Genomic DNA, 57,671 nt, shown 5'->3' with positions numbered 1-57,671 from the left:
ACCGGCGAACTGAAGCTCTCGGAGTCCATGCTGCTCAACGGCCTGTCGCTGGCCGCCTTCGTGGAACTGCTCGTCACGCCCTTCCTGTCCTGGCTCGGCGACCGGGTCGGCGCGCACAAGGTCGTCATCGCGGGCCTGGTCGGTGTCGTGGTCCTCGCCGTCCCGCAGTTCCTGGCGATGGGAACGGGCAGCGTCTTCCTGATCTACGCGGCGATGCTGGCGATGCGCGTCGTGATGTCCGCCCTCTACGGGCCGATCGCGGCGATCCTCGCCGAGGGCTTCGAGCCGCGTGTGCGCTACACCGGTATCTCCCTCTCCTACCAGATCTGCAACATGATCTTCGGTGGTTTCGCGCCGCTGGCCGCGGTCTCGCTCACCGCGATGGCCGGCGGTCACTACTGGCCGGCGGCGGCCCTGCTGATGGCCATCTCCGTCATCGGCATCTGGTGCACGGCCCGGCTGCGCGGCCTGCGGACGGCCCACGCCGCCGCGCAGGCTCCCGCCCGCGAGGCGGCCGCCGCCACGGCCTGACCGGATTTAGCCGGTACATGCCAACGCTCATGGTGAACGGCCTTGCCTTCTCAGGGGGTTACTGCACCAATGACGGTCAGCGACACCTCCCGTAGGGGGCGTCCGGCGCATCAGGCCGGACGCCCCTCCTCACCCCCACACAGACGGGACCAGGACCCCCCATGAACACAAGACACCGCTCACTCGGCATCGGCACCACCCTCTTAGGCGTGATGGCCGCCGGCACCCTCGCCATGGCCCCCGCGGCCGGGGCGGTGGAACCGACCTCTGCAACGTTGTCGTTCGACTGCGGTTCGTACGGCTCCGGCGAGGCGGCCCTCACGGCCACCCAGAACGGCACGGCGGCGACGATCAGCGTCTCCACCTCCGCCATCACATCCCCCCTCCCCATCTCCGCGGGCTCGGTCAGGTCCACGCTCACCCTGACCAGGAACGGCTCCGGTACGACGACGTTCACCGGCAGGTCCAACCCGGCGATCCCCGCCGGCGGCGCGGTCTCCACCGGCCCGCTGACGGGGACGGTCGCCGCGGGCGACAGCCTTGAGGGCAAGTCCCTCACGGTCGTGGTGTTCGGCATCACGGCGAACTGCAACGCGACCTCGCCGCAGAACCCGGGACCGTTCGTCTTCTGAGGCCCCCCGCGTCCTTCCGCCGTACGCTGAATTACGGCAGAACACCGCGGAACTACGGCGGAAGGACGCCCCGTGACTGCTGAAGCCAAGGTGACCCAGGAACTCCCCGGCCTGGCACGCGGCGGACCCGGGGGTGCGGGCGGCCCCCGCTATCTGCCGGTCTCCGAGCACGGACTGATCGGGGACCTGCGCAGCGCGGCACTGGTGGGGGCGAACGGCACGATCGACTGGTACTGCTGCGGCCGGTTCGACGCGCCCAGCGTCTTCGCCTCGATCCTCGACGCCGACAAGGGCGGATCCTTCGAGCTCGCCCCGGACGTGCCGACCCGGACGAAGCAGTTCTACTTCCCCGACACGAACGTGCTGATCACGCGGTTCTTCGCGGACGACGGGGTCGGCGAGGTCCAGGACTTCATGCCGATCACCGACGACTCCCGCGAGGCCACCCGGCACCGGCTGATCCGCCGGGTGATCTGCGTCCGCGGATCGCTTCCGTTCCGCGCCTTCGTGGCGCCACGCTTCGTCTACGGGACCGAGGACCACACCGTGCGCACCGAACACGGCTACCCGGTCTTCGAGTCGCCCTCCATGACCCTCGCGCTGACCTCCAGCGTGCCGGTGGAGACCGACGGCCGGGACGTGTGGTCCCTGTTCAAGCTGCACGAGGGCGAGACGGCCGTCTTCGCGCTCGACCGGGTCGGCGGCGAGGTCTCGCCACGGGCCTGCCCGGTCGCCGAGGCGGAGGAGCTGTTCGAGGCCACGGTCCGGTACTGGCGGCGCTGGCTGTCGAAGTCGCGCTACCGCGGCCGCTGGCGCGAGATGGTGCACCGCTCCGCCCTGACGCTCAAGCTCCTCACCTACGCCCCGACCGGCGCCATCGTGGCCGCCCCGACGACGAGCCTGCCCGAGCAGATCGGGGGCGAGCGGAACTGGGACTACCGCTACGTCTGGATCCGCGACGCCGCCTTCTGCGTCTACGCGCTGCTACGGCTCGGCTTCACCGACGAGGCCAAGGCGTTCATGCAGTTCCTCACCGACCACGTCTGCATCGCCTGCCCCAACTCGGGACCGCTGCAGATCATGTACGGCATCGACGGCAGCCGCCGGCTCCCGGAGCGGGAGCTGCCCCACTTCGAGGGCTATCTGGGCTCCGCCCCCGTACGCGTCGGCAACGACGCCGTCGACCAGCTGCAACTGGACATCTATGGCGCGCTCATCGACTCGATCTACCTCTACGACAAGTGGGGTGAGCCCATCTCCAGCGCGGACTGGGACACCGTCTGCGACCTGGTCGACTGGGTGTGCGACAACTGGGACCAGCCCGACGAGGGCATCTGGGAGACCCGCGGCGGCCGCAAGAACTTCCTCTACTCCCGGCTGATGTGCTGGGTGGCGATCGAGCGCGCCATGCGGATGGCCCTGCACCGCGGGCTGCCCGCCGACATGACGCGCTGGGGCCAGGAGCGCGACCAGATCTACCGGCGGATCATGCGACGGGGCTGGTCGTCCGAGCGCGAGGCCTTCGTCCAGCACGAGGCGGACAGCGTCCTGGACGCCTCCGTCCTGATGATGCCGCTGGCCAAGTTCATCTCCCCGACCGACCCGAAGTGGCTCTCCACCCTGGACGCGCTGGGCGAGGAGCTGGTCTCCGACTCCCTCGTCTACCGCTACGACCCCCAGGCCAGCCCGGACGGACTGCGGGGCGAGGAGGGCACGTTCTCGATCTGCTCCTTCTGGTACGTCGAGGCCCTCACCCGCGCCGGCCGCCCGGACGACGCCCGCCTCGCCTTCGAGAAGATGCTCACCTACGCCAACCACCTCGGCCTCTACGCCGAGGAGATCGGCCGCACCGGCGAACAGATCGGCAACTTCCCGCAGGCGTTCACCCATCTCGCCCTGATCAGCGCGGCGTTCACCCTGGACAGGGCACTGGGATGAGCACCCCCCGACTGAACGCGTTCAAATCCCATACGGCATGATCGACCCATGGCAAACACCACAGGAGCCAAGGCCGTTGTCATCCTCGTCGCCTCGATCGGAGCCGTCGCCGCCGCGGCGGTGCTGTGGGTCCTCGGCGTCTTCATGCTGGCGCTGCTCGGCTGAGCGCGCCGGACACCGAAAAACCGCCCTGACCAGCACGTACGCGCTTCGTCGCTGCTGGGTCAGCCGCTCCGCAGCGTGCGCACCATGACCGCGTACACGGGAGAGTCGTCGGACGGCTTGGCGACGTCGCCGAGTCAATCAGCGCATCATGGATCTGCCACGCCCGCCCAGTGCCATCCCACTGAGGCACCACCATCAGCTCGGACAGGGCGAAGATCCGGCCACGCACGTCCCTGGGCCGATCCGTTCCCTTCCACCAGCCGCCCGGTTTGAACTTCGAACCGTACGCATACCCGACCGGGCCGCCGCTCTCCCACCCCGAGACGCACCACCAGTCCTCGCGTCCCGACCACAGGTCGACGAAGTACGAGAACCTTTCGCGCGAGTGGAACGGGTCGGGGTCGTTCGCGTACACCTCGTCGTGGATGTCCAGGAGGAAGGAGCGAACGTCCCGCGCGTCAGTGTGCGCGTACCACTTCAGGTCCATCGGCGTGACTCCTCGATCCAGCTCACAACCTCGGGCGCCTTCGTGCCCGTGGCCTCGATGACTTGGCGCGTTCTGGTGAGGGTGTTCGTCGTGCGCTGAGACCCTGACGCCGGCAGCAGCATCGCGTAAGCCTGCCGTCCGGTCGCGCACGCCACTTCCACCTCCCCCTGTCCTGCCTGGGACAGTGAGAGGTGCGCCGTGTAGAGGGCCGTATCACGGACCATGTCGCCAGGAATGGCGGCGAGGGTACGGTGAAGACAGGACTCGGCCCGCTCGTGCTCCCCGAGCGCCGTCCAGACGTACGACGACAGGGCGTCGAACTCGGCCCGGCCGTAGAACGTGATCCACGCCGACGGCCGCTCACCGCCTGCGGACCCGAAGGTGACCGCCCCTTCGTACGCCCCTGGCTCCTCGGCGTCGCCCGGACACACATTCCTGGGACGCCCTGGCATGACCGACAAGGAGGCCGAGGACTACGCAGTGCGCGTGCGTGAGTGGGCCGACGCCGATCCCATCGAGCAGTACATCCTCGGCGTGGACGTCGCCGGGGACCTGGTCGGCATCGTCGTCTTCGCCTTCACCACCACCGGCTTCGAATGGCACCCTCAACCGTGGGTCGGGGAGCGCCGCCTCGTCTGGCTCAGCCCCGTGCATCGTCCAGGGCGGCACGCGCAAGCTCTACAGCCACAGTCAGCTTCGTGGCTCGCTCCGCATGGTCGCCATGATGCAGGTTGACGGTCAGCCGAATACGACCGGCGCTCTTCTTCGTGACGGGCTCGGCGTGGCCCGCCACGATGTGGTGGGTGAAATCCTCCGGCCCAAGGCGGAAATCGATCTTGCCCGTGAGATTGACGAACACGGCAGTGTCCCCCTGCGCCCCGGGACAAGCGTGGATGCGTATGTATTGGCTCGTGGTTCCTGTACTCACCCCCGACTCCTTGAGCACCTGTTCCAGGAAGCGCTCCAGCAGCTCGGCGGTGTGCTGATCCTTGCCCCGCCGGTCGGCCAGCAGTACACGGATCGAGGCCTGTTGGTCGGCGGGAAGGTGGCCAAGGTCCACGGGAACCTCGCTCTCTCATCGTGGGCCGGTCTCCGCGCCGGCCGAGACGAGAATCGTAGAACTGGTAGTGAGTTCGCCGAGCAGAGATTCAAGCACCGGTCACTCGCACCGCCGCGTGCCCGGCCGCACTCGACCTCCGGAAGCTCCGGCTCAGTCAGCGGCTTCGGCATCGGCCCGACAGGCGCCCGTCTCCGGACCACGGTCCCGTTTGAACCGGTGTGGAGCGGAGTCCCGCAAGGCCCACCGAGCCACGAAATGGGCCTTTGACCTGTAATTTCCGCTGGCCAGAAGCCCTAGAGGGCAGACGAGTCGGGCTGTACGCCGGGTTCTGTTCCGCTCAGGGAGCGATCACGCTCTGACCTGCATGTTTACGGGAATCCGGCGGCTGGTCCAGCCCTCTGGGACTTCTCAGGGACTTTCAGCCGAGATCCTTGAGCCACGCCTCGATCGCGGACAGTCCCCGCGCGCCGGCCTGCGGCATGAAGTGAGTGTACGTCCGAAGCGTGAACGCCGGGTCGGAGTGCCCCAGCCACTTCGCGAGCGAGACGATCGACTCGCCGGCTTCGAGCATCACCGAGGCGTACGTGTGGCGCAGAACGTGGAAGCCGTGCTCGCGGCTCGGCTCCCATACGCGCGACGGCTTCTCGCCCGGCTGCCGCTCGGGCAGCGGCGGGATGACTCCCGCTTCGGCGAGCGCCGGCTTCCACGCCTTGGTGTTCCAGGTGGTGCGGTTGATCGCACCGCGCCGCCCGGTGTACACGAGCAACGGGATGGTCACCTTGCGCCGGTCCTCGCGTGCGAGGTCGGGCTCCTCGGGGTCCAGCCACGGCAGGGTGACGTCGATCGGCTCGAAGCGTTCCTGGTGAGTGAGGAGCCGCTTCGCGAGCACCTTCGGCAGAGGCACGTCGCGCTCCTTGCCGCCCTTGGGCGGGCCGAAGTACAGCCGCGACTTGTACATGAGGATCTGGCGCTCTACGTGCACGAAGTCGCCGTGGACGTCACCGGGGCTGAAGCCGAACACCTCGCCCTGCCGGAGTCCGCATCCGACGCCGAGGTCGAGCGCGATCTGGTAGCGGTCGGCCAGCGCCTCCCGTACAGCGTCGACACGGTCCTGCTCCCAGGCTCGAGCCTTGCGCTCCGGCTTCTTCGGCGGCTTGATCGAGCTGTTGCCCTTGCACGGGTTGCGGTAGAGCCGCTTGTCCTCGACTGCGGCCTGCATGATCGCCTTGAGGTACACCCACGCGACATAGGCCGTGCTCGACGCCACCGCCCTCTGCACGTCGGCCGACCACTTGCGCAGCTCCGCGACGCCGATGTCCCTGAGCGCCAGTTCTCCGAGCTGGGGCAGCACCTGCCCCCAGATCCGATGCCTCATGCTTTCCAGCGTCTGGGCGGGATGCACCTGGGACGGCCACCAGTGCTTCTCGACGTACTCACGAAGGCTGATCGCACCGTCTCGCGCGTCGACGAAATCCCCTCGCCGTGCGTCGGTCTGTGCCTCGGCCAGCCATGCCTTGGCGTCCGCGACCGTGTCGAAAGACCGGTCGCGGACCCCCGGTATCCCCTTGACCCGATAGCGCGTGCACTTGCCCCACAGAGCGGTGCGTTCGCGCTTGCCCGTCTCCTTGTTCGGTCGCTTCTTGAGCCACCGGTCTTCGATGTAACCCGCCATGCTCGTCTTACCCTCGGCCTCGCCTTGTCTCTCGGCGCGATCTACGTCGCGATCAGACACACAGACGATCTCCGTGCGCATGAAATTCCGAGTGCTGCTGAACTCTTCAGACCTGTTTTCCCAGGTCAGGCAGCCCGGCGACGCTCACGCTGCCGCGGGGCCTTGTTCAGCGGGTTGAGGGCCGGGTTCGACCGTGAGTCGGCCTTCTGCTGCTCGCTAAGCCACGCATCGAGAAGATCCCGGCGGTACATGACCCTTCCGCCGGGACCCATCCGGAAGCTGGGCGGCCCTTGCCGACGATGGCGCCAGACGTAAAGGGTGTTCACCGAGATGCCCATGTACTCAGCGGCGTTCTGCACGTTCAGGAAGGCGGCCTCAATGGCAGGCTTGGACTGGTTTCGCATCGCGTGTCTCCGAGGTAAGCGCTGCCGAAGCAGCGGTCGTTCCGTCCCGTCCTCTGCGCGCCGAGATGCCGCGCACGTCTACGGGCGAGGAGCACCAGGGTCCGGAGAATCAGCGATTTGGAGTAGCTGAATCTTCGTGATATTCGCCGCTACATAGACGGAGACCATTGAGCCGTCGGTCGACGGCACCGCCTACGCATCGTTGCCGCATCTGCTGAATGATGATGTCCAGCACGAGCAGCTTCTGCGCCGAAGAAGCCGTAGATCCATCTTCGGGTTCGAATCGACGACCTACGCATTACGAGCCCGCTAGGGATCATGCCGGGCCGTGCCGCGCGATCGTGTCAGATCCCGTTTTCCCAGATCAGAGCGCCTTTGGCCGTCCCGCTGCTCGCGTCCCATGCTGCACTGTCCAAAGGCGTCCGCGATCCCTTTGCGCGCCCCTGGTCGCCAACGGTGAAGCTCCAGTCCCGGACAGCGGCCCCAACTCCCCACCTGCAGCCGGGTTGTCACCATGGGACAATGCGAGCAGGGGCTCGGCGCCATCGCTTCATTCGCTCGTGGCGTTGTCCGCCTCGTGAGCGCGCTGCGCAACCCGAGCACGCACGTCCGGAGAGGACGGCTGACGTGCTGATCAACCAGCCCGGGAATCAGGGCTGCTTGGCGCCCTTCGTCGTGGTACGAGGGTTCGGTACCGAGTTCTGGTCCGCAGCCTTCCCCTTTCCGTCCAGCCCAAGGGACTGCTTGATGTTCTCGAAGTCGACGTCCGGGGTGCCGATCCTGGCCACCGTGTGCCCGTGCGAGGTCAGCATGGCCTCGGCGAACGGGCTGTCCAGCGTGGCGACGCGGGTCCACGAGCGGACCTCTGCCAACGGAACGGACTGAACGATCTCGAAGTCGACCAGAAGGTCCGGGATATCGAGGTACTTGGGCAGAATCCGGTAACGGGCGCTGTTGCCGCGGAACATCTCCAGAGCCGCGTTCCGCTCCCTCCCCTTGTCGGGAGATCCGGCTTTGACCCAGCGAGCCATCAAGGGTGCTTCGCTCAACGGAACCGCCTTGGCGAGACGCACGTACTCGGCCTTGGCCGCACGATTGCCACCGGAGGGCAAGTCCTCGTAGAGGTCGCACGCAGGCGTGAGGACGACCCACCAGCCGTCCTGGGAGTCCCGCAGAACGTCTGCGGCGGTCACGTGCTTCGTGACCGGCGGCATCAAGTACATCCGGGCGGTCGACGCGTGTCCCATCACACGGTCCTCGGAGGAACCGAGCGCTGCTCCGAGGGCCTCGACCGCGTTCTCCTTCAGCCAGGCTGCCAGGCGGTGCACGAGGGCGGGGGCGATCTGGCTGCGGTCGACAGCCTCGAGCCGGTTCCAGTTCGTGGCGATCTCGTCCCGCAGGAATCCGCGCACGTGCTCGTCCACGAGGGCGGTGATGTGCCGGGTGAGGGCCGGGACCCCGGACTCAAGGCCGTCCCGTATTGCGGTGACGGCATCGTCCAGCCGGTTCTTCGGGACCACCTGGATGAGCGGTGGCTTCGCCAAGTCGCTTACCTGCTCCGCGAGGCCGGTGCAGAAGACGACCGGCACCCAACGGGTCTTGGCGATCCGGTCGTACAGTTCACGGCCCTGCAGGTTCGGGTGCGCGGGAGAGCCACCACGTGTCGCGTCCCTGACGTCCAGCACGACCAGATCGAACGCCTGGGATTCCAAAAGGCGTTCGGCTTCGTCGAAATCGTTCTCGACGTGGATGTCGAGCCTTCCGAGATCCGAGAGCTCCTCGACAAGCATCTCGGACAGTTCCTCCGCGATGTCCACCTCGTCCTCGACGATCAAGACCCGGTGCACCGCGCCCCCGTCCGTCACCCAACTCTCCTTCTCAGTCTTGCCCTGAACGTGGCTCCGGCGAGGGGCCCTGGCGTCACCAGGGACAGGTCGCCGTCGTAGAAGTCCTTCACGACGCTGCCGGCGATGCTGAGGCCCAGCCCGATGCCGTCCTCCTTGTCGCTGAAGTACGTGTCGAAGATCATCTCTTGGATCTCCTCACGTACTCCGGGGCCGCTGTCGCTCACGTCGATGTCGACCTCGTCCTCGGGCGTCCGCCTCGTCTCGATGAGGATGGTGCGCTCCTTCCCCTCGGGCAGGGTAGAGAGCCAGTAGATCGAGTTCCCTACGAGGTTGTGGACCACCTGGGAGATGTCACCGGGGTCAGCCGTCACTGTCACGTCCTCGCCGCTGACGGTGACGGTGATGCCGTTCTTCTCCAGCGTGCCCTCGTGGACCGCGACGGCCTCGTCGATCGCCGCTTGGAGGGACAGGGCGCGGGGGCGGCCTCGCCGCCGGCCGCTCAGCGGCTCGACGCGGGTGAAGAGTCGGTCCAGAGCCTGTTCCTGCGCGGTGAGGTCGACGTGCATCTTCGTGAGAGCGGAGGCGAGCTGCTCGTCCTCGTCGCGCTTGCGGCCTGCCAGCTTGTTCAGCCGACGGAGGACGTAGGCGATCCGGGTCAGCGCCGTTCGACCGTCGTGCAGTACGACGTCGACCAGCGCTCCGAGAGTCGCGAGGCGGGAGAACTGCGAGAGGACCTCCTGGACCTTCTCGACGCTCTCGTCGATCGTTTCCTGAGCCTCCTCCAGTGCGCGGCTCAACTCGGTGTCGTCCGGGTACTTCGCGTTGAGAACGTCCCGGACGGGCGAGAGGGTGAAGTTCTGGAACAGACCGTGGCGGTCGCTTCCGGCACCGGAGGGGGCGTCCACAGTGATCGGATCCGACTCGCGGCCCTCTCCCTTCGGGCGGCGCAGCCCGTAGCGCCAGGTCTCGAGTCGACTCACGGCCTGGGTCAGGACACCCTTCAGGTCCTCGTACTCGGGCGAGTCGATGAGCCCTTCCCGGTGCGAGCGGTCCCGAAGCCCGGGGTTACCGTCCGCCGATATGTACACGAAGCCCGCGACCTGGTTGTTGGAGAACCGCATGGTGGGGTTGTTCACGCGGCGGAGGTCGAAGCCCAGCCAGTCGAAGTCGACCTCTCCGAAGGGCTGCACCCGGAAGCCGTCCCGGTAGAGGGCGACACCGCTGTTGTCCTTGATCAACTTACGGACCTCGGTGATGTTGCGGGCCCCGAGGTCGATGTTCAGCATCTCCTTGAGGGAGGCCGAGTCGAGGTCCCAGGTACGGAGGTCGAGCTTCAGGGGACCGCACTTGGGTGCCTTCCCGTGCGACGGGAAGAGGTACTGGTTCAGGGTCTCCGACTGCCCGGACGTGAGGTTGGTCATGGTCAGGTCGGCGAGACCGTTTTCGTCGATGGTCCCTATGAGGCGGTAGTGCGGATGCGCCAGAGCTTCGCTGGCCCCGACGAAACCGGTGTGGTGGTCCAACGGCCCAGCCGGAAGCGAGAGGTAGATCGCGAACTCCGGCTGGTCGGGTACGTCCAGCTCCGTAGGAGGAGGAGGGGGAAGTAGTCGGGACAGGGACCGCTTCAGGCTCTCCACCGACTCGGCCCCCCAGTCCTGCCGAAGCCCTTCGAGCCGGACGAGGGTGCCGTGAGAGCCCGTCCAAGCGGACTGTTTCTCGCTTGCACGGAAGGCACTTGTCACCTTGTCGAAGAGGCGTCGCGCTTGGCCGTTGTCTGCGAACACCTCGGGAGCGCCCACGTTCCACTCGACCGGTACCTGGTCGAGGTAGGCGTTCTCGGCGGCGAAGTCGCTCCAGTCGAGCCGGATGTTCACCTCGGGGCCGCCGGCCTTGCGGCTCTTGATCGCGGTCACGGCGCCGAGGCGGGCTGCGGAGAAGCGCCCGATTCCCTTTGCGCCAAGAACCCGTCGCCCGAACTGCTCACTGCGCGGGGCACGGTGCCGGAACGGCGTGGCAATCTCCATCCAGGTGTCCCGGACGGTCTCGGGGGACATGCCATGCCCGTCGTCCCACACCTCGATGGATCCGTAGCCCTCCTCCAACGGCCCGTTGAACCTGATCACAACCAGGCTCGCATCGGCGTCGTAGGCGTTCTTGACCAGCTCGGTGAGCGCCACCCGCTCGTTGCTGATCAGTTCCTCACCGAGTGTGCTCATCAGGCGCGCACGGGGACGCAGGAACGTCTGTGTGTTCTCGGAGTCCACGCTCGCCCCTCTGACCGCTTCGCACCCGCACCCCCGCCCGAGGAGTACCAACTGCGATCTTAACGGCGGGGAGGGCTCTGGAAACGCTGCTCAGGAGATTTGGGCAGCACCTGTGCCGGGACGGGGCTTCACGGTGGTTACGGCACCCGACGAAGGGGGCACAGCCCTGCGGTCGAACGTGTCTTCTGGTTCGGGGGTTCGTTGAGACAGGTGACGTTCGTGGACGTATCGCAACCGGAACGGGGGAGTCCCGAGGAGTAGCCCAGGTGGTGTCCTCTAACATGGGGTGGCTCAAGAGTAGAACACTGCTTCAAGCTACCAATGGGACACGGTGAGTGAACAGCAGTGTTCACCAGGCAGGTCACCCGCGTGACAGACGAGGCTTTGCGGCGGCGTGGACCGGCCGGAAGCCTTGCCTCCGCAGCGTCGTGCGTGATCTCCTGGAGGTCATTCAGGTCATCAGGTACGGAGGAGTGGGTCGTGGCGAAGGAGAAGGGGGCAAAAAGCACGTACGGCGTGCCCCTGGAGCGGAGCGACTGCCTCAAACTGGACAAGCATAGGCACCACTGTGAGCCGGACGATTTCAGGAAATGGGTCCAGTCCGGTTACGGAAAAGATAAGCGCCTGGCTGTCGACCTCTTCTCGGGCGCCGGCGGGCTGAGCCTGGGCCTTGAACGGGCCGGATGGACCACCGCTGCGGCCGTGGACTTCGACGAGCGGGCCCGCGAGACGCATGCAGCGAACTTTCCGGGAATGAGTCTCTGCGTCGACCTCGGGGATGACAGTCAGCGAGGCGAATTCGTTCAGCGGATCCTTGACTCTGGCGCCGAGATCGACATCGTCGCGGGAGGCCCCCCCTGCCAGCCGTTCAGTCGTGCCGGACGCAGCAAGATCCGGCACTTGGTCGAGTACCACAACCGTGACCCGCACGATCTCCGTAAGGAACTCTGGCGCGCCTACGTCGATGTGGTGGAGCGGCTCCTTCCACGTGCCGTCCTCATGGAGAACGTCCCCGACATGGGGCTCGGCGACGACTTCAGCGTGATCCGCATCATCGAGGCAAAGCTGGAGAGTCTTGGGTACGTGACCCAGGTGCGTCTCGTCGATGCGTGGAACTACCGCGTGCCGCAGCACAGGAAGCGTCTGATCCTCCTCGCACGGAGAGACGGTGGCGGCTTCGCGTGGGGCAAGCCGAAGAAACAGACCACCCTTCGGGATGCCATCGGCGACCTTCCTGCACTCAATCCGGAGCCTTTGAAAGCGGTAGGTGCCCGAGTCGGCGACTACGACGAGGAGCAGGAGCCGAAGCCCTCTTCCTTCGCCAAGGAGATGCGCAGAAGGGCAGACAAGGGTGTAATTCACGACCACATGACGCGGCGGGTTCGTAACGACGACTTCAGGATCTTCACGGTCATGGATTCCAAAACCCTCTACTCCGAGCTTGAAGAGAAACTGGAAGAGGACGAGAAGGATTTCCAGAGGTACGACGCGGAGCAATTCACCGACAAGTACAAGAAGCTGGACTGGAAGGAATTGAGCCGCACCATCACCGCGCACATTGCCAAGGACGGTTACTGGTACATCCATCCTCAAGAGGCGCGGACGCTGACCGTGCGTGAAGCCGCGAGGATCCAGACCTTCCCGGACCGCTTTCGGTTCGCGGGTACGCGGAGCGACGCCTTCCGTCAGATTGGCAACGCGGTTCCCCCGCTGTTGGGCGAAGCCGCGGCCAGGGTTCTCCTGCCGCAAGATGTTCCCGCCGGGGACGAGGCCGCGGACAAGTGGCCGAAGGTACGTGAGGAACTGACCCGCTGGGCCAAGGAGCAGCGTGCGGGCAAGCAGTGGTACCAGTTCCCCGGTGGCCGGAAGATGAAGCCGCTCGGGGCTCTCGTCATGGCGGTGCTCTCAGGAAGCAAGCTGCACCCGAAGCAGCTCTCCGACGTGATGGACGGGGTCGCTGGGCACAGGGAACTGACGCAGGACGTCTATCTCGCCCTCGTGAACGCGGCGCCGACAACAGCACTCCGCAAGCGTCTGGAGGACAGGCTCAGTCCGGTCGTCGACAAGCCCGAGGTCTGGGTGAACGCGGATTCGGTTCTTGATCACAGCAAGGTGATGGGGCTCAAGCCGGCTGAGCTCGCGTTGTTCAGGCTGCTGGCCGGCGGCGACATAATGCTGGTCGGCCAGAGTGCGTTGCGGGTGGCTGCGAGGGTTCAGCAGAACGAATCGCACCTGACCAACCGACTGACCGAGGGCCGGCTCAACCTCATCAAGCTTCTCGGCGCTGGCCGTGACGCACCGGTGCGTATGGCCGCCATCAGGTTTATCGGCGAGAACCTGTGTCGTGACAAGCAGCCCGTCTGTGGAAGCTGCCCGCTGAGCGACTACTGCCCGACCCGTCCGCAGGAGGACGAGGGAGCCGAAGCCACCTTGGATGTTGCGGTAACCACAGGCTGACAGGGCCCTCCCGGGAGAACAGGGGCGCTGTGGTGCGCGGCATCGGCGACGCGCTGGGCGGCCCGCCCGGCGTCAGCCCTGACCTCACACTCCCAGATGCGCACCACGGTCCATCCGGCGTCTGTCGCCGCTTGGGTGTTCCTGGCGTCCCTCTCCATATTGGCCGTGATCTTGGCCTCCCAGCGCGAGGCGTTCGGCCCGCGGAAGTGCCGTGTGCCGTGGGAGGGGCAGCCGTGCCAGAAGCAGCCGTCGACAAAGACCGCGACGGAGTGCCTGGGCAGTACGAAGTCGGCCGTGCAGCGAGGAGCGACCTTACGGTGCAGTCGAAAGCGGAGCCCGAGGGCGTGGACTGCGCTCCTGAGGGTCTTTTCCGGTTCGGTGTCCCGTATGCGGCGGCCTCGGAGCTGTGCACTCCAAGGCGTGCTCACCCATCCTTCGTGTGTGCTCACAAGGCCATGCTTTCACCTCGGGCGGCCACGCCGTGGGCGTGCTCCGGGTGGCAGACTGCCTAGATGATCCGAGAACCCGCAGAACTCGACGTCGACGAGGCAGGCCGTGTGGAGCTCCCCCTCGGGATCCTCGCCGAAGCAGGCATCAGCCCGGGTACCAAGCTGCTCGTGTTCAGTGACGGGGACGGGCGCATCGTGCTGAGGCGTGCAGAAGACGCGATCAACGACCTGTTGGGCGAGGGAACCCTGTAGCGGCAGCCCCGGCTGTCCGGGACTGCCGCTATCACGCAGTCTCGTGGTCGAGGTCGACGGGCACGGGGTGGAATCCATGCCGCAGGGCCTCTTCGTAGACCTCCATCACCTGCCTGGCCTGGGCCCCGGTGACCCGTCGCCCCTGGGACAGACGCTGCGCGACACGGTCGGCGAGCTGCCTGTCCACGGCGCGCAGGACCCGGCCTTCGCGGGCCCAGTCCGCGAGAGCCTGCCACTCCTCGCTGGGGATGTCCTCGACGGCGGCTTCGGCCTCGTCGGACTCGGTGCTCTCGGGGGAGGCGATCTCGAAGGGCTCGGCCGTGAGCTCGGCGGCCAGCGCATCGGGGAGCGTCCACGGGATGCGGGACACCTCGTCCCAGCAGTCGGGCTTCTTCGCCCACTCCGACACGTGCCGGTCGCTGGAGATCACCGTCTCCATGATCAAGGGACAGAGTTCGTCGAGGGCGTCCTCCAGGGCGTCCGTGGTGCCCTGCTCGTTCCAGATCCTGTCGAGGTCGATCCGCTTCTCGGCGGCGAGCGAGAGCCGGGCGACCGTGTAGGTCGTGATCAGCCGTTTGTGGCTGCCGGCCGAGTGCGCACGGGCGATCCGGTCGGCAGCCTGGAAGAGGAGTGCAGTGGCTATGGCGCGTTTGCAGTACTGCACGTCCACGACGGGATCTGACTTCTCGATCCGCTCCATGAAGTGGGCGAAGTTCTTCTGGGCGCCGCGACTCACCCAGTACGGGAGCTGCTCCCAGGAGTGCACGAAGGTGGCCAGGTCGGACTTGCTGAATCTCTGCCGGCTCGGCGTGATCAGCTTGAACTTGCGCTGGGCGGCGCGGGTCTCGTGCTCGGCGGACTTGTCGGTGTACTGACCCCGCGCCCGCTCGTAGAACCATCGCGTCTCCTGACCAGTGCCGTCGGTCGCAGGAGCCCACAGGCTGCGGGAGACACGCTCGAAGGCGACGTGGAACTCGTGGTTCGAGCTGAAGTCGACCAACGTCACCTTGTTCTGGGTGTTGGAGTACTGGGAGATCCTCGGAACGATCTCGGACAGGTAAGCGGGATCGACGATCGTGAGTTTCATCTGCACGTGGACCCCGTCCAGGTCCCGCTTGTCATGAGTCAGGACGTGGTGCAGCGAGGCGGTGGTCTGGCCGCCGTTGACGATCTGGAGGCCGGTCATGCTCCTGATGGCGACGGGACTGCCGTCCTCGTCGGTCTCGAAGTCCACGTCCGAGGCGGTGGCGGTCACGCCGTTGTTGTAGGCGAGGAAGCGGCTCGGATCCTTCAACAGGGTTTCGCGGATGCCCTTGTTCACGCCACCGCGGGTCTGGAGGAAGGACCGGACGTTGAGTTCGAGCAGCCGGGTCCGGTGCTCCTTGTACAGCTCGGCAAGCTGTCGGCCGGGGATGACGGCCAGGACGACCGAGTAGTTCGGCTCGTCGCTGTGCGCCGCCAGGCAGGGAAGAGGACGCTCGAAGGTCACCTTGATGGGCTCGCCGATGCTCCCCGAGGTCTCGTGCCTGTGGAGCCGCGCAAGGTCCCAGAGCTCGTACGTGACAGGGATCCCCCCGAACTCCCCGGGTGCCGGGGCACTCGTCGTGCTGACCCGGTTGCTGAGGAGAAAGAGGCGGATCTTCGGAACGTTCGACAGCGCCTTCTCCACACCGACGCACATGTCGTGCACGTCGGTGTTGTCCTCCTGGTTGGGGCGGATGGCCCCGTGCTTGCCCAGGAACGCGAACAGCCTGCGGAAGAGCCTGTCGGACTCGGCCTTGGTCAACTTGCTGCTCAGCGGGGTCAGGTTGAAGTCGGTGGTGTAGAGATCGAGGCTGGACCCGTCCTCGGGCAGGCCGTAGCCGTAGATCTCCAGCCCCCGGGAGGAGTGGTAGGCGAGCGCAGCGTCGGTGACCACCCCGGCCTCCTCGAGGATCTCAAGTACGTGCTGGGTGAACGTGTTAGGGATAGAGCCGCCCTCGGCGTCCGCCAGCGCCTGGATGTCTGTCACCAGCGCGCGTGAGTAGTCGTGGAGGTCGTGCTCAGCCATGGGTTCCTCGGATCAGGTCTGCGAGTGTCTCGGCGGTCACGCTGTGGGCGGTCAGTGCCGACACGTCGATGGTGTAGGTGCAGTTGCCCACCCCAGGCGGCAGTTCGGCCTCGACGATGCGGGGGAAACCCTCCCCGACTGTCCAGAACTCGATGCGACGCAGGGTGTATCGATCGTGGTCGTAGAGGTCCCGCTGATTCGGCAGATAGCCGGCTTGGACCAGCAGACTCTCGAAGCGCTGGGCGGCGGACGGTGAGGTCAGACGGGCCCGTATCTCGTCCACCAAGGCGTTCAGACTCCTGCCGAGCCCACGTTGCCGGTCGTCGAGGACCACATGAGCCAGTGCGAGGGGCGTCGCATCGGCCGTGTCCAGCTGCCGCTCACTCGCGATCTGAACCGTCCGGGGAGAGCGCGCTGTGGTCGCCTTCACCTCGACCGCAGCGCCGGGCAGCTGGAAGTCCTGGTTCGTCTGCCGAGGGCCGGTCCAGGAGCTGACGGCCATGTGCTGGTCCAAAGTCGGAAGCACGTACTCAAGGAGGAAGTGGAGTTCACCGAAGAGACCGCACCGAGCCTGTCGGGACAGGCCGTCGCGCGACACGGAGCGCAGCAGCTGCTGCCACCGGACGTAGCGGCGAACCGCGGCCTCCGCCGCCGTCTCGGTTGTCGGTGCCTCCCGCACCACCTCTGCGATGTCGGTGACGAGCGGGGTGAAGACCTCGGTGAGTTCGTCGTCGGTGAGCATCACCTGGAGCTCGTAGTGGTTGCCGGACACCGACGACAGGTTCAGCTGCAGGCCGCGAGTGGCCGGCAGTTCGTGGATCTCCTGACGTACGGTGTCGGCGGTCCTGGCGTCGGTGCCGAGCAGCAGCATCCGCCGGAGGGCAGGGTGCGTCACCGACACCTGGATGTCGTGCGGGGAGTCGGGGTAGAGCCGCCGGGTGGACCTGCCCGGGGTCTGCTGATGGGCCTCCAGCTCCTGCCACACACTCTCGTCGATCACTCTTCGTCCTCGAAGTCGTCGAACTCCATGTCCTGCTTGAACCAGATGTCGTTCACTACGTACTCGGTCTTCAACTGGTGGCGGGAGAACGGGAAGCTGATGGCGAACCCGACCAGCGGAGCGACCGGCTCGGGGTTCCCCGACGACTTGGCCACCTCGGCAGGGCTGAGGGGATACAGCAGAAGCAACGGCTGGTCAGAGCGACGCTGGTGGCGCAGAGGCCGGCCTCGTGGGGTGTCGGGCTCCAACGGTTCGCCCTTCCTGTTGAGCTTCCCCTTCGCGGCCTCCTTCGTCGCCTTCAGAGCACGGTCCTTCTGCTCGTCGGTCAGGTCGCAGAGCTCGTCGGCGGGGCTGAGTACGCGCTTGATCGTGTAGCGGCCGGGAACAGCCTCCGAGGACTTGGAGTGGCTGCGCGTGATGAGGCCGACGGAATGGCCCGCGATCTCGGCCGGCGTCCCCTCGGGCAGCCGACTGGCCAGGCGGACTGTCCAGTTGCCCAGCTCACCCTGCTTGGCACACTGACGTACGTACTCCGCAATGAAGGCTGGCCGAACCCGCTGGGCCTGCCGGTCGGTGAGGTAGGAGTCGAGGAAACCCTCGGTCACGTCCGAGGCTGCGACGCCACTCCACGTGATGCTCCCGCTCCGATCGTCCGGCTTCCCGGCAGAGAGCGCGTCAAGGCGTGCGACGAACGATTCGAGAAGCTCGTGGTTGTGGCGGACGACCTTCTCGGAGAGGTCGAAGATGGTCGTCTCGGGAAGCTCACCGGAGTAGCTGAGGCGGACACGCGTGCCCTGCCTCATCTTGTTGGAGGCCGTGATGCCAAGGCCGAGCGACGAGGTCCTGACCTTGAGACCGTATTCGCGGGGGGTCAGTCCCACCGCGGACATCTCCTCGACGTCGCGACGGAGTTCGTCGGTGGCCGCGGTGATCTCCGCGTACTGGCGCTGCAGCGTACGTGTCGTGTACAGCCGGCACAGGTCCTCGTAGTGGGGACGGTAGCCGAACCAGCGGCCCATCTGCAGCAGGGTGTCGTACGTCTTGGAGGCACGCAGGTAGTAGCTGACCGACAGCCCTTCGAGGGTCAGACCGCGGGAGAGTTTCTCGCCGCCCACTGCGATGACCGACAGGCCGGTCTCCCGGCGCTCGTAGTACTGGAGGGCATCCTTCGCGGCACCGTTGACAGCCATGACGGTGATCTTCGCAAGGGCTGCGTGGAGATGGGGTTCGACGTCCTCCCAGTCGAGCCTGGCCCCGGTCATGTCCTCGGTGCAGGGGACGAAGTCCTCGTCCCAGAGCTCCCGCAGCTCTTCCTCGAGCTCTTCGCGGGCACTGCTGAACCTGTCCTGGAGAACGTCGAAGAGCAGGCGCACATGGGCGTCGATCTGCTCGCGGACCTGCTGCTGTACGGCTGTGAAGCGGGTCACGTGCACCAGCATGGAGTTGTGCACGGCGACCTGACCCCGCGCTCGACGTACCGCGCAGGTCAGGACGAAGGAACGGATGGCTCGCTGCAGCGACTCGGGCAGGAAGTCGGGAACCTGGTGGTAGGACTTGTGCTTGTCCGGCACCCACAGGTCGGTGTCCTTGATGTGCCTTATGAGAGGCAGCGGCTCGATGTCCTCCTCGTCGCCGTCGGTCTGCAGACCGAAGAGACGCTCCGGACCAAGGTAGTTCGACGGCGCCCGCAGGGTGCGGATGAAACTCTCCGGGAAGAGGTCGGGGCCCAGCTCGTCGTGGTCCGTGTCGGGGCTGATGTAGATGTTCGCGAAGGGGGTCGCGGTGTAGCCGACGTAGGACGCCTTCGTGAAGCTGTTGACCAGACGCCTGATGGCCTTGTTGATCGCCGACGGGTTGGTGTCGGGGTCCTTGGAGGTGTTCACCCCGGCGTTGTCGGCTTCGTCGTCGATCACGAACAAGGGGAGGTCGGGAACGACCATCCGGCCGGTCTCCGGGTCCTCCACGCCGTGGTTGTCGATCACCCAGTCCCGCAGGTTGTCGATGATCCGCCGGTTCTTCTTGACCACGAGGACCACCGGAACACTGCCCACGGGCACGTTCGCGGAGACCGCCGTCTTGCGGGCGAAGTCCCCCTTCTCGTGACTGGTAGTGAGCGACGCGGCCTTCAGGCGCTTGCCGTGCGACATAGCGCCAACACCGATATGACGGTGCGCGTCGTCGTCAGAGCGGAACTGGAACTGGGTGTCGAACCCGAGAAGCCCTTCGTCGATACGGAGCTGGGTCTGGCTGCGCAGGTCGTTGTGGATCCCGGCGAACACCACGATGAGCCGGTAGCCGGCGTCGGCTGCCTTCGCGGCAAGTCCGATGAACTGCCCCGTCTTGCCGGACTGGACCTGTCCGATCACTAGCCCGGTCCGGCGCCAGATGCCTTCCCGCTGAGGGTCTTCCAGCTCACCGAGGACGTCGTCGGTGCTCTGGTCGAGTCGGCGCACGACCTGCGTCGGGAGCTTGGAGACGGTCAGGAGGTAGCGCCGGTATCGGTCCCAGAAGTCCCACTTCCGGTCGGCCTTCGCGTCGGCAAGCCAGGCCACATGCCCCTCGTCGTCCTTCATCGCGGAGGAATCGGCCTGGAACACGGTGGCCCGGGCCTCGAGCACCTTCCGCACCTGGTCCCGCTCCACGGTGATCCCCTGGGCAGCGAGGATGCTGACCGCTGTGTTCACGGCGAAGTCCACCTCGGCCGGCGTTGCCTGGCGGTCACCCGGCAAGAGCAGGACCGCGGTCTGCTCGGCCTTCTCGAGACTGTCTTCGGGGGTGGTGCTCACAGCGACCTCCTGCGGCCGGGTCGGTTGGGAGTGGGGACTGCCAGGTGGGTCAGGAGTTCCAGAAGCCTTGTTGCTCGTCGAAGGGGGGCATGGAGCTGAGTACTCCCCGGGCGTCCTCAGGGGAGCGGCCCTGCCCAAGGAGCGCTTCGTACACCTGGCGAGCGATGTCGACGGTCTCCGGAGCGGCCGGCCCCGGACCGCCGAAGGGTTCGGGGTCGTCGACCGTGTCTGTCTCGTGGAGCATGCGGAGCGCCGTGACCGGGACCGTCTCCTCAAGGAGGCGGATCACCGAGCGGACGACGTCCGGATTGCCGCCCTGGTCGTCCATCGCTGCTTTCACCAAGGGATGTTTTCTGTTGATGCGCAGAACGATCCGGCCGTCGTGGCGCTTCACGTTCCAGGCGAACTTGAGGGGGTCACCGTGCGCCCGCGACACGACTTGACCACGCTGTCGTGCGGAGCGGGAGGCCGCCTCGCGCGTGTACCTGGCGATCCTCTCCAGGTGACGCCGCAAGGAGACGGGTGGAACGACGCTCGCCTTGCGCACGTCCACGCCCCAGTCGGTGTCGGCCTCCGCAGGGATGTCCACAGCGATCCGCGCGAGGTTGTACTTCTCCTCGCGCCGCAGCCCGCGGATCCCCAGCCAGTCACCGGCCAGGATCAGGCGGTCACGGCGGTAGACATAGAACCCCTGCTGCCCCAGCCATCCCTTCTGCCCGGCGGCCGACTCGTATTCGGCTTCCGAGAGCCGCTGTGCCGTCGGGAGGACGAAGGGCTCCACGCGCACCGACTCCGATCCCAGCGGTAGAGGCTCCCAGGGGATCCGCTGGACCGACGGGTGCTTGGACAGAAACGGGTCCCACGGGGAGAGGTCGGAGCCACGCACCCGGAGCCGACACCGGGCCGGACGCTGCAGGAAACGGGCGAAGACCATCGCGAGGTGGGCTTCGGTACGCTCCGCCTCCGCATAGAACTGGGCCTGCGTCTTTTCGTCGTCATTGGTCACGGCGGTGTTGTGGTAGCCGGAGAGCTGCTCCCACAGGACGACGGTCCCGTGCTGCATGCTTCCCGCGATCCGACGCAGCAGGGTGGTGGTCGTATCGCCGGGGTCACGGAGGAGCCGCCACTCCTTGTAGTGCTCCACGACGCCGAGGTCCCACGTCCGGACGTGCCAACTTCCGTCCCTGACCGTGGCGACGGTGAGCTTGCGACACTGGGAGAACGAGGCGGACTTCAGCCCCACACCGAAACGGCCGAGATCCGTGGCACTCCGCTCGGCGGACGGACCGCGGGCCGCCACCGTCATGGCGGTCACAAGATCAGGCTCCGTCATCCCCCTGCCGTCGTCCGTCACAGCGATCCAGGAGCTCTGTCCGTCCCACGTGAAGTCGACGTCGATGTTCTTGGCCTCTGCCGAGACACTGTTGTCCACGAGGTCTGCGACAGCGGCGGGAAGCGAGTAGCCGAGCGAACTGAGCGACGCCACCATGCCGGCAGGGTCGGGAGCGGCAACGTCGAAGTCCATCTTCACGCTCCGTACCCGGTCAGTCCTGTGCGGTCAGTTCGTCTGTGTGCTCCGCGGAGCGGCATGTGGCAGGACTTCTCGAGACCCGTGCGGTGAGTGCGCTGCAACTCGTCCCACGCCAGCCGAAATCCCCCCGTTCGGAGCATCCTACCGAACGGGTCTCGTCTGACGTAGGTGATCTCTGTGGAGGGCTGTCCGCCAGCTCCGCAAGGCACGACACGTACGCCTTCTTGGTTACCTGGGCGGAGGACACGAAGATCCCACGCCTAGATCCGGCCGACCGTTCCGTGCGGGACCAAAGCGCGTACGAGTTGCTGGCCGGCAGCAGTGAATGCCTCCCTGGGGTCGGTATTCCCGCCGACTTCCAGCACTGCAGCTGCGTCACTGCGGCGCTGGTCGACCGAGCGGACGAGGACGAGCAGGACCGGCAGGCACTCGCGAGCGCGCCCGCGCCCTGCGCCGTCGTTGTACGTGGTCGAGCTGAGCGACGGAGTCGTCCGCTACGTCCGGGGAAATCGACTGCCTGGGGACAGGTGAGTCCTCGGAGGTGCGGATCCGGCCCCAGGAGGATCTCGCGAGGGCCACCAGCCTCGTCGAGCGATGCGTCGAAGGCTGCTGAACAGCGCTCGGGGATGAGGTACCAGGATCCCTGCGCCGCGACGACCTCACTCCAGAAGATGAACTGATCCGCTGTTACGGCAACTTGACATAGTGCCAGGAGGCCTACGCCTGAAACAAACACCCTTCGGCCCGTGAGAGACTTAGACACCCCTCACTGCACTGATTGGCCGTCCGTGAACGACTTAACACGGTCGGCTCTTAGTAGTCTAGGGAGACAGTGTCCGGTGGAAGCCTTCGGCCAGTTGAGCGAGCAGGAACGCTCCCAGGCAATCCAGGTACTGCGTCGGCGACTCGCCCCGCGGGATCTGCGGGCGGTGATCGAGGATCTCGAGAGCGGAGGGAAATCCCGCTCCAAGAAGTCGGTGGAGTCGATCATCGCGGCGGTCGAGAACGAATCCGGAAGGGTGCGGGCAAAGCTTCCCGAGGGGGAGCTTGCCGAGTTCCTGGTCGACAGGTCGGGCTTCGGTCTTCTTGAGTCCAGGACGCTACGGGAGCGGCTTGCGCTTTCCGCATCGGAGGACGAGCTGGAGACGCTGCACGACTACCGAGGTGGCGAACGCAGCCGTGGTGGGAGCAGAGCCAAAGCCAAGAAGATCGCAGAGCGAACGTGGAGGCCCGGTAAGAGCTGGCCGCGCCACTTCGCACGAGTCCTCGATATCCCGCCTGCCTTTGTCGGCCTGCCGGGGAGTACACGGGAGCCGGACACACTGGAAGTTGCCCCCTTCGTGCCTCTCCGAGATCTGGAGGACTTCCAACAGGACCTCAAGGAGCAGGTGATCGAGGTGCTCTCTGGGGCACCGGGCACCAACCGTGGTGTTCTGACCCTGCCCACAGGAGCCGGCAAGACCAGGACCGCGGTGGAGAGCCTCATCGAGTGGCGCATCTCCCAGCCACGTCGTCAGGCTGTTCTCTGGATCGCCCAGAGTGAGGAGCTGTGCGAGCAGGCGGTCCAAGCGTTCCGTGAGGTGTGGACCGACCTGGGGCACCGCAATGACCAGGTACGGCACACGATGGAGATTGCCCGACTGTGGGGAAGCGCCTCGGTCCCGAGCGACCCCGACATCGTGGTGGCCAGCATCCAGAAGCTTGACGCGGTCCTTCGAGGCAGCAATGACGACACGCAACAGGAACTCGAGCTGCTGTGCGAGAACCTCGGTGCGGTGGTTGTGGACGAGGCACACCGAATGCTGGCCCCCAGCTACAGCAGGGTCCTGCGCTTCCTGGGGATCGAGCTCGGGCAGAAAGCCCCGGTTCCCGTCGTCGGGCTGACAGCCACTCCTTTTCGGAGGGTCGACGCGGAGACTCGCCAGCTCGCGGCGAGGTTCCACAGCAAGCTTCTCCGCTCCCGCTCCTTGGGGGACGACATCGTGTCCGAGCTCCGCCGGAGAGACGTCCTGTCACGGCCTGAGCACAAGGTGCTCTCCTATGCCGGTTCCGGGTTCCGGATGGACGACGTCGAAAGCTACCGTGCGCACTTCGACCAGTTCGAGGACTTCCACCCTGGCTTCCTCCGTGAGATCGGTGAATCGGACGCGAGGAACCGTGCTCTGCTCAAGCAGCTGCTCGAACTGCCACCGGACTGGCCGACGCTGTTCTTCGGCTGCACCGTGGAACACTCCATAGCGATGTCTGTCCTGCTGCGACGCGCCGGCCGGGCTGCGGAGGTCGTCACCTCCAATACGCGCAGTGCGACGCGGCGCGCACTCATCGAACAGTTCCGCGATGAACGCCTGTCCGTTCTCTGTAACTACGGTGTCCTCACGACTGGTTTCGACGCTCCGGCAGTACGAGCCTTGGTGGTCGGTCGTCCCACCACCAGCCCGGTCCTGTACGAGCAGATGATCGGTCGCGGCATGCGGGGACCACGATTCGGTGGGACAGAGAGCTGCCTGGTTGTGGACGTCGAGGACAACATCCGATTCAGCGGACAACTCGCGTACGAGCGGTACTCCGACTACTGGTCGAGCAACCAGAGCCGCACGTAGTCCGAAGCCACACCGCTTCTGCGTCGGCTGTCCGCCAACCCACGCAGAAGCGGTCAGTGATCGACCAACCTGCTCAGCAGGTCACGGTAGGTTCTCAGCGAGAAGAAGGCGGTCCAACCCCTGGTTGCGGTGCTCACACGAGGTCTCTGACGCCAGGAGACACGAGTAGCAGGCGACTCCCTCCGCCCCCACCGACGGCGCCTCCTGGCACAACGGGTCGTTCGAACAGCTCTCGACGTCCCGTAGCGCGTGCGAAAGAACATGCTCGAACCGGTTGACGAGGGCGACCAGCCCCCCAAGGGTGCCGTCTCCTCCGGGTTGGACCGTGTAGAGGAGGAGTCCACTGCCCGTGACCCTGCCGTCCTGCACGCTGAGATAGACGCGCTCACGGATCGCTGCGGACGAGTACCCGGAGTCCACTGAGAGCGACCTGAGGAGACGGTGGGAGAGGGTATGCCACCAGACGTGTGCGGGGTGGAGTGACGGGTCACCGTCCGGATCACTCTTGCACCGATCGTTCCACTGGTTGGCCCGGCTGCCTGCAAGGGTGAGCGAGTCGCCAGCAAGATCGATGAAGACACCCTCGCCGAAGAGCTCGATGCCCGGGTACCAGGTGGTGCCGTTCCAGTCGAAAGCGGTGGACATCTTCTGGGCCTTCTGCGGGTCCAGCCGCTGGTAACCGGTCTGGACCATGACCATGCGGAGACGGCTGACAGGTGCGACGCGCAGCCTGTGCCGGCGGACGGGTCCCTGCACAATACGCACATCATCCTGGCGGACCTCGAACAGCGGAGGAGAGCCGGGATGCGGGTGGGGAACGGCCGGAACGCCAGAGGTCGCCGCCTGGCGAAGGCGGTCGAGTTCGTCGTCACGTAGTGACGACGAACCTGTGTTGCCAGCCCCCAGTAGTTCGTCGAACGCCTTGCTGATCTCGGACCAGTTCGTCTGTTTCAGGTACTCGATCGCACCTCGGGCAAGCCCGACCTGCTCGGCCTCTTCCATAAGAGCGACCTGGTCCAGGAGACCGCGGCGATGGAGTGCACCGACTGCTCCCATAAGGGATGGGTCGTTCAGGATGTCGTGAAGCCGGGTCGGCATATCCATGATCGTCAGCGCGCTCTGGAGCAGGCTGAGCCGTAGGTTGGCAGCTCCTCGCTGGACGATGCGCGCCTTCTGAACGCACCGCGCCGTTGTTGACGGCGCCGGACGCCCCCCGTGCTCCACGATGCGGCCGCTACAGCGCCAGGACTTCGCGTACGCCTGGCCGAAGTTCGCGGTCGCGTGGCAACGGGGGCACTCAATGCGGACGAGTCGGAGGGCGCGGCCACCTCCGTGCCACAGGTAGTGCTTGGTGCCACAGCCTCCCCCCTCGTGTACGAGTCCGTGCCAATGGACCTCGTCCAAGTGACCGTTCTCGCATGCCTGCACGAAGCGGATCGCCTCACGCCCCGCCTTCTCCCGACGCTGCGGAGCCGACACCGATGGGCACTCCGGGCATCCGTTTCCCGTCTCGTACAGAACCTGGTGCGGTCGGTGCTGTGTGCACAGGGACCAGAACGGAAACGCGTGTGTGGGGTAGATCGTTCTGTCCGAGGGAAGTCCCAGTTCGGCGTTGGTTGGCACACGAGCGATGCGTGCACCGTCCAGCCCGAGTCGTGAGAGCCGTTTGTCGACGATCTCGAAGTCATGGGGGTTACGGCCGATCTCGTTGAAGAGCGTGTCCACCGACTTGAGTACGACCGGCCCGGATCCTGTCTCGAGAATGCTTCCAGGGCCGAGGGTGATGACGAACTGGGAGGGGCGGACCTCCTGGTAGGGACGGCTCACGGTTCATCCCCTTCCCTTGATCGTGGTGGTGGCCTCCACCTCTCGTAGGGAGTTTGGCGCGTTTTCATAAGCCTCATCCATGTTCGCGACAAGATGCGCGAGGTCGCCTAGGACGACCGGGCGAGAGGCCGGACGTGTGACCGTCGACTCGTGGTATAGCAAGGCATCACCGACACGGTCAGCGACCTCCCGCCAATGCTCCAACTCCGAGCGAGCATGGTTCTCCGTCTCCGATGACGGTGGACGACGGAGTGCCGGCTGCTGGGCGGCACGTTCCTCGAGGATGCCGGGGAGCAGGTCCACCTCGGGGTCCGTGTGGGCGTCGCTCATCTCGTGGGCACGGCAGAACCAGCCCCCGTTACTGAGCCGCTGTTGGATCCGCCACCGCTCGTCAACCTCCACGGAACCCGTCGTGGTCGGAATCCTCGCCGCCTGGCGGAGGACACTGACCATCACCGGGCCAAGGGCCCTGTCCCTTGCCCGGGGCGCGAAGGGGTTGACGGTAACGGGCTCGACGTGGCGGTAGAGCGTGGTGTGGTAGCCGGTGAAGTACTCGTAGTGACTGAGGTCCCGCGGGCGCGAGGCCCGGTAGAAGGTGACGACCAGCCCGCCGACACCTCGGCCCACACGACCGGTGGCCTGGATGTAGGAGGACGTGGTCTTCGGCTGCCCGTGTACGACCATGAGTCCGAGTCTGTCCACGTCGACACCCGTGCCGAACATGGAGGTGGCGACGACCGCGTTCGCTGGCTCCCGGCCGGGCCCCAGCCGGACTCCCAGCTCCTCGAGCATGCCCGGGAGCCTCAGGGAGCTGGTGCGACTGGACAGCTCCATCGGTTCCTGCTCGTCCAGAGTGCGAGGTGCCGCAGCGACGCTCCCGAGACGCTGGGGGATGTCCTGCCGGGCCAGGGCAACAGCTCCGGCGAGTTCGCGGATAGCGTTGAAGTAGCCCACGAGCGTCCAGAACGGGTCCAACTCCGCTGGTGCGACGCCGGCCTCGACTCGGTCGCGGGGCGTCTGGAGCAGACGCGACCACATCCGGACGATGGGTGTCTGTGCCCCTCGTCCGGGGGCGATCACTCCGACGTACAGACGCCCCGCCTCCTGCGCGTCGAGCGGGTGCGAGGAACCGGTCGAGGAGAAGAACGTCTCCTCGGCACGGAGACCCTGAGGAGGGAAGACCTGCAGGCTCCGGTCGAACAGCGAACGGACCTGCTCCTCCGCCCTCCGAACGGTCGCGGTGGAGGCGACGTACTTCGGCCTGACAGTGTTCTTGCCGTCGTGCACCGTGGAGAGGAGGTCGATGCCAGCCTCGTAGAGACCGACCATGCTGCCCAGAGGGCCTTCGATGAGATGCAGTTCGTCCTGCAACACGAGGTCGGGTGGGCGGAATCCACGGACGGAAACGTTGTTACCAGACGTCACTTCCTCACGGGCGCTTCCTGGGAGTGTCGCTGGCCCTGCCGGAGGCGCCCAGCCCCGGTAGTAGCCCAGGTGTTCGTTGAGCCTGTCGACGTTGCCGAACAACGCGCCAGCTCTCGGTTCGAACGCCAGGCGGGCGAACTTGTCCACCGTCGCCACGACCATCGACGGGCACCTGGCATAGACCTGGTCGTCCACTGTCCACGCCGGGACAGGGCAGTGCGTCGAAGAACCGTCACCCCGGTCGAAGGCTGGCAGCACAGGCCAGGGACCGACCTCGGTTGTCTCGGACCAGGCCAGGTCGGAGTTGAGTGGACACTCCGGGTTCGGACAGAAGATCTCGAACTCGACAGGCTTCTCACTTCGTCGCGCGCCCCACTCGACAGTCCGTACGAAGTACCCCGGTCTGCTCGCGCGTGCGAAGACACGCCAGGATCCGGAACCGAGCAGACGACGCGCATGCCCCTCGAACCATTTGTCGACGCTCTGGTCAGACGCATCCGCAGTGACGCGGAACCGAACGGACACGGTCGCGAACGACGGGTCCGGATGACGGGTGACCGTGACCTCGGTCACGTCGAACGGCTCTTCCGACAGCTGGGGCGCCACGTCCGGGCCCAGAGCCGGATCCGGGTCGCCCACCACGAAGTGCAGCACCCCCGTGTCGCCCTCGCGCAGGCCCTCCGGGGGAATCGCCAGTGTCGACCTACAGGCCGGGCAGTTCAGGATCTGTGCCGGGTCCCCCTCGCCGTCCTCCCCCTCCAGAATCGAGATGGCTCCGTGGGCCGTGATGATCCTGTTGTTCGCGTCACGGTATTTGATGTCCTGCAGGTTGTTGGGGGTCACGTTGCCGCCCACCCACAGTCCGACCGAAAACCTGGCGGAGCCCAACGGCATGTCACCGAGGCCTTCCCACCCGGGCGGCCGCCAGCCACGCTGTCCGGGCGAGCCGCTGACCCTGAGAAGCTCACACGCCGTCACCATCGCGAGCGCCCTCCTGTACTGCTGAATCGTGAGGAGCCGAAGCGTGTACCGGGAAAGGACGGTCACCCCGGCTCCTCCCCCGGGCTCATGCCCGCGCTGGGCACGAAGCCGCCGAAGCGCGAGGGTGAAGGCCGCAAGTCCGAGGTAAGCCTCGGTCTTGCCTCCACCGGTCGGGAACCAAAGCAGGTCACACACGTCCCGGTCCTCGTGTGCGTCGTCGACGATTCCCCGCAGGTTGACCAGCTGGAACGCGAGCTGGAACGGCCACCAGCGGTTGACCCTCCCCTTGGTCCACTGCGACTGGACGGCGATCGCCCGGTTGGCGAAGCAGAACGCGAGGAGGGCGTCGCGGTCCCCTGCCAACAGCTCGATCCCGTCGCGGATCCGATCCAGCGCACGTCGGCACCCGGAGAGGTGTCGTTGGGCCGGTGTACCTGGCGCAGGGCCTTCAACCCCGCAGGCCTGGCCCTCGATCCAACGTTCGTAGGCGTCCGCGAGCGGCTCCAACCTCAGGCGGAGTACGGCACCATCCGTGATCTGGGCCAGTTCCATCGGATCCAGCTCAGGTGGATCCCCCGCGTCGGCCGGCCAGCCCTTGTCCGGAGCGTTGACGGGAACCACAGGAACGAACTCGGACCGGACGTCGGCCGGCTCGAACTCGGCCACTGTCCCGTCGTCGAACAGGTGACGCCCATCGGACCACCTGAACGGGGGCCTGGTTCCTTCCAACCCTCCCGGATGCGGGCGCTCGGGATCGACCTGACGCCAGACGGCCGAGCAGAGGTGCCCTCGGGCGAGCACGGGACGGTCCTCGTAGAGAAGCGCCAGGCTCTCGTCCTCCTCGTCCTGTGCCAGGTGCTGGTGTTCCAGTGGAACCAACTCGGCTCCGCTCTGACAGCGCAGACGTACCTGGGGCTGGAACACGTGGTCCGACGGGAAAGGGTGGTCTGATTCCACAGAGCTCAGGTTGACCACGAACACCGAGATCTTCCAGATGCCGCGGGAGTCCCTTCGGCTACGGACCCTCACCACGACCCCCGGATCCGCGGGGTCACTCAGCGGGTTGTCGATGGAACAGTCCACGTCGCGCCAGACAGCCCCGTGAGGCTCTCGGTTCCATTCCCCGTTGGCCTCCTGGCGGTACCTGGCCCACGTGCAGCAGATGTCAAGGAGTGGCCTGTCAGGGGCACTGACCGCCAGGGACACACCCATCGACGACGGCCTGGCGCGAGGGTCGAGTACCAGCGCCGGAAGGCCGGCGTCGGCTGGCTGATGTCCTGACACGGACTCGCCTGGATCGAGGTCGTCATCACTGCCCGACAGCTCGTCGCCGACGAGCTCCTGGTCCGAGTCGACCTCGACCGAAGGGGATGAGAACGGAGCCAGGACACCGACGATGTACTCGTCAAGCGGGTCCTCGTCGCCCCCCAGCCTCTCCATCGGCCCTCCCCGGGGACCGAGGATCTCAGCTACGAGATCCTCGACGAGGTGGTCTCGTTCACTCATCGGGGTGCTCCTTCTCGCTTTGTTCCTCGTGGGAGGACCCGAAAACGAACGCGGCGCCGCCGAGTTCGTCCGGCTGCTCGGTCTGGTCCGCAGGACGCAGCGTGCGTCCAAGGAGAGAAGCCGACACGGCCTGCCACTGCGCCTGCCGGTTGGTGAACGTCTCGTTCGCGGAGATGCTCGGGTCGTTCGAGCTGACCAGCATCCGAAGATCGCGCCCTGCCAAGACATCGCCCCCCTGACGATCAACTGGAGCCAATGTATGTCCCCTTGGGTGCTGAGGGCAGGCCAGATCCAGGTGGCGGGGCGAATGTTTACAACTCCACTTGATTCAAGCCCGTTCCCCCGTCTACTCCGACGAGGCTCCGAAGGCCGACAGGCTCCCTCACAGAGGCAGCCCGACAGCGCGGAATAACCGTGCCCTCCGGTCGATTGTCCGACTGTTGGCATCGGGGAGGACGGGGAGGCAAGTGAGCGACCTGAAGCTGTTCCGGCCGGATGCCGATGGCTGGGACGTCGAGCTGCGCGGTTCGACGGTGGCGCTGGAGGTCGAGCTTCAGCGCCGGATCGAGGCCGGCATGGAGGCCATGCTCGGTATCCGCTTCCTCGCGTCCGAGTATCCGACCGGGCCTTGGCATCGTGGCCGGATCGACTCGCTCGGCCTGGACGAGAACGGCACGCCTGCGCTGATCGAGTACAAGAAGGGCGCCGATACCGGTGTCCTGTCGCAGGCTGTCTCCTACCTGTCGTGGTTGGACTCTGCCCGTCACGAGTTCGAGGCGCTGGTCAGGGAGAAGCTGGGGTCCGAGGCCGCCGAGTCGATCGACTGGCGGAACCCGCGGGTGGTCTGCATCGCGGCCAGCTTCTCGCACCACGACCGGGTCGCGGTGACGCGTCTGCACGAGCGGGTCGACTTGGTGCGCTACCGAGTCTTCGACGGCGGGCTGCTGAGCCTGCTGCTGGTCGAGTCCGCGTCTGGGTCTCCCAGCCCCGCTCCGGCTCGGCGGCAGGGTCGGCAGAGGGATGTGGCGGCCGGTGCGGGCGTCGGTTCGGTCCAGGCGACCCCGGGTGCGGCTCCGGCGTGCTTGCAGGACCTGTACGCAGAGCTGGACGAGGCCCTCACTGCCTGGGGCGAGGTCGAGGTGGCCCAGCTTCGGCACTACATCGCCTACCGCCGGATGGTGAACATCGCCTCCGTCGTCTTCCGTCCGAAGCACGAGGCGATCCTGGTCTACCTCAGGGTGGACCCGGACACGGTCGAGTTGGAGGAGGGCCTCTCGCGCGACATGCGCGGTATCGGCCACCTCGGGACCGGCGACCTAGAGGTGCGTATCGCCTCGGCAGCCGACCTGGAAAAGGCTGGACCGCTGATCCGGCAGGCGTTCGAGGCGGCCTGACGCAAGAGGAAGGGCGGCTGGCGCGTCGGTTTCTCGGTGCACCAGCCACCCTCATCCGTCTGCGGTCCGTCGTCCCCGGTCCGGTTGCTCTCACGCTCACGCCTCCGGTCCAGCCAGGTCGAAGTCGTCCCGAGTCAGCTCCGCTCGGAGTCGCTCATTGGCGATGTCGGCGTAGTGGTCGGAGAGTTCGACGCCGATGAACTTGCGGCCCTCGCGCAGAGCGGCGACGCCGGTCGTGCCGGAGCCGGTGAAAGGGTCGAGGACGGTTCCGCCCGGCGGGCAGATCTGCACCAGTTCCTGCATCACCTCCACGGGCTTCTGCGTGATGTGCACGCGGCCCTTCCGGGGCTGGCTCGCGGTGTAGAGACCGGGCAGGTAGACGGGGTTCCGGTCGGGATCGACCGGGCCCTTGGTGCCCCAGACGATGTATTCGCAGGACTGCTTGAGCCGGCCCTTCTGCGGTCGGGAGACCGGCTTGTGCCACGAGGCGATGCCGCGCCAGGTCCAGCCGGCGGCCTGGAGCGCGTCGGTGGTGGTGGGCAGTTGCCTCCAGTCGGTGAAGACGAGCGCGGCGCCCGACTCGGCGGTGGCCCGGTAGGACTCGGTGAGCAGGAGGGTGAGCCAGAAGTCGTACGAGCGCTGGTCGCGGTTCTCCCCGGGGAAGTTGGCGAGGTCGTGCTCGGCGTCGCCCGAGGTGTACTTCGCGCGGGCACTGCGGCCGGTTCGTTCGCCGCTGGTTCGGCCACCGCTGTTGTAGGGCGGGTCCGTGATCACGGCATCGACGCTGTTGTCGGGGATGCCGGCGAGGGCGGTCAGCGCGTCGCCTCGGTGCAGGGTGTACGGCATGGTGCGGTTCTCTCTTTCCGCGGGGACGGTCGTGCGGGATTCCGCGTTCCCGGAATACCGCGCACGTCGGCTTGATTCGCTCCCGGAAGCCGCAGAAGCAGCCGCCTGCGGAGAGCGATGGGCTGGAGAGTAACCACCATTCCCGGCCGCACCTAATGGCGCTCTGCCGCCACATCACGGGCCTCGACTGCCAGACGAGGCGTCGTTTGGTGCGGCCGGAATTCGTCTCTACAGTCTCGCCGTGTTCGACGGACCGGGGTCGCCCTCCTGCCCTGTTGAGCTGTGTTGATGCGTGTTGTCTCGTCCAGATGGCGGCACGGGCAGCATCCGCGAAGCGGTCTGATATTTAGGCGAGGTGTTTTCTCTATGTGGCGCGTGAGATTAAGAGAGCGGCTGGCTGCCGCCCTCCAGTAGAGAGGTGCCCAAGGGTCGGGAGTTAGCCGCTCCCGACCCCTGGGCCTCCATTCCCTGATCTCAAGGGTTGCAAATTTCCGACCGGTGCGGTGCCGGTGACCTTTTCGACGAGAACGCTGGTGCCGCGCTGCCTACGAGTAAGGAGCTGCTGATGCAGCATGCCCAGGCGCGCCCTTCCCCAAAGCCCGGCTCCTACACCCTCGGTTCGGCGGACGGCCCTCGGCCGTGAAGGCGGGCGCGGCGATAGTCGGGGCCGTGGCTCTCGGCCCGCTGCTGCTGGCCGCCCCGCTCGCGGTGGCTCTGGCCGGCGCGTCCAGCGCCCAGGCCGCCTGCGCGAACGGCAATACACAGGCTGTGGATTCTACGGCGGTCGCCAAGCAGGTGGAGTCGATCCTCAAGAGCGGCGGGAAGGCCAAAGTGTCCGTCCCGGGGCTGGACGATCCCGCGGAGCAAATCCCAAACGCCCAGACGATCCAGGCCACCGGCGTCGCCATGAAGGTGCCAGCCCGGGGCCAGGTCGTGGCTCTGGCCACAGCCTTGCAGGAGTCGGGGCTGCTGAATCTCGACTACGGCGACCGGGATTCGCTCGGCCTCTTCCAGCAGCGCCCCAGCCAGGGCTGGGGAACGGCCCAGCAGGTCCGCGATCCGGTGCACGCCTCGACGAAGTTCTACGAGGCGCTGCTGAGGGTCCCGGGCTGGCAGTCCATGACCGTCACGCAGGCGGCGCAGGCGGTCCAGAAGAGCGCCTTCCCGGACGCGTACGCGAAGTGGGAGCCGCTGGCCACGGCTCTGCAGAAGGCCATCGCCACGTCGCTGTCGGACGGGTCGAGTTCCGACGGAGGCGACGAGGGCGAGCAGACGGATGCGACACCCGGCACGTGCGGCACTGGCGAGGACGGTGCCAAGTTCGGTCCGATCCCTGCCGGCTCCGTCCCCAAGGACTACAAGATCCCGGCTGATGCGCCCACGTCGATCCGCACCGCCATCCGCTGGGGTCTGGGCCAGCTCGGCACTCCGTATCAGTGGGGTGGCACGTGCACCGATCCGCGTGGTCAGGACCCGATGGGCCGCTGTGACTGCTCATCCCTGATGCAGATGTCGTACAAGGCCGGCGGTATCTCGATCTCCCGGACGACGTACACGCAGGTCAAGGAGGGCAAGGCGGTCAACGTCGACGCCCTCAAGCCGGGCGATCTTCTCTTCACCCGCGGCACGGCCCAAGTCCCGGAACACGTCGGGATATTCATCGGCGACGGCCTGATCCTGCACGCACCGCGCACTGGCGACGTGGTCAAGATCTCGACCCTCGCCGACTGGCGGCCGGACATGCTCGCCGCCCGCCGGATCGTCTGACCGGCCTCCCTCTCCCCTCTCACTCCTCCCCTACCGGGCGTTCGCGCGCCCATGTTCGTACTGGAGTTCCAATGAAGCTCATTCAGCACGCCCAGATGCTGGCGTACAACCCTGGCGTCACACCGAGCGAGGGCGGCCTGCCCGGCCTCGACGTCCTCAAGAAGGTCATGGGCAGCATCAACCTCTTCGGCATCATCGCCACGGTCGGCGCCCTCGCCATCTCCGCCATCGTCTGGGCCTGGGGCCACCACAGCGGAGGCCACCAGGCCGAGGCCAACGGCAAGAAGGGCACGGTCGTCGCCGCCGGCTGCGCCCTCCTGCTCGGCGCGGCCAACGGCGTCGTCGCGTTCTTCTCGGCGATGGGGACGCAGGTTCACTGATGCCGAAGAATCGTTTCCCTTCCGCCAGGGGGCGGAGGCACGGAGCCCCGTCCTCGGTTCTGCGCCGCGCCTCGATCGGCGGCATCGTCCTCGCTGTCCTGCTGGCCGTCACCGGTCTGGTCGCGTACGTCACCCGTGCGGAGAGCCCGGCCGCGCCGAAGGCCACCCCCGCGCCGGCGTCCTCTTCGACGTCGCCCTCCCCTGCCGCCACCACGCACGCCGGGGTGGCGGTGGTCGCGCCGCCCACGACGACGGATCCGATCGAGTTCGCCAAGGCCGCCACCAAGGTCCTGTGGACGTACGACACCCGGTCCTTCTCGCAGGCCGAGCACATGGCCGGCCTCAAGCGGTGGATGACCCACGAGAAGAAGTACGCCGACTGGAAGTCCGTCTCAGACCAGGTGCCCAGTCCGGTGCTGTGGTCGCGAATGCACGACAACGGGCAGCACGCCGGCGCCACGGTCGGCGAGGGCCACTTCCCGCAGGCGTTCAAGACCGCCCTCGCCCAGGACCCCGGCGCGATCACGGAGGCGTACGTCTACGCCGTCACGGTCACCGGCAAGCAGTCCATCTCCTGGAAGGGCTCCGGTGCCGGAGCCGAGTCCCGCGCGACGACGCTCGCCGTCCAGTGCCGACCGGACCGCGACTGCGCCCTGGTCGGCGTCCTGCCGAACGCCGCGCCGTGATCGCCCCCAACCTGCGAAAGGAGGCACCCTCATGGGAGCTTGCGACCTTCCTCTGATGAGTACGGTCTGCGACACCGTCGGCGGTGTCGTCGGCGCGACCGGCGAGGCCGTCACGGACGGCATCGGTGCCTGGATCGCCAAGTCGATGGGCGAGATGGCCCAGGCCGCAGCTGACCTGGCCTCGAAGGCCGTCGACAAGACCACCGCCATCGATCTCAACGCCGAGTGGTTCAGGAGCAACTACGAGCTGATCCTGCCCATCGGCCTCATCCTCACCGTCGGCACGTTCTGCCTCCAGCTCACCCGCGCCGCCTGGCGCCGGGACGAACGTGCCCTCGCTCAGGCGGTATACGGAACAGTGGCCGGCGTCCTGTTCGCGTTCGCCGCGATCGCCTGCACCACCGTCGCGATCACTGTGGTCGACGCGCTCAGCGCCGGCCTGTTCAAGGCCGCCAACAGCTCCGTGGACGACGCGGTACGCCGCATCATCAAGGTCAACGAGTTGGGGGCGATGTACGGCCTGGGCTGGGGCGTCCCCGCCATCGTCGCACTCGGCTGCGCGGTGGGCGCCTTCCTCTACTGGGCGGTGATGGTCGCCCGCAAGGTCGGCATCCTGGTCCTGGTCACCCTGGCCGTGTTCGCCGGGGCCGGCGGCGGCTGGGAGGTCGCGCGGCGCTGGCGGCGCGGCTGGATCGAGGCGACCAGCACCCTGATCGTCTCCAAGCTCCTGATGACGATCGTGTTCCTGCTGGGTGTCTCCGCCATGGGCAAGACCGACGCGAGCGACGGGCTGAGCGCCCTGTCGGACGCGATCGCGGGCATCGTCGTGATGGTCCTGGTGCTGCTCTGCCCCTACGCCACGTACAAGTTCGTGCACTGGGCGGCCGATGGCGGCGGCCACGACGATCTGCACCGCACCAGTGTCGCGGGTATGGCGGTCGCCGCGGGTGCGGCGAAGACCGCGGGGCAGCTCGCTGTGCAGGCCGGCACGGGGATGCGTGCTCCGCAGGGGCCGGCGAAGGTGCCAGGCCAGGGCTCCGGTGGCGTCGCCTCCGGGATCGACCCGACCGGCGGATCCGGCGGTGACACCGAGCCGAAGCAGACCCACTTCCGCTTCGGTGAGGATCCGAACGCGACCGGCGACAAGGGCCGGGCGCTGATCCGCCGTCCTCCCACGGACGGCGACCGCGGAGTCCCGCTCATCCAGCGCCCCGGTGGCAGCGAGGCGTCCGACTCGGCGCCGGCGCTCTCCGGGCCTACGCCACAGGGCGCCTCGGTCTCGGCCCCGCAGGTCACGCACCTGGACCCGCCGGCACCACGGCGCGGCGGTCCTCCTCCGCAGGGTGGCGCCACCCCGCAGCGGTGGATCTATCCCGGGCCAGCGGACCGCTCGGGCTCGTAGCCCGGAGCTGACGGGGTGGGCCGAGGCCCGCCCGGCCCACCCCGTCCTCCTCTTCTTCTTTCTCCTCATGTTCCAAGGACGGCTTCGCCATGCTCTCTGACGCTTCTCACCCCGACGGTCCGCCCACCGTCAAGTTCCCTCACCGCTCGCGCCGGGGCGTGCTGCTCGGTCTCTCGGCCCCTCAGCTGATCGTCGTCGCGACCTGCGGTCTGCTCCTGCTCGGGGTGCTGCTCACCTCCGGTGTGACCGGAGCGCTCCAGCTCGTACCGCTGTGGGCCGTCGTCCTCGCGGCGGTCTTCATCCGCCACCGCGGACGGGCGCTCGCCGACTGGGCGCCGATCGCGATCCGATACGCGCTCCGACGCTTCCGGGGGCAGCTGGTCTGGCTCACCCGCCCGTCCACCCGACCGCAGCGAGAGGGCCTGCTCCACCTGCCTGGCACGGCCGCGTCCCTGCGGGTGGTCTCCTCGCCGGACGGTCGCCTCGGCGCGGTGCACGATCCGCACCAGGCCACCCTCACCGCCGTGGTGAAGGTCTCCTCCCGCGCCTTCGCCCTGCTCGACCCCGCCACCCAGACCGGCAACGTCTCCGGCTGGGGCCGCACCCTGGCCGCGCTCGCGCGCACCGGGCACATCGCCCGCGTCCAAGTGCTGGAGCGCACGGTCCCCGACTCCGGCGACGCGCTCAACCGCTACTGGCAGGAGCACGGCAACGCCCAGACCCCGCTTGCCGGTCCGATCTACGGCGACCTGCTGGCCGCTGCCGGCCCCGCCGCCGCGCCCCACGAGGCGTACGTCTCCCTCGCCCTCGATCTCAAGGCGGCCCGCCGCCTGATCAACCAGGCTGGCGGCGGGCTCACCGGAGCCTTCGCGGTCCTGTCCCAACTCGCCTCCACCTTCGACCAGGCCGCCCGGACCTCCGGGCTCATGCCCGCGGGCTGGCTGCCCGCGCGTGAGATCGCCGCCGTGATCCGCACCGCGTACGACCCCAAGGCGTCGGCCGCGCTCGACCGGTGGTCCGACTCGGGCCGTCCGCAGGCTGCCCCCGCTGCCGCCGGGCCGGTGGTCCTAGTCGAGAAGGCCGACCGTATCCAGACCGACTCGGCCCATCACGCCACGTTCTGGATCGAGAACTGGCCGCGCATCGAGACCAGCCCCGGCTTCCTGCACCAGCTCCTGTTCACCACCGGCGTGCGCCGCACCCTCTCGCTGACCTACGAGCCCAAGGGACTGGAGGCCGCCCTGAAGGACGTACAGCGCAAGAAGGCCACCGTGATCGCGGACGCCGCCGAGCGGGCTCGCAAGGGCCAGGTCGACTCCGAGGAGGACTCGGTCGAGTACGCCGACATCAAGCAGCGCGAGCGCCAGCTCATCGCCGGGCACGCCGATGTCGCACTCACCGGCCTGCTCACCGTGAGCGCGGACACGAGCGAGGAACTCAACGCCGCCTGCGCCGCCGTCGAGACCGCGGCCGTCGCCGCTCTCGTCGACCTGCGCCTGCTGACCTGGCAGCAGGCCGAAGCCTTCACCAACGCCGCTCTGCCGCTCGCCCGCCCGTAGCGCGGCCCAGCACCACCGACCGCGCTCTACCGAAGGGCACCCGCATGCCGACCGAGCCCCTGCCCGAACTGGCTTCGGACTTCGTCCCGTTCGCCACCGCCGCGCTCGACTTCCACCGGGCCATCAACATGCCCGTCGCCCCGGTCGCCGCCAGCCGCACCGAACTGGACTCCCTGCACGCCCACCTGGTCGCCCTGTACGGGCTGCTGGACGCGCACACCGCCCGGACCACCCCGGTCGCCAGCGTCGAGGGCGACCACCTGAGGGCCTGCCGTGTCCGGCTGTGGCAGGCAGCCGAGCACCTCCACGCCGCCTATCACGCGGCCCCGCAGCGAGTCACCGGCCGCCTCCCCTCGCGGGAGGCGTGCCGGGCCCGCCTTCCCGAGGGCGCCCCCGACCTCACCGTGTGCCAGCGCCACCTCGCCACCGCCGCCCGCGTCCGCCGTGACCACACCCCGGCCGACCTGCGCGACCCCTTCACCGGCCTCACCCGCCACTGACCACCGGAGCACCACCGCCATGCCCAACCGAACCACCCGCGCCAGCGCCAGCCCGCTGTTCGTCCCCCGCAAGACCGACCGCCGCACGGCCCGCGCCGCCCGCGACCAGTTCGCCGCCGCCCGCGACAAGGCCCGCCACGCCACCCGGCCCGAAGCCCGCCGTACCACGACCGGCATCGATCCCGAACTGCGCGCCACCTACCCGGCCGCTGGCCGCCCCGGTCCCACCTCCGCCCGCGGCGGCCTGCTCAAGCTCCCCGCCCACCGGATGACCACAGCGACCGCCTCCGGTGCCTACCCCTTCCTCGCCGAGGGCGGCCTCGGCGCCCAGGGCATCTACGTGGGCCGTGACGTGCACGCGGAGGCCGCCTTCACCTACGACCCGTTCGCGCTCTACGGGCGGCTCGACGGCTTCACCAATCCGAACATCCTGCTCGCCGGGGTCATCGGTATGGGCAAGTCCGCCCTGGCCAAGTCCCTCGCCGTACGCGCCGTCGCCTTCGGCTACCGCATCTACGTGCCCTGCGACCCCAAGGGCGAATGGACCGTGGTCGCCCAGGCCCTGGGCGGGCAGACCATCGCACTCGGCCCGGGCCTTCCCGGCCGGCTGAATCCACTGGACGCCCCCGCCCGGCCGTACGGCGTCAGCCAGGACGACTGGGCCGGCGAGGTCCGCAAGCGACGCCTGCTTCTCCTCGGCTCCCTCGCGAAAACCGTTCTGCGGCGCGACTTGCACCCGATGGAGCACACCGCCCTGGACGTGGCACTCGACCAGGCGGTCGCTCACGCCGAAGCAACCGGCACCACCCCGCTGCTCGGCGACATCGCGTACGTACTCGGCGCACCCGAGCGGCTCGACACCGCACTCGGTGACCTGTCCGGACGCCTCGGACGCGCGGCCGAGGACCTGGCCCACGCGCTGCGGCGCCTCGTCCACGGCGACCTGGCCGGCATGTTCGACGCGCCGAGCACCGTCGCGTTCGATCCGGCCGCGCCGATGCTGTCTATCGACCTTTCCCGGCTCGGCGGTGCCGGCGACGACACCGCGCTCGTCCTGGCGATGACCTGCGCCTCCGCGTGGATGGAGTCCGCGCTCGCCGACCCCACCGGCGGACGGCGGTGGGTGATCTACGACGAGGCATGGCGCGTGATGCGGCACGTCGCCCTGCTGGAGCGCATGCAGAGCCAGTGGAAGCTCAGCCGAGGGCTCGGCATCGCCAACATGATGGTCATCCACCGCCTCAGCGACCTGCTCACCGCGGGCGACGCCGGCTCCCGGGGCCGCGCGCTCGCCGAGGGCCTGCTCACCGACTGCTCCACCCGCATCATCTACCGCCAGGAAGCCGACCAACTCGGCTCCGCAGCCGCCTTGCTGGGCCTCACCGGCGTCGAGACCCAAGCCGTCTCCGCCCTCACCAAGGGGCGCGGCCTGTGGAAAGTCGCGGGCCGGTCGTTCATTACTCAACATCTGCTCCACCCACACGAGGGCGAGCTGTTCGACACGGATGCCCGGATGCATACCTGAGCCGTCCGCTCCCGTACACGCCCCCGGGGGGGAGCCGGCCCACGCCACCCCGGCTCCCCCTCGCCAGGCGTCACATCACTCCCTCCGCACAGGAAGTCGCCCCGCCATGCACCTGAAGCGCACCATCCGTCGCGGCCTGCGCCGCCTCGTCCAGCTCTACGCCGACGCCGCTCGCGCCCACACCGCGCACGGCCGCACCTCCATGGTCGCAAGCCCGCCCGCTCCCGTGGACGCGATACGGCGGGGAGCCGACCGATGCCCTGCCGCGCACGACGAGGGCGAGAGCAACCATGGCTGAGCTGGCCTGGATCACGCTGGGCGCTGTTGCTCGATGTCGGCTTCTCCACCGGGCACCCCGACTTCGCCTACGTCCTCGGAGACTGCGGTCCGGACGAGGTTCGGGCGACGCTTCAGCAGCTCTACAGCGCTGTGGCCAGCCACTACGTCGCCATCGACGACGCCTTGCTCGACGAAGGCATGTCCAAGAACCCGGCGCCACCCCGTGGTTCGGAGCCCGTGCGTCAGCTGGCCCCGGCACCGCGCCAGCCGGACGGGCGGGCCGATCTCGCGGAGTTCGCCGAGGGGCTGTCGGCCCGGCTCCCCGGCTCCTGGACTGTCGCTGTCCACGGGGGCGAGGCGGACGAGGGCCCGATCCCGCTCGGCGAGCGGGTCTGGGATTACGGGCACGTGAGCTGGGCCCTCTCCGAATTCACCACGCACCGAAGCGCGGTGCTCACCAGCGACTCAGGCATCGAGCTCCTGATCGCGGACCGTCCCCTGCGCGAGCACGAGTTCCTGGTCGCCGCGTTCGAGCCACGTGGCACCGAGTCCGAAGCGACCACCAAGACACGCAACGGCATCGTCGTAAGCAACGACCCAGTGCGAGCAGCCTCCCGGGTGACAACCCGCCTGCTGCCCCGGTACCAGGAGGCTGTCCGCGAGACCCGGCTCAGCCAACTTGCCACGTCGGTGGCTGCCGGCCAGCGCGTTCTGGCCGAATGGGACGCCGTCTCGGACAGCCTGTGCGACGCCGATCACTGGCCGCTCGACGAGCGGTACGGCCTGCGCCAGCAGGTCCGGGACGCGGAGATGTGGGCGCAGTTCGCTCCCTTCCTCGAGCACGGTCCGGCTATGGTCGCGCACGCCGAGGAGACGCTTCCTCTCCTTGACCCCGCAGAGCGTGTGGCCGGGCGCTGGGCGTACCGGCTCCGTGCCTTGCGCGAGGCACTGGACTGCGGCGCCCGGGTGCAGGCCGAGTTTCAGATGGTCGCCGAGGCGCTCCTGCCCGACCATCCCCGCTCGAAGGCGGTGTTCGCGGACGCCGTCGCCATGCGCAACGCCGAGGGATGGCACTACTCCCTGACCTGGATGGACAACGCCCGCGTCCTCGTCGACATCGCGCGCGCCGACAAGGCGCCACCCGCGCCACCGACCCGACCGCTCCGTGGGCAGCTGGTCCGGTCGGCACGGGCCGACGCCGCCCGTGCCTGGTCACCACACGCCGCTCGCCAGATCACCGCGGCGATCGAGAAGAACGCCGGTCCGCCGGCCATCCGCTTCTTCAACTCCAGCAGGCCGCCGCGCTCACGCTGACTAGCGCGAATCCACGGCCGCACCAAATCCGCCTTCCGGCCGCATCCTCGTCCTCCGCACGGCCCCGACCTCTGCGAGGTGCATCTTCGTGGCGGAAACACGTCCGCACATCACCGTCGGCCACCACGACCAGTACGGCGTCGTGGCGGCGACATCGCACGACAACCACGTCGCCGAGCACATCCTGCGGCTCGTCGGCTTCGAGCGGTTGCCCGGCAGCACTCTGTACGGGCTGACCGATCCGCAGCGTGACCCGGTACGGCGCGGGGCGCAGGCGGTCCAGTCCTTGCGGGCCGCGCAGTACAGGGTCAAAGCCGATGTCGCGTACGACCTCCAGCCCCATACCCGGCTCGGCACGGGCCGGGGCCTCCTGGAGCGACTGGAGAAACCTTCCGCCTCAACGGTGACGCCCTCGGCCCAGCAGCGTCGCTCCCAGGCCGCCACCGCCATCTCCCCGGCCCGCGCGGGTGCGCCGCCGGCGCGGGCCGCCGCCGTAGTCGAGTACCGCCCCGTCCCCTCCGCCCCGCAGCCGGTCCGCAGCCGTTAGACCGCACCCACCAAGGAGCCCACGCGATGACTCTGCAACTCGAACCGGACGTCGCCTTCGGGATGCACCCCGACTACGGGGTGGCCGCCGCTGTCGCGGACGCCCGACCGTTCCTCGACGAGGTCCTGCGCAAGCACCACTTCCGCTACAGCGAGTACCTCGACGTCTACCTGCTGGCGGACAACACGCCCCACAACACTGCGGTACGGACCGTGGCCAGGGCGACCCGCGAATTCCAAGACGCCGGTCTCTCCGTCGCGGCCGACCCGAGGATCATGATTCCACCGCCGGTCCCGACTCGGGACGGAGTGCCTGCGCGGGCGACACGGCCCGGCCAGTCCCTGACGGCGCTGACCGGCGAACTGCACGAGCTGCGTCGCGCGGCGGATGTCTCCGAGGTCCTGGGCGAGATCCTCGACGAGCACCACGGCGTCGTGCTCGACCTGGAGGAGTTCATCGACACGGCCGCCGCCTGGTGTGAGCGGCTCGGCACTCCGCATGGTCACGAGCTGGGCCTTCATCTGCGCACCATCGCCCATCACGTCGCCTTCCTCGGTGACCAGCTCGTCGGCGCCCAGCTCGAACTGGCCATCATGCCCGACGTGACCCCCGAGAACGCCCCGCCCCTGGCCGAGGTACCGCTGCCCGAGCGGCAGGAGTGGCTCCGGGTCACGCACACCGCACGAGCGCGCGCCGCCATGGCGTCGTCCCCCAACCGCACCGCCAACGCCCCGAAGCCGCTGGACGTGCGAGGGCCGCGGCTCCAGGCCGCGCCGCCCGCCCTGAGTCGTACGCGCTGATCCGCCCCTTCCCGACGCTCAAGGAGTCCGGCTCATGGCCGTGAAGAAGTTCTGGACCATCGACCACGCTTGCGGTCACACGGTCGACGCCGATCTGTCCGACCGTCCGGCCGACCGCCGTGCCGGATACGCCCGCTGGCTCGCCGGCCGGGACTGCTCCGACTGCTGGCGGGCCTCCCGCGCGGAGGCCACCGAGGCCACGGCCGAGTGGCTCGCGAAGCAGAGGGCGACCGAGCAGGCCGAGGCCGAGGCATGGTCCGAGCAGTACCGCATGCCCCCGCTGGACGGCACCGACCGCGCGGTCGCGTGGGCCGCCCGCTGTCGCCACCAGCTGGTCTCCTCCGCGTACACCGCGCTCGTCGTCGAAGGAACCACGGGCGAGGCGGAGTGGGAGGCCATCGAGGACGCCGTACGGCTGCTGACCCGCGCCGGCTGGTGGCTTGACCAGCGCGACGCCGCCCCCGCAGACCTGCCCGAGCTGCTGGACGCCGCCTCCGCGAGCGATCGGCCGACCGAGAACCCCCACTTCTGAACGGACCCCCTGCGATGCCCACCCCGCCCGACGTCGTCATCACGCGCCATCCGACCGGCAATGTCATCGCCGAGGGCGGAGACGAACTCGCCAACACACTCCTCAAGCGCGCGGGCTTCGTCATCGAGACGACGCCACGGTCCTTCTGGTACCGCCTGCCCTGGGACATGGGCGAAGCCCGTGAGAACCAGATGGCCAGCCACGCGGCCCGCACGCTCACCGCCGTCGGCTACCGCGTCGACCTCGGCCCCGATCTGCAGGTAGGCCCCCTCACCACGCCCTCCGATCCCCGGGGCGAACGTGTCCACGGCCACCAGATCCTGCGGCTGACCGACGAACTCAACGGCGCCGAGACGTACGAGACCGCGGCCGGCCTCACCGACCACGTCCTCGACCCCAACGACGGGGTGCTCGTCCGGCTCAGCGAGTTCTTCGAGGCCGCCGCCGAGCAGGCCAAGGCATCCGGGACCGACGCTGGCTGGGACCTGTCCTACGACTTCACGGAAGCGGCGGCGGCGCTCACTTCCCTCGGTGAAGCCCTGCACGACGCCGCCGACCAGCTGCGGGCGCTCGATCAGTCGGCGAAGCCGAGCTGGCAGGCGCGGGTCGCCAGCTACTACGCGACCGCCCCGGCCGCCCAGCGCACCGAAACGGCCGCAGTCACGCCTGAGGCGCCTGCTGTCGCTCCACCGCCCGCGTCCAGGCCGAACCGAGCACGCTGACCAATCCCCCTCATCAGAAAGGCCGTTGCGTGTCCTTCCTGCACGAAGAGTACGGAACCGACGCCGAGATCTACCGCAAGCCGTTCAGCAGCGAGGTGATCGCCGATTGCGGCGACCCGCGTGCCCACGAGGTGCTTGTCGCGTGCGGCTTCGTGAAGCAGACCGTCCCGCCACACTACGTCTGGCACCAGCTCCCCGAGGGACTGTCCGAGGAGGAACAGAAGCGGAGCGCCACGCGCTCCGCGTGCCTCCTGCGCGCATGGGGCTTCGACGCGAACGTCGCCGAGGACCTGGTCTCCGAGGAAGCCGTCGCCGCCGTACGCGAAGAGGTCCGGCGACGCCGGATCAGCGGCGCGGCCACGTCATCCTCGCCGAGCGCCGGCCCGGTCGCGCCACCGGCACGCCCGGACACCACAGCCCCGGCATCGCCCGCCGTTCCCTCCATCTCCGCCCACCACAGCCGCTAGGAGCCCCTCGTGATCACCAGAAGAACCCGCCGGCCCCAGCCCATCGCCCCTCTCGCACCACGTAACGGGACCGCGCCTTGTCTCCTGCACGCACCAGCACACCCTCGACCACCACCGGCACCGACTTCCTGCTGTACCTAATGCTGTCCGTCGCCGGCCTCGGCATGGGGGCCGGGACGCTGGCCTGGTTGTTCGGCAACACCGCCAACACCCTCACCAGGTCCGACCCCTGGGCCCCGTACGAACCCACCGACGCCCTGCTCCAGCCCCACGAGCTCTGGCCGCACCTTTCGCAGGCCGTCCTCGTCGGCGCCTGCTATGTCCTGCCCGCACTCGTACTCCTGGCCGCCGCGCTGCTCGGCGCGAAGGTGTGGCTGCGGCTACGCGGCAACCCCACGGGGCTGGCCAGCCAGCGCGACCTGGCCGATCTGATGCCCAAGAAGATCGCGGCCAAGGCGATCGATCTCCGTCCGAGCCTCAAGGGCACCAAGCCCAAGGACGTCGCGCCCGACGACCGCGGTGTTCTGCTCGGCACGCTCGCGCCCGGCGCGCGCGAGGTCCGCTCCTCGTGGGAGGACGTGATCCTGGCGATTATGGCGCCCCGGTCCGGAAAGACCTCCGGTCTGGCGATCCCGGCGATCCTGCGCGCGCCCGGACCGGTACTGCTGACCTCCAACAAGGCGGCCCGCGACGCCTACACCGCCACGCTCGCAGCCCGCGCCGAAGCTGGCACGGTCTGGACGCTCGATCCGCAGCAGATCGCCCACGCACCGCAGACGATGTGGTGGGACATCCTCGCCGACGCCCGCGATCTCGCCGGCGCCCGCCGTCTGGCCGGGCACTTCGTGACCGCCTCCGTGGACGAGTCGAACGCGGGCGACTTCTGGTCCACCGCCGCCGCGAACACTCTGACCGCACTGTTCCTCGCCGCCGCCCGCGACCGGCGGCCGATCACCGACGTCCTGGCCTGGCTCGCCTCTCCGGCCGACCGCACCCCGATCGACCTGCTCCAGGACGCCGGACTCGACGCGGTCGCCGCCCAGCTCCAGGGCACCGTGGCCGGCGCCGTCGAGACCCGCGACGGCATCTTCGAGACCGCGCGGCAGTACGCGAGCTGCCTGCTCGACCCGACCATCGCCGCCTGGGTCACGCCGCCCAGCGGCCTCGGCAAGATCCACGAGTTCAAGCCGGAGGCGTTCGCCACCAGCAAGGACACGCTGTTCCTGCTGTCCAAGGACGGCGGCGGCTCCGCCTCGGCGATCATCGCCGCCGCTGCCGACGCGGTGATGCGCGCGGCCGTCATCCAGGCCGAGCGTGACGGCGGACGGCTCGACGCACCGCTGCTCGCGATCCTCGACGAGGCCGCGAACGTGTGCAAGATCGCCGACTTGCCGGACCTGTACTCGCACCTCGGCTCCCGGGGCGTCATCCCGATCACGATCCTGCAGTCCTACCGCCAGGGCGTGCGGGTCTGGGGCGAGGCCGGGATGGACGCCCTGTGGTCCGCCGCGACGATCAAGCTCGTCGGCTCGGGCATCGACGATGCGGACTTCGCGGACAAGCTCAGCCGTCTGGTGGGCGACCACGACGTCCGTACGGTCTCGGTCTCCACCAGCGAGTCGGGCAAGTCCACATCGGTCTCCATGCGTCAGGAGCGCGTGCTGCCGGCCGACGCGATCCGCGCCCTGCGCAAGGGCTCCGCGCTGCTGCTGGCCACCGGCATCCGCCCCGCGCTCCTCGACCTCAAGCCCTGGTACCGGGAGCCGGACGCCGACCGGCTCGGCGCCGCGTCCGCCCAGGAGACCGCGGCGATCACCGAGCGCGCGCTGGCCAAGAGCCTGCGCCGCGACGACTTCGGTCCGGCCGCATGACCCCGGTTCTGCCAGGTTCCCGGCTGGCGAGACGCGACGGCGCACGCCCCGGCCGCCCCTCCTCCCTCCGGGCTCTCGCCCTGTCCTCTTGAGGTGTCCCTATGTCCCACCCCGTCCCGTCCTGGGCCTTCGTCCGCCGGTCCGAACGCCTCGCCGGCACACCCGTCGTACGGCGCGGTGCCAGTTGGTGGCTCGTGTCCCCCTCCGGCTCCCTGCTCGCCCAGGACCCCGTCTTCACCGGTCAACTGGACCACTTCGCCGCCGACCTGGCCGCCGCCGACTGCGCTGTCGCCGCGATCCGGGCCCAGGACACGGCCGCATGCGAGGTTCGGTCGTGACGCCACTCGTCCACGCCGAGCAGGCCGTGCTCGGCGCGGTCCTCCTGGAGCCCGGCCAGCTCGACCGGCTCACGCCCTGGCTGCGGCCGGAACACTTCTCCCGTCCCGCGCACAAGGCGATCTACGCCGCGATGCTCAAGCTCAAGGCCGAAGGTCACCCAGCGGCAGCCACGAAGGCCGGCGCTCCCGTCCCGCTGGCCTGGGTGACCGACACGCTACGGGAGGCGGGCACACGAACCCGCGGGCTCACCGCCTCGTACCTGCACTCCCTCGCGTCGGCATGCCCGCGGCCCGGTCACGGCCCGGTGTACGGGCGGATGGTGCTGGAAGGTGCCATCCACCGCAGCGTGGCCCAGCACGCCGCCCGTCTCCACCAGGCCGCACTCGCCGACAGCCGGACCGGCACAGTGGAAGAGACGCTGCACCACGCCCAGGTCCTGAACGACGTACTCGCCGACCTGGCTCGTGGCTGGGGCGCCGAGGCACGTCCTGTGCAACCGCCCACCGCGCACGTGCCCAAGGCCGAGCGCCTTCAGCCGGCAGGCGAGCAGGTCCTGGCCGACGAGGAGTTCCTCCTCGGCTGCCTCACCTCCCGCCCCGACCAGTTGCCCGGCCTGGTGCGCTGGCTCCGCCCCGGCGACTTCGCCGACCCGGGCCATCAGCAGATCTACCGCGCGTTGGGGGCCCTGCACCATCGCGGCGAACCCATCGACCAGCTGACTGTGCTGTGGGAGACCCAGCGTCGCGGCGCTCTCGCCGACGGGACGCTCGACACCGAGCGGGTGAGGCGGATCTGCGATCCGCTCGTGGGCGGAGCCGCCGAGCACTTCGGCGAGCAGGTCGTCAACGCCTCCCTCCTCCGCACGGCCGCCTCGGCGGCCCGGCAGGTCGGCGCCTTGGCCGACCGCGACGCGCTCGCGCCCGGGCAGTTCATCGGCTACGCCCTGCACGCACTCGAACCGCTGGAAGACGTACGCCGCCGCCTGCGCCTCGCACACGAAGCCGAACCCGAGCCGAGGCGACCGACCAGCCGACCCGGTGCGCCCCCGCCTGCCGCCCGCATCGACGCCGCCCGCGCCCGCAGCCGCCTCGCGAACACCACGGCCCTCGCAGCAGTGGCCGCCGCCTCCTGCGCCGCATTCCCCGACCGACGCAACCATCGGAGCCCGTCATGACCGACCACACCGGCCGCGCCGGCCTGGAGAGGGGCGAACTGTACGCAGTGGCCCGCGAGTTCGAGGAGGCCCGCCATGCGATCGTCGGGTCGTACACCACGAACTCCCTGCCCGACCTCGTCACCGCGTCCCACCACCTCACCGCGCTGACGGGACTGGTAAAGGACCTCTCGGACGAGGTCCTCTTCCGCGCCACCGACAACGACCCGGGGCTCGACTTCGGCCCGGTCATCGCCGCGTACACCAGCGCGTCCACTCCGGCGGGACGCGCAGTGAACAACTACACCGAAGCCTTCGAACAGCTCGGATTCCTGCGCAGGTACGCGGAAGCCCCACCATCAGCGGACCTTCGCGACGCCCGCCAGGCCGCGTTCGGTGTCGCACAGGACCGGCTGGACGTCACCGTGGACTCCCTGCAAGAAGCGGTCGTCACCCTGCGGCACGCGGCCGACCGGATCGACGGCACCCCGCCTCGTGTCCTCGCCGCGCTCAGCCGCTCGGCCCGTCCAGCGAACTCGATCTACCGCGTCCCGGCCACGCGGCCCGCGACCGAGCCGACCCGTCTCGCCTACATGCCGGGGTCCCGCCATGCGCGCTGACCTTCCAGTGGCACCGCCCCAGCCGTCGATCGGGAGTATGTGCTCCGGGTACGGCGGTCTGGATCTCGGTGTTCAGGCTGTCCTCGGCGGCACGGTCGCCTGGCATGCCGAGGTCGATCCGGGCCCGGCCCGGATCCTGTCCCGCCACTGGCCTGGCGTGCCTAACCTCGGCGATATCACGGCCGTGAACTGGGCCGATGTCCCGGAGGTGTGCGTCCTGACGGCCGGGTTCCCCTGTCAAAGACGTCTCGGTCGCCGGCCGCCGCGCCGGACTGGCTGATGGCACCCGGTCCGGTCTGTGGTTGCACATCGTCCGTGCCATCGAAGCCCTCAACCCGTGCCTGGTGGTCATCGAGAATGTCCGAGGACTCCTCACCTCCCCCGCCGGTTCCCCTGGCGACGTGGAACCCTGTCCGTGGTGTCTGGGAGACACCGCAGGCCAGCCTGCTGTGCGCGCACTCGGTGCCGTACTCGGCTCCTTGGCCGACCTCGGGTTCGATGCGCGCTGGTGCGTGCTTCGCGCCTCTGACGTCGGAGCCCCGCACCGTCGCGAGCGGATCTTCCTCGTCGCCTGGCCCGCCCGGCGGACCGCCTCTGCTGAAGACGCCGACGAGCAACCTGGCGACGAACGGCGGCAGTCAGCACCCGACCAAGAGGAAACAGGGCGGGCACGGTCCGAATCTGGCGGACGAGGTGGAGTGGTTGTTGCCGACGCCGAAGGCGTCGGACGGCACCAAAGGGTCGCCCAACCAGCGTCACGGAAACGGGGACCTGACGCTGCCCTCGGCGGCGGCCCGATTGCTGCCGACCCCACGGGCGAGCGACACCGGCACTCCAGGACGCCGACCGGGCACGGGCTTCCGGCCCCCGCTCTCGGCGGTGGTGCTTCCCTTGTTCGCCCCTCACCCGTCGACGGACAGGGAACGTGGGGCCCGTACGCCGCCGCCGTCGCCCGATGGGAGAGGGCCACGCGCCCGGCACCCCGGCCGACCGACGACGCGGGGCGCCTCAGCCCGCTGTTCGTGGAGTGGATGCAAGGGCTTGAACCGGGCTGGGTGACAGCCACTCCGGGACTGGGACGCCCAGCCCAACTATCCGCTCTGGGCAACGGAGTCGTGCCGCAGCAAGCAGCTCGCGCGCTGGAGATCCTCGCTCCTCCCGTCGCGGTTTGCCGCCATCACGACTCGCGGTGAACAGCACTCTCTACACCGCATTCCCGGCCTGGCCAAACCCGGTTTTCTCCGGATCCTCGCCACCCCAACCACCCGATCTTGCGGAGGGGTAGCGATGGCTGAACCCGCTCAGGACAGCGAGCCGATACGCGTGGCGGACCACGATCTGGACGATCTGGTCGCCACGGTCACGAGGCTGGTCGCGGAGAGCCGTAAGCAGGGCAAGACGCTCGCCCGGCTCATCGAAGGCGCCCCGCCCTCGGACTACGAGGTCGGGGAGGCCGGGCACGGTCCCGGTGAGGGCTCGGCCGCCGCCGCGTCGGCGGCGGCCGAGCCGGACGGCTCACAGGAACGCACCGCGTCCGTCTTCATCCTGGCGTTCGACGGTACGGCGTACGCCGAGGAGCTCGCGGCGCTGACGCGTTGGGTGCACGACCTGCTGCTGCCGGTCTACGGGCGGGAGATCACCACCGGCCGCCCGTGGTGCCAGCAGTGGCGGGAGCATCCCGAGGCCGTGGCCCGCCTGCATGCCCTGTGGCTGGCCTGGCAACAGCTCACCGACGCCGAGGCTGGCCTGACGGGTCCATCGACGTGGCACCGCGACCATCTCGACCCGACTCTTCTCCAACTCCGCACGCCCGACGGCCCGTTCGGCGCGTGCACCACCAGCCCGACCCGCCCCAACCACCGGCTCCTGGCCTCGCCCGAGCCCGCGGGAGTCTGACATGACCGACGCACACGCGACCGAGGCACCGGACTACCGGATCGACGGCTTCAAAGCTGCCACCGAGACGATCGAGGAAGACTTCTGCTCGGTCACGATCTCGGACGACATGTTCGTCCCCCTAGCCGAGCACCACAGCGACGACGGACGCGACAGCTACCTGCTGTTCTACGACCGGGCGGCCATCTGGGAAGCGCCCGGCACAGCGGAGTACGTCGCGCTCCACGTCACCCGTGACGTCGAGCAGCGAACGTTCGCCTTCGACTACGAGCGTGTTCCCGTCGTGCCGCTCGCGCAGAACTGGCTCACCCGCCGGGGCTGTCCGCCGGAGGCCGCCGTGCCGACCAGCAACCATGGGCCACGCCCGGCCGACGCGCTCACCTCGCGGCTGGAGGACCTACTCCGGAGCAACCCCGGCGGCCGGTACGAGGTGATCGACCACCACACCGTCAACCCGGGCTCCTTCGACTTCGGCACCGAGGTGCGCACTCTCGTCCACGACAGCCACCCGGCCTCCGCGCACGCCCCCTACCGCCTCTTCCTCGAGGAGACGGCCAAGGAGTTCCGCTCCTACACGGTGCGCGAAGGCGCCTTCACCAGCGTGGAGGCAGCGGACGCCTGGGCCATGGACCGCGACGCTCCCCTCCCGATGGCCCCGGCCCCGGCCCCGGAGAGCGTCCACAGGGCCCTGGCCGCCCGCACCCGCTCGCCGCTCGCCGGAACCGCCGGCCTCGCGGTCCCCCCGGCGCCTGTCACGGCTCCACAACCGGCGCTTCTTTCCGTACCGCGCTCCGGCCGGGGTGCGCGGTGAGCCGGGCCCGGTACGCCTTCGCGGCACACCCCGAAGCCCTGGCCGACCTGCGCTCGGCCCCAGAGGGCATCCGCGACCTGGCCCTGCTGGAACTGCAGCACCTGGTCCACGGCAACGAGCGCGGCGCCGCCCTGACCCGCGAGCTCGCCGGCTGCCACAAGATCTACGTCGATCCGGAGACCCGCTGGCGCATGGTCATCCAGTACCGCGACGCCCCAGCGTCCTCGCAGCACCACAGGGAGATCTATCTCCTAGCGGTCGGCGAGCGCCAGGACCAGGCCGCGTACCGCACCGCGGCTCACCGGCTGGAGCGCGAACGCGAGGCATCCACAGGGGCAGCGCCGCCGCACGGCCGCCGTGCCCAGGCAGCGCGGTCTCGGTCCCCGCGTGGGAGCGCAGGTCCGGCACATGCCGGTTCGCCGCCCTCCGCCGCCTCCACAGCTCCGCCGCGAGCGCACCGCCGGTCATGACGCCCAGCCCCTCATCCGCCACCGCCCGGAGGTACCTCCCCGTGTCACCTCTCGATCTCGGCGATCTCGACCCGACGACCGAGGTCCTCGTTGCACCAGTCCACCTCGCAGGTCCAGGAACGAGGGAGGCCGTCTTCAGCGTCCTCGACAACGCTGCTGGCTGGACGAAGACCGTCGCCTTCGGCACGGACACGTACTACGCCAGCCCATGCCAGCGAGTCCGCATCGCCAACCCCGTCGAGAGCCACTTCGGTGGCTGGACGATCACCTACGCCGAGGACCCGCTCGGCGTTCCGGACTGGATCACCACCTTCGACCGCAGCACGCCCCAGGAGATCGTCGCTGCCTTCACCGAGACTCTCGTCGACGGCCTGCCCAACCACTTCCGGGACCATTTCAGCGGCGGCAAGCACTACACCGGCCTCGGCCCGGAGGACGTGCTGCGCCGCAGCGACTGGCAGCCGGTACACGGAAGTCGGCCGTACTGGAACGTCTCGCCCGATGGCCGCGCGGCTCTGCGCACGCGCAGCGGGTGGCTCGACGAGTACACCGAGTTGTTGACCCCGGAGAAGTCCATGTGGCGCCTGTCCGGCGGCATCGATCCCGTGCACGTGCCGAGTTGGAGGGCCTTCTTCAGCAGTGGTACGCCGCAACACCTGCGCACCGCTGCCGCCATCGCTCTCACCAGCCCGGATGCCCTGCCGCGTTTCCTCGGCGACGTCCCCGAACGCCACCGCGATCTCGTGCGCGTGCGCCTCACCAAGCCGACGGCCGACATGCCCAGGGCCCAGGCTGCCCTGGCCCGCCGGCCGTACGCCGCCCACGTGCCCGCACCCGGGGCGGAGGCCGCCATCCCGCCCGCCTCGCTTGCCGCGCACGGTCGTTCACGCCGCCAGCGCTGACGCCCACTGCTCACACCCGGAGATCCCCCATGCCCTCACACACGCTCGACGGCGATATCTACGTCGCCCCGCTGTACCTCGCTGGCTCCACCACCATCGGCGATCCTGCGTTGCAGCCACTCCTCAACCACGGCTTCACGGCGCAGAGCGATGAACTGGCGAACGTCTACGTCTCCTCCCCGGACCAGCGTGTCCGGCTCGGTTTCCTGCCCGAGGGCCCGGACAACACCTTGTGGAAGGTCGCCGCACACAGCGACCCGTTCGGGCCGCCCGACTGGCTGGCCACCTTCGACTCCAACACGCCGACGGAGTTGGTGACCGCCTTCACCTCGGCCCTTGCCACCAGCTACGCCGACGATCCGGACACCATCTTGACCGGCCCTCGTCGCCCAGTCGAGGAAGGCTTCCAGCCCCTGGAAGGCACTGGCTGGAAGCGGGGGGACTGGCGGCTCACCACCCTCTTCACCGCGCCCGACAAACTCGCCGGCCTCACCTACAGGGGCGGGGTCCTGGATCGACACGCTGAGCTCCGTGGCGACCAGGATCGCTGGCTGCTCTGGGGCGGCCAGGACGGGTACAGCTCACGCTGGTACGCCACGTTCACCTCTGCCGTCCCCGTCGATCTGATCGCGGCGACCACCGCCCGCCTGGCCGACCCCAGCCCTGTGCTTCGCTACGAGGTCGAAATCCCGCAGCGCAACCGCAGCGCCGCCCGGACACGCCCCGTGCCTCCCCCGGTGCCAACTCCGCTGGACGTCAGGCGTGCCACAGCCGCACGCGCCCGCTCCCACGGAGGTCACCTCGTACGCCGCACACCGGCGGCATCCGCAACCACGGGCACCCTCAGTGCCGTCCCGCCGGCCCGCCCCGCCCACCAACGGCGGGCCGCGGCGGGGCGCTCGTGAACTCCAGCCCGCGCCGACAGCCTCTCCCGCTCACTGGCACCGTCGGCCACGACGCGAGTGGAGACCGCTCGCAACCGCTCAACCGCAGCGGTCGTGGGCGTCCCTACGGGTGCCGGAGACGGCCGGGCGGCAGCTCCCTGCACCACCAACCCGGCAGCTTCACGAGCCACCGTTAGCTCACGTCGGCCCCACGACGCTCCAGGTGATGTCGCCCCCGCCAGCGCCGACCGCCTCCGCCAGCGCCTCGACGGTCAGGTTGATCCGTCTGCCGTCCGCCATGCGGGATCGACCCACGGACGCTGCTACCGCGTCGTCCGCAGTCTCGTAGTACGTACGTATCTCCTGATTCAGCACTCCGCTCTGCCCGCCTTCCATCGGTCGCCCCGGAAACAGCTCCCGGGGCGACCGATCCATTCCCCGAGTGATCACCTGCGGGCGCCGGCGCAGCCAGTTCGCCCACGGCAGACGCCCATCCCCGGGAAGGACTGGAGACCTGCTCCTGGACCATGTCAACGTACGACCGCTTCGAAAAACCGCAGGTCAACGAAGGGTTTGTTACTCATGACGCTTTCTGTCACCGCCCCGTCCCATGTCCCCGCCGCACCTCGTCACTCGGCACTCGGCGACCGCGAGTGGCTACTCGACTGCCACTGTGCGGGTCCAGTCATCGACCTCCTCAAAGGCCAGGGGTGGGACGTCATCCCCGACCTCTCCGCCAACGTCCATTGCTCCAGCCCCGACCAGACGGCGTACGTCGGGTTCCTTCCCGAGACCGAGGAGGCCGCGCGCGGCGAGCTGTGGCACATCCAGGTCAAAGGAGCCGACGGCCGGGTGGCATGGAGCCAGACCTTCGGGTCGAGTGTCCCGGCCCAGGCCGTGGCCGGATTCCTCGCGGCACTCATCGCCTTCCCCAGCCGCTGCTGCGCCTGCGTCTGACCTACGCCGACCGCCCCGCTTCACCAACCCAGGAGTCTCTCTTGCCTCGCGAGATCACCGTTCGCCAACTGATCCACCAGCTCCAGGCAGTCGACCCGGATCTCCCCGCGTACCTCGCTGTCAACCCGGACTGGCCCCAGGCCCACCGCATCGGTCGCGTCATCGAAGTCAGCGGCACCGACGGCGCTGTCTACCTTGCCGAGAACGGCCAGGAGGGCGTGCTGCCACCTGAGGTCCGCGCTCAGCTCGACTGGGCCGACGTGTGAACCGCCGGTCACGCTCGCAGTTCGCGGCGGGCGCGAAGGAGCCTCCGAGCCCGCCCTTGTCCCTTGGCGATGTCGCCCAACGCCCGATGCCTCAAGGCGTACGTGGTGCTCTCGTCCGCTCCGTGCCCCGCTGCGCCACCGAGCCGGTTCCCACGACCTGGGTGTCCGCGCAAGACCGCGTTCCCCTTCGTCCGGGCTCCGTTCTGCTGCTCTGGGAATCCGCCCCTTCAGGCGGGATGAACGTCACCGCCCACCTTGGCCTGGCCTCGGCGGACGTCACCCTCGCCACCTGGCCGAACCTCCACGGAGACTGGACCCCGGTCGTCTATCTCACGCTGCTGGAGACCATCGGTCTGCACGCCGCGCTGTCCGTGGCCATCGACGCGCTGCACGTCGCCAACCACCTTGCCGGAGTCTGACGCAACGACGCGTCTCGAACACCGAGGGGCTGTCCCGGTCGGGACAGCCCCTCGGCGCGTGTCGTTCCACGAGCCCCACGGCACAGCCACCGCGCACCAGGACGGCTCCGTGCTCAGAATCCCCTGGCCGCCTTCCGGCAGGTCCGATCCTGCCGGCATTTCACCTCCGCCGCGCGCCTGAACCGCTCGTCGCGGACTGGCTCAAGTGGCAGCAGTCGCCGATCGTGTTGCGCGCTGCCTCTTCGGCTTCCTGCACTCTCGGCATTGCGTCGCTCCGTGACGCTTGCAACGCCGCCCCTCACGGATCGCTTTGGCTATTCCTTTGACTTTCAGCGGCGGAGTTTTTCTTGTCTTCTTGGCCGCCAAACGCGCCTTAACTCGCGCTTCCCGCGAAGGGTCCCGATTGACCGCCGCTTCCTTTCGCGCCTTACGGTCGGCCATAGCCTATTCCCTCTTCATGTCTTTCAGCCAGGCTCCGAGGTAGTATGCGACCTGCATTACTCCTGCGGCTGCGACCGCGTAGGCGGCGATCCAGCGGGGTAGATTATCCGCGGAGTCTCCTCTTGGGACGAGCACAAGCCCCATCCCGGTGGCCAGCAGGACTATCCCAAGATGGTAAGCCCACTCAGCCGCGTACTCCCATCTACGCCCCCGTTTCGCCTCTTCTTGCTGGTCGTGATGAAGAAAGTCAACTTCTTCTCGAGTCCAGGGAAGTGGGCGCCATTCCGCAATCTCCGCATGCGAGTACATGAGAGCACGTGCGTTAAATCCACACTGCACGCAGGCAACAAAGGCCATTGCGGCGAAGGCTAGAAGAAATAGCGACCAGCCTGGGTAGCGGATCTCCTTTGGGGCCTGAGCGATGACTCCGACAATAGCCGTTGAGAAACCTGCGAGAAGGGCGGCTGCGCCGCTGGACATGGACTGGCGGGCAGGCGTCAATCCAAAGGGTGCAGGCTCGTGCCAGCGCAGAGGCGGTGGAGATTGCGTGCCGGGGACGGACGAGCGCCTCCGCCAGCAGATGTGTAGGCCCATGATGCCTCCACTAGCTACGCCTCATGTCCATGATTGGTCGGCGGATCTCCACCTGCAACTGAGCGTCCCCCGCCGCTGTCCGATCCAATGACACGAATGGGCACCTCTTACCCGTGCGCAGCAAGGCATCCACTGCCCACCCGCCCAGCAGGGCCTCGGCGTAGTCGCGTTGCGTCCGGTTTGTGATCACCGAGGTCGAGGAGTGCGAGGGGCCATCGGGGATCGCGGGCGTTGCGTCGCAGGCCCGCGACGCAACGTTGGAGCACAACGGTCTCTTAAAGCGGGTCGCCGCAACTCCTACAGGTGTCTTCGCCATCGTCGTACATAACGCCGCAGCAGTACGTGGGGCCGCCGCTGACTTCATAACAAGCGCTGCACATCTGAGACTCGTCGTCCCAGTCAGTCGCGTTCTCGACGGGATCGTCACACCCTGTACAGACAAGCGCTGTCACCGCGCGTCACCCCAGCAATCGGAGGAGGTAAACGGAGAGCAGTAATCGCTGTCGTGTCGCTCGGAGTAGTCGCTCATGTTGGCTGTCGGCTTACCACAGTTCGGACACGTGGGGTGTTCACCCGGACATGTGCGATTGTTGTGCCCACCGAGTCCACATACCCTGCATGCCATGACGACAGAGTAGATGAACCTCAGCCGTCGGACCCAAGGCTTCGGCAAAGACTGGATGACGTCCGGTTTGTGATCATGCGAGGCCGAGGAACGCGAGGGGTCGGCAGGCGTTGCGTGCGTTGCGGCGGAGGCCGGCGGCCATGTTCTTGACGCCGCCCAGGCGCATGGCGCCGATGGCGAGATTGCGCCAGGTCGCCATCGCCCGGGGTGCATTGCCTGTCCGCAGTTGGGAGGCGTCCTCGGCGAAGGTGGTGTCGCGGACGTGGTGCAGGGCCTCGATCTTCCAGTGGTCCCGGACCAGCTGTGCGAGCCGGGCGGGGGCGGCCTGCTCGGCGGTCAGGCTGGTCACCGCGTAGGTGGTGGTGATAGTGGCCTTGCCGGTCTTGCGGTCGGTGCGGCGGCGCTTGATCTGGACGGCCTGGCAGGCGCCGGGAAAGAGCAGGTTGATCACGGTGGCGACCTTGATTCGGCGGATCTCCTCGCGGCCGTGGCCGCTGCCGCGCGTGCGGCCCTGGAGCGGGATGCCCTTCCAGGGAAGGGACTTCAGCTGCTTGCGCAGTTTCTTCTGAATGCCCTTGACGATCGCGATGTAGTGGGCCCGGCGGCCCAGAAGGCAGCCGGCCTGCTCGCGCTGGGTATGCAGTGCGTCGCTGGTGACGACCGTCCCGGCCAGGTAGGCGACGGTGTCCAGCAGCGGCTGGAAGCAGGCGGTCTCGCCGGTCTTCTCGCCGACGTCGAGTTGGGCTAGTACTCCAGTGTGGTTTCGTGATCTATCCGGTGGGTTCGTCAGTCGACCGTCGTCGGTAGTGGCTGCGGCGGGCTGTTGCCTGGTGGCGTCT

51 protein-coding genes and 1 pseudogene (1 of these 52 running past the window's edge) are annotated in these 57,671 nt (G+C 68.3%); 35 read left to right on the top strand and 17 right to left on the bottom strand.

Annotated features, from left to right (window positions below; all coding sequences use genetic code 11):
* The 3 genes from ABT342_RS21530 to ABT342_RS21520 all read left to right on the top strand — a co-directional run.
* Positions 1 to 531: the final stretch of an MFS transporter gene (locus tag ABT342_RS21530; protein WP_351576072.1), read on the top strand. The gene continues 822 nt to the left of window position 1, outside the view; the window shows 531 of its 1,353 coding nt (coding positions 823–1,353); its start codon lies off the left edge, out of view; the stop codon is at positions 529 to 531.
* Between the two features lie 161 nt (positions 532 to 692).
* Positions 693 to 1,163, top strand: a complete 471-nt coding sequence (locus ABT342_RS21525) for a hypothetical protein (protein ID WP_351576069.1) — start codon at positions 693 to 695, stop codon at positions 1,161 to 1,163.
* A gap of 90 nt (positions 1,164 to 1,253) precedes the next feature.
* Complete coding sequence (locus ABT342_RS21520; protein WP_351576214.1) at positions 1,254 to 3,101, top strand: glycoside hydrolase family 15 protein; 1,848 nt, start codon at positions 1,254 to 1,256, stop codon at positions 3,099 to 3,101.
* A 642-nt stretch (positions 3,102 to 3,743) separates the two neighbouring features.
* On the opposite strand, the gene ABT342_RS21515 is transcribed toward ABT342_RS21520, so the two are convergent.
* From ABT342_RS21515 to ABT342_RS21490, 6 genes are all read right to left on the bottom strand, one after another.
* Positions 3,744 to 4,205 (bottom strand): NsdA family TPR-like regulatory protein, encoded by a 462-nt coding sequence (locus tag ABT342_RS21515; RefSeq protein WP_351576066.1) that lies wholly within the window; start codon positions 4,203 to 4,205, stop codon positions 3,744 to 3,746.
* Between the two features lie 188 nt (positions 4,206 to 4,393).
* Complete coding sequence (locus tag ABT342_RS21510) at positions 4,394 to 4,813, bottom strand: hypothetical protein (protein WP_351576062.1); 420 nt, start codon at positions 4,811 to 4,813, stop codon at positions 4,394 to 4,396.
* Positions 4,814 to 5,231: 418 nt separating this feature from the next.
* Positions 5,232 to 6,485, bottom strand: coding sequence for a tyrosine-type recombinase/integrase (locus ABT342_RS21505; RefSeq protein ID WP_351576059.1), 1,254 nt, complete (start codon positions 6,483 to 6,485; stop codon positions 5,232 to 5,234).
* A gap of 125 nt (positions 6,486 to 6,610) precedes the next feature.
* The gene (locus ABT342_RS21500; protein WP_351576056.1) at positions 6,611 to 6,889 is read right to left on the bottom strand and encodes a helix-turn-helix domain-containing protein; all 279 of its coding nucleotides are present in this window, start codon (positions 6,887 to 6,889) and stop codon (positions 6,611 to 6,613) included.
* 650 nt (positions 6,890 to 7,539) lie between these two features.
* A complete protein-coding gene (locus ABT342_RS21495) occupies positions 7,540 to 8,754 on the bottom strand; it encodes a DNA-binding transcriptional response regulator (protein WP_351576053.1) in 1,215 nt (404 codons plus the stop codon).
* Positions 8,751 to 11,000 (bottom strand): sensor histidine kinase, encoded by a 2,250-nt coding sequence (locus tag ABT342_RS21490; protein WP_351576050.1) that lies wholly within the window; start codon positions 10,998 to 11,000, stop codon positions 8,751 to 8,753. Before ABT342_RS21490 ends, ABT342_RS21495 begins: the two co-directional genes overlap by 4 nt.
* Before the next feature lie 480 nt (positions 11,001 to 11,480).
* Between ABT342_RS21490 and ABT342_RS21485 the strand changes: the two genes are divergently transcribed.
* Positions 11,481 to 13,457, top strand: coding sequence for a DNA cytosine methyltransferase (locus tag ABT342_RS21485; RefSeq protein ID WP_351576047.1), 1,977 nt, complete (start codon positions 11,481 to 11,483; stop codon positions 13,455 to 13,457).
* On the opposite strand, the gene ABT342_RS21480 is transcribed toward ABT342_RS21485, so the two are convergent.
* The gene (locus tag ABT342_RS21480) at positions 13,385 to 13,885 is read right to left on the bottom strand and encodes a very short patch repair endonuclease (RefSeq protein ID WP_351576044.1); all 501 of its coding nucleotides are present in this window, start codon (positions 13,883 to 13,885) and stop codon (positions 13,385 to 13,387) included. The genes ABT342_RS21485 and ABT342_RS21480 overlap by 73 nt on opposite strands.
* Positions 13,886 to 13,969: 84 nt before the next feature.
* Here ABT342_RS21480 and ABT342_RS21475 point away from each other — a divergent pair, with 84 nt between their 5' ends.
* Positions 13,970 to 14,158 (top strand): AbrB/MazE/SpoVT family DNA-binding domain-containing protein, encoded by a 189-nt coding sequence (locus tag ABT342_RS21475; RefSeq protein WP_030025835.1) that lies wholly within the window; start codon positions 13,970 to 13,972, stop codon positions 14,156 to 14,158.
* Positions 14,159 to 14,189: 31 nt separating this feature from the next.
* On the opposite strand, the gene ABT342_RS21470 is transcribed toward ABT342_RS21475, so the two are convergent.
* Genes ABT342_RS21470 through ABT342_RS21455 form a run of 4 tightly spaced genes read right to left on the bottom strand, consistent with a single transcriptional unit; the run spans position 14,190 to position 21,519 of the window.
* A complete protein-coding gene (locus ABT342_RS21470) occupies positions 14,190 to 16,208 on the bottom strand; it encodes an AIPR family protein (RefSeq protein WP_351576041.1) in 2,019 nt (672 codons plus the stop codon).
* Positions 16,201 to 17,208 carry a PD-(D/E)XK motif protein gene (locus tag ABT342_RS21465; RefSeq protein ID WP_351576039.1) on the bottom strand — a complete coding sequence of 336 codons (1,008 nt, stop codon included), beginning with the start codon at positions 17,206 to 17,208 and terminating at the stop codon, positions 16,201 to 16,203. The genes ABT342_RS21470 and ABT342_RS21465 overlap by 8 nt, the downstream gene beginning before the upstream one ends.
* Complete coding sequence (locus ABT342_RS21460) at positions 17,205 to 19,994, bottom strand: Z1 domain-containing protein (protein WP_351576037.1); 2,790 nt, start codon at positions 19,992 to 19,994, stop codon at positions 17,205 to 17,207. The genes ABT342_RS21465 and ABT342_RS21460 overlap by 4 nt, the downstream gene beginning before the upstream one ends.
* Positions 19,995 to 20,043: 49 nt before the next feature.
* Positions 20,044 to 21,519: an ATP-binding protein gene (locus ABT342_RS21455; protein ID WP_351576034.1), complete on the bottom strand. Its 1,476-nt coding sequence runs from the start codon at positions 21,517 to 21,519 to the stop codon at positions 20,044 to 20,046.
* An 845-nt stretch (positions 21,520 to 22,364) separates the two neighbouring features.
* Here ABT342_RS21455 and ABT342_RS21450 point away from each other — a divergent pair.
* Positions 22,365 to 24,125: a DEAD/DEAH box helicase gene (locus ABT342_RS21450; protein ID WP_351576031.1), complete on the top strand. Its 1,761-nt coding sequence runs from the start codon at positions 22,365 to 22,367 to the stop codon at positions 24,123 to 24,125.
* 81 nt (positions 24,126 to 24,206) lie between these two features.
* Here ABT342_RS21450 and drmB read toward each other — a convergent pair whose 3' ends face one another.
* Genes drmB through ABT342_RS21435 form a run of 3 tightly spaced genes read right to left on the bottom strand, consistent with a single transcriptional unit; the run spans position 24,207 to position 30,066 of the window.
* Positions 24,207 to 25,952, bottom strand: a complete 1,746-nt coding sequence (gene drmB / locus ABT342_RS21445; protein ID WP_351576028.1) for a DrmB family protein — start codon at positions 25,950 to 25,952, stop codon at positions 24,207 to 24,209.
* A 3-nt stretch (positions 25,953 to 25,955) separates the two neighbouring features.
* On the bottom strand, positions 25,956 to 29,864 hold the full coding sequence (gene drmA, locus ABT342_RS21440; RefSeq protein ID WP_351576025.1) for a DISARM system helicase DrmA: 3,909 nt from the start codon (positions 29,862 to 29,864) through the stop codon (positions 25,956 to 25,958).
* Positions 29,857 to 30,066, bottom strand: a complete 210-nt coding sequence (locus ABT342_RS21435; RefSeq protein WP_351576022.1) for a hypothetical protein — start codon at positions 30,064 to 30,066, stop codon at positions 29,857 to 29,859. The genes drmA and ABT342_RS21435 overlap by 8 nt, the downstream gene beginning before the upstream one ends.
* Before the next feature lie 265 nt (positions 30,067 to 30,331).
* Here ABT342_RS21435 and ABT342_RS21430 point away from each other — a divergent pair, with 265 nt between their 5' ends.
* A complete protein-coding gene (locus ABT342_RS21430; protein ID WP_351576019.1) occupies positions 30,332 to 31,258 on the top strand; it encodes a DUF5655 domain-containing protein in 927 nt (308 codons plus the stop codon).
* A gap of 96 nt (positions 31,259 to 31,354) precedes the next feature.
* Here ABT342_RS21430 and ABT342_RS21425 read toward each other — a convergent pair whose 3' ends face one another.
* On the bottom strand, positions 31,355 to 32,104 hold the full coding sequence (locus tag ABT342_RS21425) for a DNA-methyltransferase (RefSeq protein WP_351576016.1): 750 nt from the start codon (positions 32,102 to 32,104) through the stop codon (positions 31,355 to 31,357).
* A 639-nt stretch (positions 32,105 to 32,743) separates the two neighbouring features.
* Between ABT342_RS21425 and ABT342_RS21420 the strand changes: the two genes are divergently transcribed.
* The 28 genes from ABT342_RS21420 to ABT342_RS21285 all read left to right on the top strand — a co-directional run bounded on the left by ABT342_RS21420 (position 32,744) and on the right by ABT342_RS21285 (position 55,172).
* Positions 32,744 to 33,871 (top strand): C40 family peptidase, encoded by a 1,128-nt coding sequence (locus ABT342_RS21420; protein WP_351576013.1) that lies wholly within the window; start codon positions 32,744 to 32,746, stop codon positions 33,869 to 33,871.
* 71 nt (positions 33,872 to 33,942) lie between these two features.
* Positions 33,943 to 34,251, top strand: a complete 309-nt coding sequence (locus ABT342_RS21415; RefSeq protein WP_039649441.1) for a DUF6112 family protein — start codon at positions 33,943 to 33,945, stop codon at positions 34,249 to 34,251.
* Positions 34,251 to 34,937 (top strand): hypothetical protein, encoded by a 687-nt coding sequence (locus ABT342_RS21410; protein WP_351576008.1) that lies wholly within the window; start codon positions 34,251 to 34,253, stop codon positions 34,935 to 34,937. Before ABT342_RS21415 ends, ABT342_RS21410 begins: the two co-directional genes overlap by 1 nt.
* A gap of 31 nt (positions 34,938 to 34,968) precedes the next feature.
* Positions 34,969 to 36,339 carry an SCO6881 family protein gene (locus ABT342_RS21405; protein ID WP_351576005.1) on the top strand — a complete coding sequence of 457 codons (1,371 nt, stop codon included), beginning with the start codon at positions 34,969 to 34,971 and terminating at the stop codon, positions 36,337 to 36,339.
* Positions 36,340 to 36,428: 89 nt separating this feature from the next.
* A complete protein-coding gene (locus ABT342_RS21400; RefSeq protein WP_351576002.1) occupies positions 36,429 to 37,898 on the top strand; it encodes an SCO6880 family protein in 1,470 nt (489 codons plus the stop codon).
* A 44-nt stretch (positions 37,899 to 37,942) separates the two neighbouring features.
* Positions 37,943 to 38,398, top strand: coding sequence for a DUF6238 family protein (locus ABT342_RS21395; RefSeq protein ID WP_351575999.1), 456 nt, complete (start codon positions 37,943 to 37,945; stop codon positions 38,396 to 38,398).
* Positions 38,399 to 38,417: 19 nt separating this feature from the next.
* Positions 38,418 to 39,923, top strand: coding sequence for a putative type IV secretion/conjugal transfer ATPase (locus ABT342_RS21390; protein WP_351575996.1), 1,506 nt, complete (start codon positions 38,418 to 38,420; stop codon positions 39,921 to 39,923).
* 106 nt (positions 39,924 to 40,029) lie between these two features.
* Positions 40,030 to 40,221 (top strand): hypothetical protein, encoded by a 192-nt coding sequence (locus ABT342_RS21385; protein ID WP_351575993.1) that lies wholly within the window; start codon positions 40,030 to 40,032, stop codon positions 40,219 to 40,221.
* A gap of 26 nt (positions 40,222 to 40,247) precedes the next feature.
* Complete coding sequence (locus tag ABT342_RS21380) at positions 40,248 to 41,516, top strand: hypothetical protein (protein ID WP_351575990.1); 1,269 nt, start codon at positions 40,248 to 40,250, stop codon at positions 41,514 to 41,516.
* 88 nt (positions 41,517 to 41,604) lie between these two features.
* Positions 41,605 to 42,063: a hypothetical protein gene (locus ABT342_RS21375; protein ID WP_351575987.1), complete on the top strand. Its 459-nt coding sequence runs from the start codon at positions 41,605 to 41,607 to the stop codon at positions 42,061 to 42,063.
* A gap of 26 nt (positions 42,064 to 42,089) precedes the next feature.
* The gene (locus ABT342_RS21370; RefSeq protein WP_351575984.1) at positions 42,090 to 42,863 is read left to right on the top strand and encodes a hypothetical protein; all 774 of its coding nucleotides are present in this window, start codon (positions 42,090 to 42,092) and stop codon (positions 42,861 to 42,863) included.
* 34 nt (positions 42,864 to 42,897) lie between these two features.
* The gene (locus ABT342_RS21365; protein WP_351575981.1) at positions 42,898 to 43,395 is read left to right on the top strand and encodes a hypothetical protein; all 498 of its coding nucleotides are present in this window, start codon (positions 42,898 to 42,900) and stop codon (positions 43,393 to 43,395) included.
* 14 nt (positions 43,396 to 43,409) lie between these two features.
* Positions 43,410 to 44,117, top strand: a complete 708-nt coding sequence (locus ABT342_RS21360; RefSeq protein ID WP_351575978.1) for a hypothetical protein — start codon at positions 43,410 to 43,412, stop codon at positions 44,115 to 44,117.
* A 29-nt stretch (positions 44,118 to 44,146) separates the two neighbouring features.
* Complete coding sequence (locus ABT342_RS21355) at positions 44,147 to 44,584, top strand: hypothetical protein (RefSeq protein ID WP_351575975.1); 438 nt, start codon at positions 44,147 to 44,149, stop codon at positions 44,582 to 44,584.
* 77 nt (positions 44,585 to 44,661) lie between these two features.
* Positions 44,662 to 46,455, top strand: a complete 1,794-nt coding sequence (locus tag ABT342_RS21350; protein WP_351575972.1) for a type IV secretory system conjugative DNA transfer family protein — start codon at positions 44,662 to 44,664, stop codon at positions 46,453 to 46,455.
* Between the two features lie 101 nt (positions 46,456 to 46,556).
* Positions 46,557 to 46,793 carry a hypothetical protein gene (locus ABT342_RS21345; protein ID WP_351575969.1) on the top strand — a complete coding sequence of 79 codons (237 nt, stop codon included), beginning with the start codon at positions 46,557 to 46,559 and terminating at the stop codon, positions 46,791 to 46,793.
* On the top strand, positions 46,790 to 47,968 hold the full coding sequence (locus tag ABT342_RS21340) for a DnaB-like helicase N-terminal domain-containing protein (RefSeq protein WP_351575966.1): 1,179 nt from the start codon (positions 46,790 to 46,792) through the stop codon (positions 47,966 to 47,968). The genes ABT342_RS21345 and ABT342_RS21340 overlap by 4 nt, the downstream gene beginning before the upstream one ends.
* The gene (locus ABT342_RS21335) at positions 47,965 to 48,567 is read left to right on the top strand and encodes a hypothetical protein (RefSeq protein WP_351575963.1); all 603 of its coding nucleotides are present in this window, start codon (positions 47,965 to 47,967) and stop codon (positions 48,565 to 48,567) included. The genes ABT342_RS21340 and ABT342_RS21335 overlap by 4 nt, the downstream gene beginning before the upstream one ends.
* Positions 48,557 to 48,847 (top strand): DNA cytosine methyltransferase, encoded by a 291-nt coding sequence (locus tag ABT342_RS21330; protein ID WP_351575960.1) that lies wholly within the window; start codon positions 48,557 to 48,559, stop codon positions 48,845 to 48,847. Before ABT342_RS21335 ends, ABT342_RS21330 begins: the two co-directional genes overlap by 11 nt.
* 22 nt (positions 48,848 to 48,869) lie before the next feature.
* On the top strand, positions 48,870 to 49,760 hold the full coding sequence (locus ABT342_RS21325; protein WP_351575957.1) for a DNA cytosine methyltransferase: 891 nt from the start codon (positions 48,870 to 48,872) through the stop codon (positions 49,758 to 49,760).
* A 94-nt stretch (positions 49,761 to 49,854) separates the two neighbouring features.
* Positions 49,855 to 50,463 carry a DUF4913 domain-containing protein gene (locus ABT342_RS21320; protein WP_351575954.1) on the top strand — a complete coding sequence of 203 codons (609 nt, stop codon included), beginning with the start codon at positions 49,855 to 49,857 and terminating at the stop codon, positions 50,461 to 50,463.
* A gap of 1 nt (position 50,464) precedes the next feature.
* Positions 50,465 to 51,274: a hypothetical protein gene (locus ABT342_RS21315; RefSeq protein ID WP_351575951.1), complete on the top strand. Its 810-nt coding sequence runs from the start codon at positions 50,465 to 50,467 to the stop codon at positions 51,272 to 51,274.
* A complete protein-coding gene (locus ABT342_RS21310; protein WP_351575949.1) occupies positions 51,271 to 51,744 on the top strand; it encodes a hypothetical protein in 474 nt (157 codons plus the stop codon). The genes ABT342_RS21315 and ABT342_RS21310 overlap by 4 nt, the downstream gene beginning before the upstream one ends.
* Positions 51,745 to 51,785: 41 nt before the next feature.
* The gene (locus ABT342_RS21305) at positions 51,786 to 52,646 is read left to right on the top strand and encodes an SPDY domain-containing protein (RefSeq protein WP_351575946.1); all 861 of its coding nucleotides are present in this window, start codon (positions 51,786 to 51,788) and stop codon (positions 52,644 to 52,646) included.
* A 29-nt stretch (positions 52,647 to 52,675) separates the two neighbouring features.
* The gene (locus ABT342_RS21300) at positions 52,676 to 53,551 is read left to right on the top strand and encodes an SPDY domain-containing protein (protein ID WP_351575943.1); all 876 of its coding nucleotides are present in this window, start codon (positions 52,676 to 52,678) and stop codon (positions 53,549 to 53,551) included.
* 561 nt (positions 53,552 to 54,112) lie between these two features.
* Positions 54,113 to 54,487, top strand: coding sequence for an SPDY domain-containing protein (locus tag ABT342_RS21295; protein ID WP_351575940.1), 375 nt, complete (start codon positions 54,113 to 54,115; stop codon positions 54,485 to 54,487).
* Positions 54,488 to 54,528: 41 nt separating this feature from the next.
* Positions 54,529 to 54,753, top strand: coding sequence for a hypothetical protein (locus tag ABT342_RS21290; RefSeq protein ID WP_351575937.1), 225 nt, complete (start codon positions 54,529 to 54,531; stop codon positions 54,751 to 54,753).
* A 236-nt stretch (positions 54,754 to 54,989) separates the two neighbouring features.
* Positions 54,990 to 55,172 carry a hypothetical protein gene (locus ABT342_RS21285; RefSeq protein ID WP_351575934.1) on the top strand — a complete coding sequence of 61 codons (183 nt, stop codon included), beginning with the start codon at positions 54,990 to 54,992 and terminating at the stop codon, positions 55,170 to 55,172.
* Positions 55,173 to 55,616: 444 nt separating this feature from the next.
* Here ABT342_RS21285 and ABT342_RS21280 read toward each other — a convergent pair whose 3' ends face one another.
* Together ABT342_RS21280 and ABT342_RS21275 are read right to left on the bottom strand one after the other, a co-directional pair.
* Positions 55,617 to 56,093 (bottom strand): hypothetical protein, encoded by a 477-nt coding sequence (locus tag ABT342_RS21280; RefSeq protein ID WP_351575931.1) that lies wholly within the window; start codon positions 56,091 to 56,093, stop codon positions 55,617 to 55,619.
* Between the two features lie 971 nt (positions 56,094 to 57,064).
* Positions 57,065 to 57,622 (bottom strand): annotated as a pseudogene (locus tag ABT342_RS21275) (ISAs1 family transposase); the annotation flags it as partial.
* Between the last annotated feature and the right edge of the window lie 49 nt (positions 57,623 to 57,671).

It is taken from the genome of Streptomyces sp. NPDC000410 (assembly GCF_040300305.1).
GTDB lineage: Bacteria > Actinomycetota > Actinomycetes > Streptomycetales > Streptomycetaceae > Streptomyces.
Note: the sequence above shows the minus strand (reverse complement) of the source record. Positions and strands in the feature narration are given on the sequence as shown.

Excerpts from the sequence above, each read along its gene's own strand:
- ABT342_RS21320 (WP_351575954.1), top strand. The coding sequence starts at position 49,855 with ATGGCTGAACCCGCTCAGGACAGCGAGCCGATACGCGTGGCGGACCAC.
- ABT342_RS21395 (WP_351575999.1), top strand. The coding sequence starts at position 37,943 with ATGCCGACCGAGCCCCTGCCCGAACTGGCTTCGGACTTCGTCCCGTTC.
- ABT342_RS21400 (WP_351576002.1), top strand. The coding sequence starts at position 36,429 with ATGCTCTCTGACGCTTCTCACCCCGACGGTCCGCCCACCGTCAAGTTC.
- ABT342_RS21385 (WP_351575993.1), top strand. The coding sequence starts at position 40,030 with ATGCACCTGAAGCGCACCATCCGTCGCGGCCTGCGCCGCCTCGTCCAG.
- ABT342_RS21470 (WP_351576041.1), bottom strand. The coding sequence starts at position 16,208 with ATGGCTGAGCACGACCTCCACGACTACTCACGCGCGCTGGTGACAGAC.
- ABT342_RS21345 (WP_351575969.1), top strand. The coding sequence starts at position 46,557 with ATGTCCCACCCCGTCCCGTCCTGGGCCTTCGTCCGCCGGTCCGAACGC.
- ABT342_RS21525 (WP_351576069.1), top strand. The coding sequence starts at position 693 with ATGAACACAAGACACCGCTCACTCGGCATCGGCACCACCCTCTTAGGC.
- ABT342_RS21455 (WP_351576034.1), bottom strand. The coding sequence starts at position 21,519 with ATGGACTTCGACGTTGCCGCTCCCGACCCTGCCGGCATGGTGGCGTCG.
- ABT342_RS21295 (WP_351575940.1), top strand. The coding sequence starts at position 54,113 with ATGACGCTTTCTGTCACCGCCCCGTCCCATGTCCCCGCCGCACCTCGT.
- ABT342_RS21285 (WP_351575934.1), top strand. The coding sequence starts at position 54,990 with ATGAACGTCACCGCCCACCTTGGCCTGGCCTCGGCGGACGTCACCCTC.
- ABT342_RS21505 (WP_351576059.1), bottom strand. The coding sequence starts at position 6,485 with ATGGCGGGTTACATCGAAGACCGGTGGCTCAAGAAGCGACCGAACAAG.
- ABT342_RS21370 (WP_351575984.1), top strand. The coding sequence starts at position 42,090 with ATGACTCTGCAACTCGAACCGGACGTCGCCTTCGGGATGCACCCCGAC.
- drmA (WP_351576025.1), bottom strand. The coding sequence starts at position 29,864 with ATGAGTGAACGAGACCACCTCGTCGAGGATCTCGTAGCTGAGATCCTC.
- ABT342_RS21365 (WP_351575981.1), top strand. The coding sequence starts at position 42,898 with ATGGCCGTGAAGAAGTTCTGGACCATCGACCACGCTTGCGGTCACACG.
- ABT342_RS21475 (WP_030025835.1), top strand. The coding sequence starts at position 13,970 with ATGATCCGAGAACCCGCAGAACTCGACGTCGACGAGGCAGGCCGTGTG.
- ABT342_RS21330 (WP_351575960.1), top strand. The coding sequence starts at position 48,557 with ATGCGCGCTGACCTTCCAGTGGCACCGCCCCAGCCGTCGATCGGGAGT.
- ABT342_RS21435 (WP_351576022.1), bottom strand. The coding sequence starts at position 30,066 with ATGCTGGTCAGCTCGAACGACCCGAGCATCTCCGCGAACGAGACGTTC.
- ABT342_RS21410 (WP_351576008.1), top strand. The coding sequence starts at position 34,251 with ATGCCGAAGAATCGTTTCCCTTCCGCCAGGGGGCGGAGGCACGGAGCC.
- ABT342_RS21315 (WP_351575951.1), top strand. The coding sequence starts at position 50,465 with ATGACCGACGCACACGCGACCGAGGCACCGGACTACCGGATCGACGGC.
- ABT342_RS21360 (WP_351575978.1), top strand. The coding sequence starts at position 43,410 with ATGCCCACCCCGCCCGACGTCGTCATCACGCGCCATCCGACCGGCAAT.
- ABT342_RS21500 (WP_351576056.1), bottom strand. The coding sequence starts at position 6,889 with ATGCGAAACCAGTCCAAGCCTGCCATTGAGGCCGCCTTCCTGAACGTG.
- ABT342_RS21425 (WP_351576016.1), bottom strand. The coding sequence starts at position 32,104 with ATGCCGTACACCCTGCACCGAGGCGACGCGCTGACCGCCCTCGCCGGC.
- ABT342_RS21300 (WP_351575943.1), top strand. The coding sequence starts at position 52,676 with ATGCCCTCACACACGCTCGACGGCGATATCTACGTCGCCCCGCTGTAC.
- ABT342_RS21390 (WP_351575996.1), top strand. The coding sequence starts at position 38,418 with ATGCCCAACCGAACCACCCGCGCCAGCGCCAGCCCGCTGTTCGTCCCC.
- ABT342_RS21415 (WP_039649441.1), top strand. The coding sequence starts at position 33,943 with ATGAAGCTCATTCAGCACGCCCAGATGCTGGCGTACAACCCTGGCGTC.
- ABT342_RS21405 (WP_351576005.1), top strand. The coding sequence starts at position 34,969 with ATGGGAGCTTGCGACCTTCCTCTGATGAGTACGGTCTGCGACACCGTC.
- ABT342_RS21280 (WP_351575931.1), bottom strand. The coding sequence starts at position 56,093 with ATGTCCAGCGGCGCAGCCGCCCTTCTCGCAGGTTTCTCAACGGCTATT.
- ABT342_RS21515 (WP_351576066.1), bottom strand. The coding sequence starts at position 4,205 with ATGCCAGGGCGTCCCAGGAATGTGTGTCCGGGCGACGCCGAGGAGCCA.
- ABT342_RS21335 (WP_351575963.1), top strand. The coding sequence starts at position 47,965 with ATGACCGACCACACCGGCCGCGCCGGCCTGGAGAGGGGCGAACTGTAC.